The sequence below is a fragment of the Campylobacter sp. RM9333 genome, from assembly GCF_020137705.1.
In the GTDB taxonomy this organism is placed as follows: domain Bacteria; phylum Campylobacterota; class Campylobacteria; order Campylobacterales; family Campylobacteraceae; genus Campylobacter_E.
Window position 1 is genome coordinate 57,384 of sequence record NZ_JACGAY010000002.1, and the last position, 56,078, is coordinate 113,461.

Genomic DNA, 56,078 nt, shown 5'->3' on the forward strand with positions numbered 1-56,078 from the left:
TTACCGCCGTGAAAGGGCGATGTCCTAACCGCTAGACGAATGGGCCTTTCAAGAAGTTTTTTCTTGTGATGTAAAAGCCGTTATTATATGTGAAAATTCTTAAAGTTTTCTTAAATTATAAAAATTTTTTCAATTTTTTTAAAATTTTTGTAAAAAATTGTAATTTTGATGAAAATTTTCAATTTAAAAACGATAATTTTAATCTTTTATGTTTAATATTTACATTTTTTTATAAGGAGAATATATGAAAGAATTAAAAGAAGCAAGGCTTAGATTAGTTGCTATGCCAAAAGATACAAATCCTGCAGGCAATATTTTTGGTGGTTGGATAATGAGTCAAATAGATTTAGCTGGTGCAGTTGCAGCTAAAGAAATAGCAAATGGTAGAGTAGTTACTATCGCAGTTGAACAAATGACCTTTAAAAAACCTGTTTATGTTGGAGACATTGTGAGCTTTTATGCTGATATTGTAAAAGTTGGAAGCACATCAATACAAGTTCAAGTAGAAGTTATCGCTGAACGCTGCACTCCTAAATTATATGGAGTTTGTGTGCCTGTTACAAGTGCACTTTTAACTTATGTAAATGTTGATGAAAATGGAGAAAAAATCAAAATTGATGAGAATTTAAAACGCTACAAGGGATTTTAATAATCCCTTTTATTCAACCTACTTTTTAAACTTACTTGTTAGAATTAAAAAAAACTTTTAAGGATAATTATGAAATATGTTTTATTTGATACAGAAACTACAGGAAATACAGAATTAGATAGGATTATTCAAGTAGGTGCTTTGGTAATTGATAGTGAAAAATATGAATTTAATGAAATAGAATATGCTGAAAATATTTTTGACAATATACAAGAGAGAAAAGTTTTAGTATTTGATGAATTATGCAGTAGTGAAGTAAAGATTTCTTTTGAAGCTATGGAAGTTCATAATATAACCCCTGAAATGCTTATTAATAAGCCAAAATTTAGTGAAACGAAATTTTCAAAAATGCTAAATGAGCTTAATTCAAACGAAAATTACTTAATAGCTCATAATATTAAGTTTGATTTAGGAATGTTAGAAAAAGAAGGCTTTCAAAATAATTTTAAATTAATTGATACTTATAAGTGCGCTAAGGCTATTTTTCCTGACTTTAATCATCACAGATTGCAATATTTAAGATATTTTTTAGGGCTTTATAAAATTGAACAAGAAGAAGCACAAAAATTAGGAATAATTATAAAAGCTCATGATGCAATAGGTGATGTTTTGGTTATGAAATTATTATTAGATGAATTATTAAAGCATAAAAACTATGAAGAATTGCACGAAATTACAAAAGCCCCATTAATTAGCACTAAATTTAGCTTTGGTAAATACAAGGGCAAAAGTTTTGATGAGGTTAGAGCTGTTGATAATGGATATTTATTGTGGGCTATGAATAATTTAGATGATGAAGATTTAAAATATTCTATCAAGAAATTTTTAGGATTAATTTGAGAATTTAAATCTCAAATTATCATTTTTTCTATGTTATATTTTCTATATAATTAATGTTATTATCGTTTATTGCTATTAAATCTATGCAATAATTTAAATTATTATAATCTTCATAATGTTGATTAAAAATATAAATAGATTTTATAATTCTTTCTAATTTTTTTGGTGTTAAATAATATTCGCTTTCATAATTTTTGCTTGATTTTACTTCAATAAAATGCAAGGTTTTATCCTTTAAAGCGATTATGTCAATTTCTCCAAATTTGGTTTTATAATTTGTTTTAATTATTTTAAAATTATTTTTTTCTAAGTATTTTTTAGCTTTTTGTTCGTTTTCATAGCCAAAAATATATGACTTTAGTCCTTTTATACTCTTATTTAATAAGTTCTCTTGCTTCATTTATTAAATCTTCGTTAGGATAAATTCCACAAAAGTATTCAAAAGCAAGGGCTGCTTGAAAAATAAGCATATCAAGTCCATCTTGAGTAATAATATTTGGATTTTTTAACTTACAAAAATCTAAAAATATATCGTGATTATATGCTAAATCATAAGCAATTTTTGTATTTTTTGCTAGTTTTTCTAAAAGATTTTCTTCTAAAGGTAGTAGATTTTTTAAACTTGCGCTTGTTGAGTTTATAATTAAATCAAATTCAAATTCATCTAATGCCGTATGAACTTCGCATAAAAAATCATCTTTTTTACTTCTATTAATTACTTTGGTTTTTATATTATTTTTTGCTAAAGAATAATAAACAGCCCTAGCAGCCCCACCAGCTCCTATTATTAAGGCATTGTTTATTTTGTAATTTTTTATAGGTTCATAAAACCCAAATATATCAGTATTATAAGCTTTTAAAATTCCATTATCATTTATTATAGTATTTGCCGCTTTTGTGTTTATAACGCCTTCATCTTTATAATTTGCTAGTATTGCAACTTCTTCTTTATAAGGTAAAGTTACATTAACACCTTTATATTTTAAAATTGTGTTTTTTAAATCATTTGGATTTTCTACTAAAATTTTCTCATAATTAGCATTTATATTTAATCTTTCATACCATAGATTATGAATTATAGGAGATTTTGAGTGAGCGATAGGATTTCCTATCACTCCGTAAATATTATTTTGCATGATAATAAAATGCGTCTTTTTTCACATTATCTCTTACAAATTTTAAGGCATTTGCTTTATCAGAATTTGAATAAGGTCCTACAATTACTCTACTCATACCTTTATTATCAGTAACTACTTTATATTGTAATCCTAGCGTATCTAGTTTTTTAATTTCGTGTGATTTTAGGTCAATATTTTTACCTGCATATACTTGAATATAGCTTCCATTATCACTTGTAGTAGGTGCTTTATTTGCTGGTTTTTCTTGTTGAGCAACTGGCTTTTTAACATTTAATGTATCAAATACTGAGTTTTCTTGTTTTGTTGTTTGAGTAGTTTGCTTTTTCTCTTCTACAACCACAGGCTTTTTCTCTTCAACTACAGCAGGTTTTACTTCTTCTTTAGGAGTTTCAAGTGCTGGTGTAGGTTGTTGATTTGCTTTTGCTAATTCTTTTACAACATTTTGAACTTCTTGAGATTTTTTAGGTTCTGGTTCTACTATATTATTTTCTTTTTTTAATCTTTCTTCTAAAGATGTAAAATCATCACTAAAACCATCATTTTCACTTTTTAAATTCTCAAAAACTTCATTATCTTGAGCTTTTTGTTCAAATGTAGCATTAGGTTCTATCGGTGGTAATGGGCTTTTTTGACTATCTCCATTGCTTATTAATTTATATATAATTAAGGCAATTAGAAAAACTATTATGCCTATAATTATCTTAAATAACATTTGTTTTTGTTTATTCTTTTTGTTGTTACTTTCTAAAACTAAATCTTCAAATTTATTGTGTTCTTGCATTTTCAATCCTTTACATATGTTTTGACCAAGATGCCCCACGCTCTTTTTGATAAATTTCATAAGGTAATGCTAAAATATTGTATTCCTTAGGCATATCAAGTGTTGGAAATACTCTCCATTCAACGGGCATTTTTTGAGCCAACATTGCACTTAGTTTATTAGCTAATCCACAACCTTCGGCAAATGCAGTATGACCTTTGTGAATATATAAATGAAGATGACCTGGCGTTTTGCTTTTATAAGCTGTGAAATTAATGAAACCTTCTTCTCTTAATAATAATTGAGCTCTATGCCAAAATTTTTCAGTATTAAAACCATTGTAGTCAAATACTATATTTTCTACTTTATCTTGTGCATTTATTAAATTGTGAGCTATTGTTATTTTACCTTCTGAATGTTCTCTTATTAAGCTTGGAGATAAAAACTCATTAACTCTTTCATACTTATTAAAAAAAGTTCTACCTTTATGCTCAATTTTGCTTACTATAGTATCTCTTTTTATAAAATAATGTGAATTAATCATTTTAATTAAGGCTAATTCATTGCTTGTTAACATTTTAAGTCCTTATATAATGGGAAATTTTCGCTTAATTTTAGCGTAGTTTCTTTTGCTTTTTTTATAATTTCATCGTTATTTAAATTCTTTAGCACTAGGCTTATTGTCTGTGCTATTATTTTCATTTCTTCTTCTTTCATACCACGAGCACTAAGTGCAGCAGTGCCAAGTCTTAATCCACTTGTAATAAAAGGAGAACGCTTTTCGTTAGGAACGCTATTTTTATTAGCTGTAATACCTGCTTTTTCTAATGCTATTTGAGCATCTTTTCCGCTAAATTCACAATCACTAAAATCCATTAACAATAAGTGATTGTCAGTTCCACCACTTACTAATTTAAATCCTTCTTTTAGCAATTCATCGGCTAATACCTTGCAATTTTTTATAACTTGATTAGCGTATGTTTTCCAACTTTCATCAAGATTATATTTAAATCCAACTGCTTTTGCTGCAATAATATGCATTAATGGACCACCTTGAAGGTTAGGAAAGATTGCTGAATTTATTTTTTTTGCAAGTTCTTCATCATTAGTCATTATTATCCCACCTCTTGGCCCTCTTAGAGTTTTATGAGTTGTTGAAGTTACTATGTGAGCGTGTGGAAATGGGCTTGGGTGAAGATTAGCTACTACAAGACCGGCAATATGTGCAATATCAGCTAATAAAAATGCTCCTACTTTATCAGCAATTTTACGAAATCTTTCAAAATCAATTATTCTAGCATAAGCACTAGCACCACAAACTATTAATTTTGGTTTTACTTCTAGGGCAATTTTTTCAATTTCATCATAATTTAAATAACCATTTTCATCCACTCCGTAGCTATAGCTAGTATATACTTTGCCACTTGCATTTACCTTTGAGCCGTGAGTTAAATGCCCGCCTGCACTTAAATCCATTCCTAAAATAATATCTCCTGGATTTAATAATGCTGCGTATGCACCTTGATTTGCTTGTGAGCCTGAATGGGGTTGAACATTTGCGTAATTACAATTAAATAATTTTTTACAACGCTCAATTGCTAAAACTTCTGCTTTATCAACGATTTCACAACCACCATAATATCTTTTTGATGGATAGCCTTCTGCGTATTTATTTGTAAGAATACTACCTGTAGCCATCATAACTTCAGGAAAAGTGAAATTCTCACTAGCAATCATTTCTAAATTCTCATTTTGTCTTTTAAATTCTTCTTTTATAATTTCATTAATTTCTGTATCAAATATCATCTTAACCCCTTTTTTTTATATAAATTCTCGCTAGTAATCATTCACAAATTGAAATTATCAATCCTTTTTAGGACGCATAGCAGGGAATAATATTACATCTTTGATTGATTTTTTGTTAGTTAGCATCATAACAAGTCTATCAATTCCTATGCCCTCACCTGCAGTTGGTGCCATACCAAACCCTAACGCATTTACGAAATCTTCATCCATTTCGCATGCTTCGTCATTTCCAGCTTTTTTAGCTTCTACTTGAGCCAAAAATCTTTCGTATTGATCAAGTGGGTCATTTAATTCGTTAAATCCATTTGCTAGTTCTTTTCCAGCTATAAACAATTCAAATCTCTCAGCTATTTCAGGATTTTCATCACTTCTTCTACTTAATGGACTAATTGATACTGGAAAATCCGTAATAAATGTAGGATTTATAAGTTTATCTTCTACATAATTATCAAATAATTCTGCTTGTAAATGTCCTAAATCTAATTTTTCATTTGCTTCAAATCCATCAGCCTTTAATTTCTTTAAAATTGCAGCTTTATCATTTACTATAGCAGCATCAATACCACCTATTTGAACTAAGGCATCTTTATATGGAATTTTTGCAAATGGAGTGCTAAAATCTATTTGCTTATCATCGTATGTAATAGTAGTGCTAAGTCCTAAGTGAGCTATTAATTTGCTTAATAAATCTTCAGTTAAATTCATTAAATCCTTATAATTATGATAAGCCCAATAAAACTCAATCGTGCTAAATTCAGGATTGTGAGTAAGATCCATTCCTTCGTTTCTAAAGCAACGATTTAATTCAAATACAGCTTCAAAACCACCAACTATTAAGCGTTTTAAGTGAAGTTCAGGTGCAATTCTTAAAAATCTATCAACACCTAAAGTATTATGATGAGTAATGAATGGTCTTGCGTTAGCTCCGCCTGCAATTTCGTGCATCATAGGAGTTTCAACTTCTAAAAATCCTAGATTTTCAAAATATCTTCTAACAAATGAAACAATCTTACTTCTATTAACAAAATCTTGTCTAATTTCAGCATTCATAATCATATCAAGATATCTTTGTCTATAGCGGCTTTCCATATCCACTAAGCCGTGAAATTTTTCAGGTAATACGCAAATACTTTTAGTAACTAAATCTAATTTATCTACATGAATACTAAATTCGCCTTTTTTTGTTACGAAAGCATAACCACGAACTTTGATAATATCGCCTACTTCTATGAGTTTTTTGATATTATCAAACCAAGTTTCATCAATTGTGCTTTTATTAAAATAAATCTGAATTGAGCCACTAAAGTCTTCAATGTTCGCAAAAACGGCTTTCCCACCATCACGCATAAATTTAATTCTACCGATTAATTCACAGATTTCTTCTGCTTTTTTTTCTTCAAGTTCATTTATGAAATCATATTTATCTTTAAATTCTTTTATACTCATCGGTTTTGTTACAAAATGAGAATAAGGATTAATACCTAAAGACCTTAGCTCGTTAGCTTTACTAATTTTTTGCTGTTCTAGTGGGTTTTCAAACATATTTTTACCTTTCTTTATATTAAATTATTTTTTTTGACATTCTTTGCAAGTTCCATATAATTGCATTAAATGGCTTGATAGTTTAAAACCATGTTCTTTTGCAATTTTTAATTGTCTTTGCTCTACTATATCATCTTGAAATTCTATAATTTTATTACAAGATTTACAAATCATATGGTCGTGGTGTGGCTTGTTTGCAAGCTCAAATTTTTTACCTGCAGTTCCAAAAGAAATTGAAGTTACCATTCCTGATTCTTCTAAAAGATTTAAAGTTCTATAAATTGTTGCGATACCTATGTTTTGATTAGGATCCATTTCTTTTAATGCTTCATAAAGTTCATCTGGAGTGCAGTGTTCGTCATTGTTATAAAGTAATTTTAATAAACTTTCTCTTTGTTTTGTGTATTTTAATCCACTTGTTTTTAGAATTTTTTTAAATTCTTCTAATAATACATCGTATTCCATATTTTCCATGTTTTCTCCTTTTATTTTGAATTTTCTTCTTTTAATTCATTATTTAATAAATTTTCTTTTTTTGTATTTATAGTATTTTGAATCGCTTGTATATTAGCGATTGCTCCACCTGTTTGAATTAAGACAGGATACATCATACTATTTGCAAAAAATTGGTTTACTTTACTATTTATTATAGGTAAGGCATTTATACAAGATGCAATTATAGAAAAAATTATAAATATTTTTCCAGCGCAAAATATAAATCCCATAATTTTATCAATTATTCCAAGTCCGCTTAAGGCTACTAGTTTTGATATTATTCTTCCTAAAATAAGAAAAATTCCCCAAACTATAACTAAAGTTATAACAAAACCACATAGGTTTAATAAAAGCTCATTATCGCTTTTATAAACATATTGATTAATTAATGCCCCTACTTTTTCTGAATTGCTAGTGCTTACATATACGCCTACTAAAATACCAGCTAATCCAAAACCTTCTTTAATAAGTCCTGAAATAATTCCACCAATACCTAAAATTAGCGTTACGCCAATTATTACACAATCTAGTATTAAGCCGCTATTCATATCAAATTCACTAGCTCATTATATTGAGTGCTATATCTTAAAGCAAGCTCACGAGTGATTAAACCAGAGCGAACCGCTTCAACTAAGCTTTGTGTTTGGGTTTTCATACCTGTGCCTTGTTGATTTAACTGCATTTGTGAATATATTTGATGGTTTTTGTTTTCACGAATAAGGTTTGCAATAGCCATATTATTAATCATAATTTCATGAATTGCTAAACGACCACCACCTTTTTTAGGTATTAAGCTTTGTGCTATAACTGCTTGTAATGAAAACGATAACATATTTCTAATTTGGTCTTGCTCTCCACCACTAAAGCTATCTACGATACGGTTGATTGTTTGCATAGCTGAGTTTGTGTGTAGGGTTCCAAATACTAAGTGACCTGTTTCAGCTGCTGTAATTGCTGCTGCTATTGTTTCTCTATCTCTCATCTCACCGATTAAGATAATATCAGGGTCTTGTCTTAAAGCATATTTTAAAGCTGTTTGAAAGCTTTTAGTATCTATATCAACGTTTCTGTAAGAAAATACTGATTTTTTGTTTTTATGCATAAATTCAACTGGGTGTTCTATGGTTAAAATATGCTTACTTTCTGTTGCGTTGATTTCATTTAACATTGCTGCTAGAGTTGTTGATTTACCAGAACCTGTTGGACCTGTTACAAGAATTAGTCCTTTTTCTTTTTTGATTAATTCTTTAAAAATTGGTGGTGCTTTTAAATCATCTAAACTAGGGATATTTTCAGGAATTAGACGAAATGCAGCTGCAAGTTTTCCTTCTTCAACATAGTAATAGTTTGCCCTAAAACGCCCTACTCCTTCAACTGCATAAGCGAAGTCTAGTTCTCTTTCTTCTTCTAAGGTTGCTTTTTGTGCGTCTGATAAAATGCTATAACAAGAAGCTTTAATAATTTCAGAATTTAAAACAGCAAATTCCAAATCATTCAAAGTTCCGTGAATTCTTAAAAGTGGTTTTCTACCAGGAATAAAGTGCAAATCACTCGCATCATTTTCTTTCATAAATGTTAAAATTCCATTCATTTGAATGGTATTAACGCTATCTTGAGTTTGAATATTTTCTTCCATTTATTTTCCTTATTCTATGATTTTAGGTACAGAGAAAAAATGTCCATTTGTAGATGGTGCATTTTTTAAAATATCTTCAATAACTTCTGATTTTTGTGGTATATCTTCTCTTAGTGGAGTATAATTTAAATTATTGATTTTTAAATTATTAGTATCAATTTCATTTAAATTATCTACGAATTTTAAAATATCATCAAAATCAGCAATTAGTTCTTTTCTTACATTATCATTTAACCTAATTGATGATAATTTTTCTAATCTTTCTAATAGCTTTTCATTGACTACCATAAGTTCACCTTGCTTTAATAAAATTTCATCTGATTATATAATAAAAATTTAATATAGCACTAAATTTATCAAGATTTACGAAAAATTGTTACAATTTCAGCTTTAATTTTATTAATTTTTAAGGAATTTAATTTGAAAGAAAATTCATATAGCGTAGAAGAATTTGGCATTAAAGTTGAAAGATTTATTAGAAAATACAAATTTCTTTTTATATTTTTGATAATCGTAATTGTTGCTTATTTTGTTATAACATCTATTAATGATTCTATAAAACAAAAAACAAAAGAAGAAGCAAATGCTTTATATAATGAGCTATTAATTACTAAAAATAATGATAAATTAAATCAATTAAAATCTTTAAATCCTAATTTATATTTAGCAGTGCTTTTAGATGAAAAATATTTAGATGAATTATTACAATTTAATCCTAGTAATGAGGATAAATTATTGTTAGAAATTTATAAAGCTAGAGAATTTAAATCAGATTTTTTCTTAACAGATTTAAAAACAATACAAGAAGCTTATGCGTTGTTAAAAGATAATAAAATTAAAGAAGCTGAAGTAAAACTTAATTCAATAAGTGCAAATTCTGTATTTTTAAGAATTGCTAATAATTTAAAACATTATCAAGGTAACCAATGAAAAAATATTCTTTAATAGCTTTATCTTTAGTATTTTTAGCGGCTTGTTCAGGTTCAAAACAATACTATAAGCCAGAAAATACTCAAAAGCTTACAACAATTAAAACGAAAAATGATAATATCTTGAAGAATTTTAAAGGCTATGAAATCATTAACAAACAAGATAATATCTTATATTTATCTAATGATTTAGGATTTTTAAAAATCTTAAAAGATAAAGAAGTAATTTTTGATAAGAAATTTGATGCAAAAATTGTAAGTATCGCAACAGAAGGCAATAAAGCTGTAATGGTTGATGCTTTGAATAATATAATAATATTTGATTTGTTAGAACAAAAATATTTATTTAGTGAAAACTACGGACAAGCAAATGGAGTGGTGAAAAAATTAGCAAATCCTAGTTTCAATAACAATGTGATAATAATTCCTAGCTTAGATGGCAAATTAATCGTTATCAATAACAATACCAATACTTTTATAAGAAGTATAAATGTAGGAACTCAAGAATTTTTTAATAATGTTGTATTTTTAAAAGCTGATAGTGAAAAATTAATCGCAGCAAGTTCTAGTAAGGTATTTACAATAATTGATAATAAAACATATACTAAACTAATCAATATTAAAAAGGCTTTAGAAAAAGATAATTATATTTATATTTTATCAAATGAAGGCGTAATTTATAAATTTGATTATTTATTAAATGAAATTACAAAAATTAAATTTAAATATGCAAACTATAGTGATGTTTATGTTTATAATAACTTTATTTATGCTTTAGAGCATAATGGATACTTGATAAAATTAGATGATAAATTAAACGAATTAGCTGTTTATAATTTAGATTCTAAAATAGATTCAGGTGCTTATTTTAAGGATAATATTTTATTTTATAATAACAAAAGCTATGAATTGAAATGACTTTAATTGATATTGGAAACACAACAGCTTGTGTTTATAAAGAAGAACATGCAAAAAGGATAGAGTTAAAAGACTTTATCCCAAACTCTTTTAAAGAAAAAGTATTTTATATAAGTGTAAATTCTAATTTTTCTACACTACCTAATAACTATATTAATCTTGAACCTTATTTTAGTCTTAATACTTCTTATGTTGGTTTGGGTGTTGATAGAATTGCTTCTTGTTATTGCATTGATTCTGGCATTATTGTAGATGCTGGTAGTGCAATTACAATTGATAAAATGAGTGGCGGTAAACATTTAGGCGGATTTATTTTGCCAGGTATTCAATCATATCTTAATGCTTATAAGAATATTTCTTGTAGATTAGATTATGAATTAAATACATCTATTGATTTAAATTCGTTACCAAATTCCACAAAAGACGCTATTAGCTACGGGATAATTTCAAGTGTTGTAAATAGTATTAATGATTTTGCCAATGATGAGATAATTTATCTAACTGGTGGAGACGCAAGCTTTTTAAGTCAGTTTTTTAAAAACGCAATAAATGAAAAAAATTTAGTATTTCAAGGAATGCAAAAATTAATTAAAGACTTGAATTTATAAATAAATAAAATTATCATTAAAAAAATTACAAAAAGGATGGAGTATGGCACAACATTTTGATGTTATAGTAGTTGGTGGTGGAATTAGTGGAGCGGCTTTGTTTTATGAGCTTAGCAAATATACAAATGTAAAAAAAGTGGCATTAATAGAAAAATATCACGCATTAAGCACTCTCAATTCTAAAGGCACTAGCAATTCTCAAACAATTCATAGCGGAGATATAGAAACAAATTATACTTATGAAAAAGCTTCAAAAGTAAAACCTAACGCTGATATGATTGTAAATTACGCAAAATTAGTAAAAGCAGAAGAGAAGTTTATGTTTTCTCATCAAAAAATGGCTTTAGCTGTTGGTGAAGAAGAATGTGCTTTTATGCAAAAAAGATATGAAGAATTTAAAGATATTTATCCTTATATTAGAAAGTTTGATAAAGCAGAAATAAAAAGAATAGAGCCAAAAGTAGTAGAAGCTTTAGGTGGTGGTGATAGACCTGAAGAAATATTTGCAATGGGTGCATTAGCAGGGGATTGTTATACAACGGTTGATTTTGGCAAAATGAGCGAGAGTTTAGCTGAAGAAGCAATGAAAGCTAATCAAGAAAATCAAATGTTTTTTAATGAAGAAATTGTAAATATTTATAAAAAAGGCGATGTTTTTTATTTAATTAGTGCTAACAAGACTGAATTTAGTGCGAATTTCGTAGTGGTAAATGCAGGTGCTCATTCATTGTTTTTAGCACATAAGATGGGTTATGGTCTTGATTACGCCTGTTTGCCTGTTGCAGGTAGCTTTTATCTAACTAAAAAGCATTTATTAAATGGTAAAGTTTATATGGTTCAAAATCCAAAATTACCTTTTGCAGCATTACACGGCGACCCTGATATTTTATGTGATATGAATACTCGTTTTGGTCCGACTGCTTTAGTATTACCTAAGCTTGAGCGTTATCACGGGCTTAAGAGTTTGCCTGAATTTTTTACAACTTTACGCCTTGATGGAACTACTATTAAAATATTGCTTGATTTAATGAAAGATAGCACTATTAGAAATTATATTTTAAGAAATTTCTTATTTGAAGTGCCATATCTTAATAAAAATCTTTTCGTAAAAGACGCTAGAAAAATCGTCCCAAGTCTTACAACTGATGATATAACTTACGCAAAAGGTTTTGGTGGAGTTCGCCCACAAGTGCTAAACAAAACTGAAAAGAAATTAATGCTAGGCGAAGCTAGTATAGTGCCACAAAATCAAGGAATAATCTTTAATATGACCCCAAGTCCAGGTGCGACTAGTTGTATGGGAAATGCTTTAAGAGATTTAAGAATGGTGGTTGATTATTTAAAACTTGAATTTAACGAAGAACTATTCAATAAAGAACTAAGGGGATAAAATGAAAAAAACAAAAATAATAGCAACTTTAGGGCCTGCAAGCGATAGCGAAGAATGTATAAGAGAAATGATAAAAGCAGGTGTTAATGTATTTCGTTTAAATTTTTCTCACGGCTCTCATGAATATCATAAAGCGAATTTAGATAAGGTAAGAAAAATAGCTGAAGAATTAGGCGAAAATATCGGAGTATTACAAGATATTTCAGGGCCAAAGATTAGGGTATTAGAACTTCCCGAGCCATTTTTATTAAAAAAAGGCGATAGATTAGATATTTATAGACATACAATAAAGGCTAATCAAAAAGCACAAAATCACTATGAAGTAAGCACAAATTATAATGAAATTCTAGGTGCAGTAAGAGTTAGCGAAGCTATATATTTATGCGATGGTTCTATTAAAGTAATAGTTGAAGATGTAAATCAAGATTATTTAAAATGCCAAGTTCAAAACGATGGAAAATTAGCGTCAAATAAAGGTATAAATTTCCCTAACACAAAAATCAATATAGAAGTAATTACTAAAAAAGATAAAGATGATTTATTGTGGGGTGTTAAAAATGATGTTGATTATATGGCAATATCTTTTGTTCAAAACGCTTATGATATCAAAAATGCTAAGCAAATATTAGCCGAAAACGGAAATAAAACTGCTGTTTTTGCAAAGATTGAAAAATTTGACGCTGTTGAGAATATAGATGAAATTCTTAATGTAAGCGATGGGATAATGGTTGCTCGTGGGGATTTAGGAATAGAAGTTCCTTTTTATAAGGTTCCAAGCATACAAAAATCAATAATTAAAAAAGCTAATGAAATAGGTAAGCCAGTAATTACTGCAACTCAAATGCTATTTTCTTTAGCAAATAACAAAAGTGCAACTAGAGCAGAGATAAGCGATGTTGCAAATGCTGTGTTAGATGGAACTGATGCTGTTATGCTTAGCGAAGAAAGTGCAGTTGGGATTGACCCTGTAAATGCCGTTAGCATTATGGCTGCAACGATTAGCGAAGTAGAGAAAATCTATCCATATTGCAATTTTAATCATGATAAAAAAGATATGACAGATACCATCGCAGCATCAGCTGTGCAACTTGCAAAAGATATTAATGCAGACGCATTGATTTGTCTTACAAGTAGTGGTGCAAGTGTTAAAAAAATGGCAAGATATAGACCTGATACAAAGATAATAACAATGAGCCATTGTGATAAAACACTAAAAAGCCTTAGTATTTGTTGGGGTCTTAGTGAAGCTTATGTGGTTGATAAGGCAGGTAGTTTGCACGAACTTTTACAAAATTGTGTAAGAGTAGGGGTAAAAAAAGGCATTATGGATAAAAGTAAAAATTATGTTATCACAGCAGGTTATCCTGTAGGAGAAACAGGTAGCACGAATTTAATCAGAGTTCTTGGAAAAGAACAAATAGAGTATTATTTAAACTTGTAGAAAAAAAGGAATTTAAAATAGGCTTTTGCTTATTTTAAATTCTAAAAAATGAATGATATTTAAACTTATATTAAATAATAATTATTATAATACTTATCAATAATTATGAAAGGAAGTTTAAATGAAGAGAATATTCTTAAGCTCAACTTTAGCTTGTGTTTTAGCAAGTTCTTTAAATGCTAGTTATGTAATAAAACCAAACGAAATGATTGATATTTATGATGATAGTATTAATAAAACTAGCATTCAAGCAAATCTTATTAAGTCTTTAAATCCAGATGATAGTTTTAAATGGCATTATGCAAGATATTTTGAAGGCAAATCAAAAACTGATTTATATTTTAGAGATATTAGCGTAAGAGATGATAAATTACTAGCAGCAGGGAGCTATCATTCATCAATAGTGTTATTTGACTTAAAAAATGACAATATTGTTTATAATGATTTTTATGCGATAAAAGATGCTGATCATTCTGAATTAGGTAAGAAATATCCAGAAGCTACCGACGATGCAAAAAAACAAGAAAAAGTTAAAGAAGATAGCAAAACAGATAATAACGATGATGATGAGTGGAGTGGGGCAAGTGAGCTTTTCGTAGAGCAAGTAGAATTTATAGATGATAAAACTGCTTTTGTAAATACTATGCCAAAATATTTAGGAAGAGATAATAAAAATGCTAGACCATATTTGCACCATTCAGGACTACATAAAATAAAATTAGATAATAGCGGTGATTTAAAGGAATTAGCTTTTTTAAAGGGTGAATATTTTTTGTTTAGAAAATACAAAGATGGTGTAATTGCTTTAGATGATAAAGAAACTTTTAGTATTTTTGATAAGAATTTAAAATTGATAAAAAGCTTTAAGATTAAAGATGTAGTAAAGGCTGATGTTAGGCTTGATAGATTATTTGTGCTTTTAAAAGGCGAAAATAAAGGCATTTATGAATACGATATTAAAAAATCTAAACTAAATAAAATCGCAGATTTTAACGCACAATATTTTGGTCGTCCTATAAAAGCTACTACAAGCCCTTTTTTAGTAAGTCCTGATGCAAAAAATATTTATTATGCAACACCACATAATTATAATTCTAAGCTATGTAAAGTAAGTGTATTAAACCACACAACAGAGTGTTCAAATACAGGTTTTGCTTTATATTCTGGCTCTTATGCTATTAGTCCAGATGGTAAAACTTTGGCTTATACTTTTGGAGATAGATTAGGGCAAACTAGTATTTTTAATATTGAAAATAAGCCGTATTTAGCAGGAAGTATTAAGGGTGGGAATGTAAGTTATGCCGCTACATTTAAAGACAATAATACATTAATTGTTTCTAATAATCGTAGAAATATTGATATTTATGATTTATCAAAAGGCAAAAGCATTAGCATAGACGATAAATTTGAGAATTTAAAAGCAAATATTTTTAGTTTTATCGCACCAAATATGGAAAATATTAAAATTAAGATGAAAAATAGTGGTGGAAAAGAAAAAATAAAATCAGATATTATTTTTCCACAACATATTGATGGGATAAATATTGTGTATCTTTTACCTGATGAGTTTGCAGATTTTGTTGATGAAAAAGGTAAAATTTTTGCTTTACCAAAAAATGATTTAAGCGGGGAATTTAGCGTTATATTAAAGCTATGTGAAAACGGCAAAATAATTCGTGAAGAAGCCTTAACAACTCCATTTAATATAAAAGTTAGTAAGTGAAAGAATTTGTTTTTTCTTGTTTTAGCACAAAATGTGTTATTAAATTAGAAGCTAGTGAATATGAAGCTTCTAATTTGGCTATTAAATGTTTTGAGCTTTGTAAAAATCTACATTTAAAATATAATTATTTTGATAATTCTTCGCTGGTATCTAAAATTAATAATAAAAGCAAAAATCGTATAAAATTAGACCAGCAAACTATGATGATTTTGCAAAAACTCTCAAGTCTTAGTGAAATTACTAATTATGCTTTTGATATTACACTAATCAATAAAAAATTAAAAAACAATGCAAAATATGGTAAAAATTCATATTTTTTATCTAAAAAATTTATAGAATTTGAAGATATAAATACAAAAATTGACTTAGGTGGTGTGATTAAAGAATTTGCAGTTGATGAATGTGCTAAAATTTGTGAAAAATACAAATATGTGATTAATTTTGGAGGGGATTTAAAGACTAATAAAGAAATATTTGTAAATATTAAAAATCCTAAAAATCCACAAGAAGCTATTAAAAAATGGCAAATCTTAAATCAATCGCTAACAACTTCAGCACAATATGAAAGAGCAAATCACATAATAAATACAAAAGATTTTAAATATTCTCAAGTTAGTGTAATAGGAGAAAACACGCTTAGTTGCGGGGTATTTTCCACTGCTTTGTGCTTTGAAGAAATTATTTTGCCTAAAGAGTATTTAGCAATTTGCATTGATTTTAATAACGAAATAAAATACCAATCTAATCGTGACAGGTAATTTAATATATTTTAATTGAAGTTAAAATAAAGAGAGTTTTATTATATTACTTTAGAACAATCTTGATTAAAAATATTGTTACAAATGCTTGCTTTTTAGATATTTAAAGAAAAATAGCAATAATTTTTGTATTACTTTTGCAAAATAGATAAAATTACAAATACCACTGCTTGTTTTGCTCATTGCAACATAATTTTTATCAAAATCATAATTTAAGAATTTTTAAAAACTTAAATATATTTTTATGAATAGTGCTTAAAACTATTGTTTTTTATATTTTATTTGTAATATTTTACTAATTCTTAATATGTTTGTTTTGTTAAAATAATTAGAAGTTTCACTAAGTTTTATACTTATATTTAATATAGTTTTGTTGTGATTTTTTATATTTTGCTATCAATTTTAAATTCTATTTTTGCAAATAATTATATTGTGAATTTAATATTTAAAATATTTATTTGATTTTAGATACGAGCTAAAAATAAAATTAAGGGAAATAAAAAAGTGGCTCCGGATGTAGGATTCGAACCTACGACCAAGCGGTTAACAGCCGCCTACTCTACCGCTGAGCTAATCCGGAATAAGTAGTAATCGTTAAGTAAAAGCGTAATAATAGCCAAGAAAATTTTGTTTGTCAAGAGTTTTTTGAAAAAAATATAAAAAAATGTGAAATTTAATAAAAAATGCTTTTAGTCAAAATGATTTATTGACTTAAAAGCACTTATAAATTATAAGTTTTTAAATAGTTTATAAGCAGGATTTATAAGCAATGCAGCACAAAATGCTTTTGCTATATCAGTTACTATGAAAGGATATAACCCTATACTAAGTATTTTATCCTTAGGAACATAAAAGCTTAAAATAAATAAGCCACAAATATAAAGCACTGCAGTAGCTACTAGAGCATATAAACTTAACGCAAAGACATTGTTTATATCATGGTCTTTAGCTTTTCCCATAATATAACCCATAGCAATCAAACCAAAAATATACCCACCACTAGGGCTTAAAATTGCGTGCAAACCACCACCGCTAGCAAATACAGGAAAGCCACACAAACCTTCTAAAAACCATAAAATCAAACTAAATAAAGCTAGTCTTGAGCCTAAAGCATAAGATATAGTTAAAACCACCATAGTTTGCATAGTAAAGGGTATGATGTCTATGCTTATTTTTAAATTAGCAGCAAACGCTATTAAAATACTTGCTAGTAATACTTTAGCTGTATTGCTTGCGGTATTTTTCTTTAAGCAAAAACTTTTTAAAGCTGCTAACATAATCCCTCCTTTGTAAAATTAAAAAATGATTATATACTAAAAATAATATTTATAAAGGAAGAATTATGAAAAAACATTTAATAGCCACTAGAGTAGGGGCGTTTTATTTAGAAGATGATAAAATTACGCCTTTTATTTACGATGAAGCCCCGACTGATTTGATTAATCATTACACAAGCAGAATAAATCATAGCTCAAGAATTAAAAATCCTTGCGTTAGGCGTGGATTTTTAGATGGTTCTAAGGATAGATTAGATGATGAGTTTATAGAGATTTCTTGGGATAAGGCCTTTGAATTAATTGCAAATAATCTTAAAAAATATTATGAAGAATACGGCTCTAGCAGTATTTATGCTGAAAGTTACGAATGGGGTGGGGTAGGTAAAATCGGCTGGGGTAGAATGCTAATTCATAGACTTATCAATGCTCTTGGTGGCGGGGTCTTTGAGTTAGGAGATTATTCAACCGGCTCTGCAATAGCTAGTATGCCTTATGTTTTTGGCTCATCTTGTGTTTATGAAAGAGCAACTGATTATAAAGAAATAATCAAACACGCTAAAGTAGTGGTGTTTTGGGGAGCTAATCCTATTATTACAAGTAAAATTGCTCACGATATTCCTATGCACGAACACGAAAAATATCTAAAACAAATGGCTGAAAATAAAGATATTGAAGTAATTTTTATAGATATTAGAGCTAATGAGAGTGCAAAAATGATGAATGCAACAACTCTAACTCCTAATTCAAATTCTGATATGGCGATGGCTATTGGAATGTGTAATTATCTTTATACTAATAATCTTTATGATAAAGAATTTATAGAGAGTAAAACCACAGGATTTGATACATTTAAAGACTATTTTCTAGGTATAAACGACGGGGTAAATAAGGACTTAGAATGGGCTAGTAAGATTTGTGGTATTAGCAAAACTGATTTAGAAAATCTAGCCTTAAAGCTTAAAAATAATCCTAGTAATATTTTATTAGGTAGGTCAATTCAAAGACAATTAAACGGAGAATTTAACTACCTAGCAATAATTTGCTTAGCTGCTATGTGCGGACATATAGGCAAAGATGGTTTAGGGATTGAGTTTAATTTAAGCAGTGGTTGCAAGGGTGAGAGTGCAAAAAATACAGAAAAATTAAGCGATATAAATGCACTTTTAGGCGAAATAAAAGGCAAAAATCATTATATCCCAAGCTCAAGGCTTAGCGAGTGCTTATTAAATCCTAATACAAAAAGCACTTATAAAGATGAAGAAATCATCTATCCTGATATAAAATTAATGATAAATGCTTGTGGCTCATATCTTACCCATCAGCCAAATAGCAATGAGAGTTTAAAGGCTTTAAATAATCTTGAGTGTATTATCACACTTGAGCCTTTTTGGACGGCTCAAGCTAAGATGAGCGATATTGTTTTGCCTATTGCTATTGAAGGGGAGCGTTATGATATAGAGCAAAGCACGAATAAAGAAATAATTTTTGCACTAAAACCTATAAAAGAGCCTTTTTATAACTCAAAAAGTGATTTTGAAATATGCAAAGAAATAGCAAAAAGATTTAATAAATCTTATGAATTTTGCCGTGATTTAGATGAATTAGACTTAGTAAAATTGGCTTATTTAGATATTAAAGAAAGATATTTTAAAAAAGGAATAATTTTAAGTGAGTTTGATGAGTTTTTAGAAAAATCTTATGAAAAAGTGCAGGGCTTAAGCGAGTTAGAGCCTTTTACAAGATTTAAAAACATAAAAAATATTAATTTAAGTATAAAAAACAATATCGCAAAATACGAGCAAAAAGATGAGCTTTTAAGCGAATATCCTTTATTTTTAACTTCTGCACATAGTCCTTATAGACTTCATTCACAACTACATAATAGCGATATAAGAGATAGTGAAAATGATTTAGAGCCTGTTTATTTGCATAAAGATTTAGCTATTAAAAAGGGCATTAAGCAAGGAGATATTGTAAGGGTTTTTAATGATAGGGGTGAGATTTTAGTGGGGGCTAGAATAATTTGTGATATTAATCCTAATAATATTTTGATTTTTCAAGGTGCTTGGTGGCAAATTGATGGTAAAAGGTGCCTAAATGGAAATGTAAATGTGCTAACAAGCTCAAGCCCAAGTTCAGCGGTATCAAATAGCAACACAGCTCACACTTGTAAAGTAGATATAGAAAAATTTAATGGCACTAAAAACTGGGAGAAAGACTGCTTTAAAGCTCCGAAAATTATTAAGAATTTATAATTTAAATTCTTATTTTAATTATCCTAAAAACTAGGATAATTAAAATTCTTTTTTGTTTAAATCATCTAAAATATTGCTAGCTAGACTATCTACGCTATTTGCAGCTTTATTTGTATCATTTGCAATATTGTCATTTTCTTTACTTAGCTCATCAATTTCGCTTATGGTTGTATTGATTAGATTAATTGCTTGAGTTTGCTCATCTATACTCATACCAATATCGTGAATTTGTTGGACTAATAATTTTACATTAGCTTCTACTTGATTTAATGATGAGCTAGTGTTATTAGCTAATTTGCCAACTTCACTTGCAACCACGCTAAATCCACGCCCATGCTCACCTGCACGCGCTGCTTCAATAGCAGCATTTAAAGCTAATAAATTTGTATCTTCTGCAATGCCTCTAATAACATCAATAACGCTTTTTATGCTATCGCTTTGTTGGATTATTTCTTGGCTTTTTTGAGCTACTGCAGTCATTGAGCTTGACATTTGATTGATTGCTACTGCACTTTCTTCAAGGTTGTTTTTAGCCTTTTTGCTACCACCTAATAAAAGTTTCATATTTTCTTTTAAATTATTAGAATTTGATTTTAAAGTATTGCTTATATTTTCTTGAGAATAAAGCATATTTTTAATTTCTTGTTGCAAGGTATTTAGGCTATTTTCTATCTCTCCTATTGGGTTTTTTATATTATTTTTGAAATTCATATTTGAGTATTCTTTTAATAGCTCATCAATTTGGTTAATATCTTTTCCTATTTTTAGTTTTAGAGTTTGCAACATTTCTTTTAGAATTTCTTTTAATTCTTTTATTTTTGGATTGTAAGGTTCGCTGGTTATTTCATTGTTTAAACTACCTTGTTTAATAGAATTTGTAATATTTGTAATTTCATTTATACAGGTTTGGTCTTTTTCATAATTTTGCTTTAGTTCTAATACGGTTGCATTTATTTGCATAGCCATTTTGCCAAATTCATCTTTATTATTTGTGATTATTTTATCTACATCATTGCTTTTATATCTTAAAAAATCAAAAAAACTATTAAGACCAGTATTGATTAAAGTAAGGTTTTTAATGATATTTTTAGATATTACATAAGCTAAAAACATATTTAAAATTTGTGCTAATAAGGCTATTATTATTTGAATAATTATTTCTTGTTGAGCTTCAGACTTATTTATATTTGCTTTATTTAGAATTTGATTTGTTATTTCGTTTTCTAATTTTTTATAATCTTCTATCACATTAGTAGCTACTTGGAAAAATTCATTTGCATTTATATTAAAATTACCATTTATATTATTATTCATAGTAGTTGATATAAATTCTTGAAGTTTTTTATAACTTTCAAGATTTGAAAGATTTTTTAAATATTCATCTATAAAATTAATTTTTAATTCTTTTAATTCTTTTAATTTTCCAGAAATACTTGTATTTAGGTAACTAATGTTTGAAAAAGTGTTAATATCCATAGTATTTGCATTAAATACTCCGTTTAAAGTCCCCCTTAATAAGCCATATCTTTCTTTTGTAGTAGCTACTAAATTAAGAGCATCGCTTAAACTAGCATAGCTTTCATCAAGACTTTGAGAAATATCTTTAACTTTTTTGATTTGTTGATTTATTAAATTAGTATAATTTTGTAATACTACAGCTCTATTAGCCTTATTATCTACCATATTTCTTAGACTATCAACTTCGTTTTTTAAGTCGTTATTTAAAATAAATTTAGCTCTATGTTCTATTAAAGTTTGTTTATTTGCACCAGCTAAAAATCCTACGCTAAGCCCACGCTCAACTTGTAATAAGTGAATTATTTCGTTGGTTTGAGATATTATCTTTACGCTATCTTGTGCAGTTATTGAAGAATTATATGTCTTATAACTATTTTTAATTAGCAAAATATTATAAATTAATAATATAATTAAAAATGTGCTTGTAAGCAATAAAAGTTTTTTAGAAATAGATATTTTAGAAATCATAAGTCCCCTTAATTAATAGATTTAGATTTTTATTTTAAAGTTTTTTAAAGAATTATATAGATTTTAGGAGAATGGATGAAATTTTTTTTAATTTTTTGTATGTTTTTTTCAACATTACTAGGTAGCTCATTTAAAGGAAGTGATTTTGATGAGTTAAAAAGTATTGATGTAAGAGATTATTATATTAGCGAATATATTGATGGTATGGGTGCAAACTGGGATGGTAAAAAGTTATATAATAATCATAATCAAACTTATGAAATTAGCAAAGATTTTACAAAGGATTTTCCACCTTTTGAGATAAAAGGTCTTTTATTTTGTGGGACAGATTATTATGATACCTTTAATGATGTTATGTTAAACAAGCTTAAATGTGCTAAATTTTATGTGGTTGATGTCCCTAATCAAAAGGGAGATTTAAAGGATAGATTAAATTATTTAAGAGATTATTTAAAAGAACACCCTAATAAAAATATTACATTCGTAGTTCAGAATGAATTTAATAGTGAAGATGAATTTGTAGATTTTTTTAATGAAGTTATATTAAAAGAATCAGAAGGTGTGTATTTACACAAAAAGAATACTGATTATGATGTTCCAAGACAAGATAAAATAGTGCAAATTAGAAAGTTTTATAAAGATAATTGCGTTATATCAAAAACTAATTTAAACAATGAAGGCAAGCTAATTAATTATGAATGCCAATGGAAAAAGATTAACGCTTTAAGAGCCCTTACTAAATTTACTGATGAAAAATTAAACAATAACGAACTTACAACTATTACTATAGGCAGTGGTTTTAATATTAACGAAATAAATAAACCATTAAACATAGGAACCAAGATTGCATTTAAGTATTATAAACTTGATAAAGATGGAAAACCTATGCATAGCGTATTTATTAGAAGTTTTTAAGGAGTGGGTATGAAAAAATTATTATTTGTTGCTAGTTTTATTGCTTTATTTTTTAGTGCTTGCAACGATGAAGCTAAAACTACAAGTATTAAAACTGGAGATATATTAACTTTAAAAAGTTGGGATAATCAAGAAATAAAAATCAAAAGAGAAGAAAATGGCTTTAGTTTGGTTGATAGCAATAAAATTTTAATTATTGATATATTTGGGACTTTTTGTCAGCCTTGTAGAGCCGAAGCTCCAATGCTTTTTGATATACAATCAAAGCACTTAGATGATTTAGTGTTTGTTGGATTATCTTATGCAGAAGAAGCTGATAATGAAAAATTAAAAGAATTTGCAAAGAACTATAATGCGTATTATTTTTTAACAAATGATAAAAGAGCAGATTTGATAGTAGAAGCAATAACAGATGATATAAAATATAATACTCAGGTTCAATTACCTTTTAAAGTAATGTTAAAAGATGGTAAATATCAAAAATTAGGAAATGAGTATTTTATTTTAGGTAAAGCCGATGAAGGATTATTAAGAGAAAGTATAAATAAAGCAAAGGAAAATAAATGAAAAAATCTTTAATATTATTAAGCGTATTAGCTTTTTTTGGTTGTGCGAATACTAACAATGTTGAGGTAGCAAAAGAAGTGAAAAAATTAGAAAATAAAGAATATAAAATATCAAAAATTATAGTTAAAGACACAAATAAAGAATATAGCAATTCTAGTAATTGGTCTTTAATAATTGAAGATAATAAATTAGGAATGTTTGTAGGTTGCAATAGAATTTTTAGTGCTATAAAACAAGAAAATAATAATATTTATTATGAAAATCCAGCAAGCACAAAAATGATGTGTCCTAATCAAGTAATGGAAGTAGAAAACGCAGTTGCTAGTAGTCTTACAAGTATGCAAATAATAGAAAATGGCTTAGAAAACGATAAAGTAAAAATTATTTTTGAATAATGATTTTTCTAGCAAACAAACCAATTAATATTAGCTCTAATTCTTACGCTTTAAAATTAGGTAAAAAATTAGGGCTAAAATTAGGATATTCAGGCACACTTGACCCATTTGCTAGTGGGGCATTACTCTGTGCTGATAAAAAACACGCAAAATTATTTCGCTTTTTAAATCTTGAGCCAAAAGTCTATGAAGCAACGATTTGGCTTGGTGCAATTAGTCCTAGCTTAGATAATGAAAACATAAGCTTTTGTAGTGTTAAAGAGCCTAGTTTAGAACAAATTATGCAAGCTTTTGCTAAGTATCAAGGAGATATAACTTACACTCCGCCTATATTTTGTGCTAAAAAAATCAATGGCAAAAGAGCGTATGAGTTAGCTAGAAATGGCGAAAAGGTTGAGCTAAATGAGTGTGTAATGAGTGTAAAAGCGGAGTTTTTGCATTATAATTTCCCTTTTATTAGTTTTAGATTAAGTGCTAGTAAAGGCACTTATGTTCGTTCATACGCCAAGCTAATTTGCGATGAATTAGGTGTAAAAGGGACTTTAAGTGCTTTAAGAAGACTTAGTGAAGGCGGCTTTAAAGAATTTAAAAATTATGATGCTTTTGGAAGTGTTGATTTAGAAGAAAATTTTTATTTAGGCGATATAAACGACTTGCTATTGGGTAAAAAATTAAACTTAAGTGATTTTCAAAAACAAGATTACAAAATTTATAAAATAGATTTAGGAGATTGTTTTAGCATTATTAGATTAGATGAAAAAATAGAATATATTTTAAATAAGGTGGAAAAATGTTAGTAGTATCAAGAAATGCAGGTGAAGGAATAGTTATTGATGGTGGGATTAAAATTAAGATTTTTGAAATAAAGGGCGATTCGGTAAAAATCGGTATAGAAGCTCCTAAACAAACTTTAATTTTAAGAGATGAATTAGTAGATTCTATAAAAGATGAAAATATCCAATCAGCTGCATCTTCAAGTGAATTGTTAGATAGTTTAGTAAACTCACTTTCAATGTATAAAAAAGATAAATAATGAAAGCTTTTGCAAAGATTAATATATTTTTAAAAATTACAGGCAAAAAGGATAATTATCATCAATTAATTTCAAGATTTTATAGGATTGATAATTTATATGATGAGCTTTATTTTATACCTAAAAACGAAGCTAGGAATTTAGATAAAACTTTAATTCCTAATTCAAATTCTTTATTAAAAATCAATGGAATTACTTACGAAAATGAGTTTAAACAAGATGTTTTGATGGATAAATTTTATTTGATAAATGATAATTTAGTAAGTAATTTTTATTCTAAAAGCGATATTTTTTCAAAAGTTTTAAGTTTGATTGATGAGAATTTAAAACAAGAATTTCAAAATAATTTCGCTTTAGTTTTACACAAAAATATCCCTACTTTTGCAGGACTTGGCGGTGCTAGTTCTAATGCTGCTTGTTTTATAAAACTATTAAATGATATAAAGCCTTTTGATACTAAAGCAATTGCTAGGCTTAGTGGGGCTGATGTGAGCTTTTTTGAAAGTGGGCTAAAGAGTGCTAATGTTAGTGGATATGGTGAGATAATTGATGATTTTAGCGATGATTTATGCGATTTTTCATTAGAATTTAGCACACCTTGTAGCACAAAAGATGTTTTTAGCGAATTTGCAAAAGAGCCAAAATATTATGAAAATGACGAATTGAGTAAATTAAAGACAAAAGAGCTTTTAAATAATTTTACAAATTATGAATTAAATGATTTGCTAAAACCTTGCAATGCTTTATATTCTATCACTTTAGACTATGCTAATAAGGGCTTATTTTTAAGTGGTAGTGGGGGTAGTTTTTTTAAACTTAAATCATAATTTATCTAATTTGCTTTAGTTTAGAATTGTTTATTTTAAACATTTTTGATGAACTTTTTTGAGCTAAATCCAAATCCACAATTACATTGGCTATATTTTTTGCATAATTTATATCAAATTCATATCCGTGCAAATTTGCACTACTTGAGTATAAATATTTAAAATTCTTTAAAAATAAACTATGTTTATTATCATTTACTAGCCTAAATGATATTTGGTTTTTATATATAAAGGTTGTTTTTTTAGCCTTTCTTACTTGATTTTTAAATTTATTTGGAACTCTTGCAATGTTTTTAAGGCTAGTTAGATATGTGCTTGTGATTATGCAAGGTTTATTGATTTCTCTTTTTTTAGCTAAATTAATTTCTTTATAATCTTTACTTAAAAATCCAGCTGTAGTATCGGTTTGTGCTAGATAAATCATTTAACAAAACTTGGAATTTTATTTAATATCATAGTTGTAAAATCTATCATTTGATTCATCATCCAAGGCATTAAGAATATTATTATTACAACAACTAAAATGATTTTTGGTACAAAACTTAAAGTCATTTCGTTAATTTGGGTTGTCGCTTGAAATATACTTATTAAAAGTCCTGCAATAAGTCCAGCTAAGAGCATCGGAAGTGATAATAAAAGTGCTATTTTAAAAGTTGATACCCCAAGTGCAACTAAAGTGCTTTCCATATTAATCCTTATCATCAAAGTGTTAAACAATTTTAGGCAAAATTACTTAACTATTTATTATTAAAAAACAAGGAATACCCATTAGAAACGATTTTATTAAATTATTAAAAGAAATAGACATAAACCTTTGGCTACTTGTTTCTATATTTATTACACATTGTGTTTATTGTTTTTTGTTTTTAATTAATGGTATTTTTCCTATGGCTATTTTTAATATTTACTCAATAACGAGTTATTTTGTAGCAATTTGCTTTTATTTAAAAGACAAAATAACAGCAGCGTTTTTTGTAGCATTTGCCGAAATATTTTTACACCAAATTATGGGTTCTTATTATTTAGGGTTTGAAAGTGGATTTAGCACTATTATGATGTGCTTATTTTTCTTGCAATTTACATTTTTTAGCAAGTGGCTTTATAGAATATCAGTAAGTTTATTTTTGCTTTTTAGCATATATGGTTTATATTATTTTAGACATTATTTAGTAGGTGAATATAGTAATAGTCAAGATTTGTTTTTCTATATCAATACATTTTCAAGCTCTGTTTTTATGTTAATTTATGGTGGTCTTGCAACGGTTACTTCAAATAAAAAATTATCCGACTTAACTTATTTGGTTTATAGAGATTTTCTAACAGGTCTTTTTAATAGAAAATACTTTGAAGAAAAGATAATTCCTAACTTCAATAAAGATGAATCACTTTTAATAGCAATTTGTGATATAGATAATTTCAAAAGAATTAATGATACTTATGGTCATGATATAGGCGATATAGTTTTAAAAAGTGTAGCATCAGCAATTCAGTATGAAATGTTAGGGCTTAAAGGCGTTGTTTCTAGATGGGGTGGCGAAGAATTTGTAGTGAAATTAAATGTGAAAAACAATCAAGAAGCAGAATACTATATGAATGTAGTAAAAAATTCAGTTTCAAAACAAGAATTGAAAAAATATAACATAAAACCAACTATAACAATTGGTGGTATTTTTATTAAAAATCCTTGTAAAGATAGTTTTGAGCATTATTTTAAAATTGCCGATCAAGAATTATATTTTGGTAAAAAAAGCGGCAAAAATTGTGTAAATATACAAGTTTCATAATTTTTTTATAATTAAGTTTAATTTAAGAAAAAAAATATATAATTCTGTCTTTATTTCATAAGTGCGGGAATAGCTCAGTGGTAGAGCACAACCTTGCCAAGGTTGGGGTCGCGAGTTCGAACCTCGTTTCCCGCTCCATTATTTTACATATTTTGCCCAGATGGCGGAAATGGTAGACGCAAGGGACTTAAAATCCCTCGGTAGTTTTTACCGTGCCGGTTCAAGTCCGGCTCTGGGCACCATAAGGTGATATAGCCAAGCGGTAAGGCATGGGCCTGCAAAGCCTTGATCCTCGGTTCAAATCCGAGTATCACCTCCAATAAGGCTTTTGCAAAAAATCTTTTATCGCTTGTTTGATAATTTTTCGGGAGATGGCTGAGTGGTCGAAAGCGGCGGTCTTGAAAACCGTTGAGGTGCAAGCCTCCAGGGGTTCGAATCCCTTTCTCCCGGCCACTTCATTTTTAACAATCTTTTTCATTTTATATTTTTTTAAAAAAGTATTTTGTTCTAGCTTTTTTAGCTCCTTTGTTAGAAGAAAATATTTTAATTGAGTGTTGAAAAACACTCAATATATTTTAATTAGAATTTAATTCCGAATTGATTTATTAATAAACCATCAAGCATTCCATTAAATTGGTCTAAAAATCCCATTTCTTTTACTATTGTAAGTGCAAAATAAGATGAAGTGATAGGTCCAGCACTTGTGATTATATTTTTACGAACTACCACAGGCTCATTTAATCTTGTTCCTTTAATTCCTTCTTCACAACCTGGATAGCAAGTAAATTCATCACTTAAAACCCCAGCATTTGCTAAAACTATTGGAGAAGCACAAATTGCTGCTATTAATTTGTTTTGAGAATTTAAATCTTGTAAAATTGATTTGATTTTTTCACTATTTTTAAGGTTTGTCATACCACCAAAACCACCTGCTAGAGCAATTGCATCAATGTTTTTAGTATCAACTTCGCTTAGTTTTACCTTAGCTTTTAAAACCATACCAGTATCTAGTGTAACTTCTAAATTATCATCTAAACTAGCACAAATTACATTTATATTAGCTCCATAATTTTTCGCTCTTAGAAGAATATCAATAATGCTAATTAATTCAATATCTTCAGCTCCATTTGCCATAGGCACTAAAATATTTTTCATTTTTACTCCTTTTAATTAGATTAGAGAATAATATTAATTAAAATTAAGTAATTAATTGTTAATATTCATTTTCAAATTTTTTAAAAAGGATATTGATGGATACAACAATTCAAGATGTAAAAGCCACAACCACAGAAACTCTGAATAAACTAATTGATTTGCAAAGTGCAGGTTTTGATTTTGAAGGATTTTTCTTAAAATATGGTTTTAAGATTTTAGGTTCAATTCTTATTATTGTTTTAGCATTATTTTTAATGAAAGTTGTAGGAAAAATTTTAAGAGTTACTTTAATTAAAATTAGCACAGATGAGACTTTAACCAATTTCTTAGTTAAGCTTGTAAAAATTATAATTTTAGTTGTTGGAATTCTAGCAGCACTTAATAATGTTGGTGTTGATACGACTTCATTCGTTGCTTTATTTACAGCTACATCTTTTGCTATATCTTTTGCGTTTAAAGAAACTTTATCAAATATAGCTGCGGGTGTTTTGGTTGTAGTGTTTAGACCTTTTAAAATAGGTGATTATGTAAAATTTGGTGCAGGAGAAGGATTTGTATCTGATATATGTTTGTTTTCAGTTACGCTTAGAACATACGATAATACAAATATAATAGTTCCAAACTCAAAAGTTATAAGCGATAATATTTATAATTATTCTCGTGAAAAAACAAGAAGAATTGATTATTCTAAAGTAATTGACCCATCAACTTTATGTGATGTTAGAAAAGAAGTTGAAACAGCATTAGGTCAAAATGAATTAATTTTAAAAAATCCAGCAATTTATGTAGGGGTTAAAAATGTAAATGATGCTAATATAGAAATAGCAATTCAACTATGGGTAAAAAATGAAAATTACGAAAAAGCTTCAATGCAGGTAAATGAAGCACTTGCAAAGATATTTATAAAATAATTTTAGAATTTGAAATGAGATTTTTATCTTATTTCAAATTCTTTTTTTCACAATAAAACTTAAAACATAAGCAATCATAAAGCAAAAACAAGCAAGTAAAATTATACAAGCTCCACTGCTTAATTCATAAGCAATACTTAAAATTAATCCACCTAAGCAAAAAAATAGCGATAATAATACAGAAATAATCATCATAGATGAGAGCTTGGTGCAAAACATAGAAGAAATATAGCTAGGAATACAAAGCAAAGCTAGTATTAAAACCATTCCAACTACTCTTAAACTAATCACTATACAAACAGCGGCTGCAATTATTAGCATATAATAAATTAGATTTGCATTAACACCATTTGCCTTGCAAAACTCACTATCAACGCTAACTCCTATTAATTGTCTATAAAACACAAAAGCCATTATGATAAAAGCTATATCAGCACTTAACATAATATAAATATCACTTAATTCAACTGCCAAAATAGCTCCAAATAAATAGCTAAAAACTATGGAATTTGAATTAGGACTTAAATCGCTAAGCAATATCCCAACACTCATTCCAAAAGCCCATACTACACCAATTACAGCATCTTGATTTTTGTAATTTCTTGATAAATATGCAATCAAAACAGCACAAGCAATAACAAAGGCTAAAGTGCTAAGCATAGTGCTAACTCCAAAATAAAGCGAAATCCCAAGCCCACCATAAGCTGCGTGAGAAATACCACCTACCATTGCTACAAGGCGATTTGTAAGAACAAGCGCTCCTATAATCCCACAAGCAATGCTCACTAAAACTGCTGCTAAAATTGCATTTTGAATAAAATTATAATTTAGATATTCCATAATTTTCCCATATATCAACTTCGCATAAATTATTTTTATGCGTTGCTAAGTGTAATAATTTGTTGCTATCAAGACCTTTTGTGATTTTGTGTAAATGTGCGGTCTTGCTAATATGAATTAATTTATTTGCATACGAAGAAATTAAAGCTATATCGTGGCAAACACAAATTATGCTAATTCCTTGATTATTAAGGCTTTTTAATAATTCAAACACTTCTATTTGTCCTTTTGCATCAATACTAGCAGTAGGCTCATCAAGTAATAATAATTCACAGCCACTAAGTATTGCTCTAGCTATTAAAACTCTTTGTTTTTGCCCGCCACTTAAACTTGCAAATCTTTTATTTGCATAATCTTTTAAGCCTAATTTTTCAAGTGCTAAAAGTGCATTTAATTTATCTTGTTTTGAATTAAAAAAGAATGAATTTCTTTTTAAAGTTCCCATCAAAACTACATCTAAAACATTGATAGGAAAACTAGGATTTATATTAGCAACTTGCGGGACATAACTTAATTTATTTGTGTTTATAATAATTTCGCCTTTACTTGGTTTTAACAAACCCAATAAAAGCTTTAAAGTTGTGCTTTTTCCACCGCCGTTTGCTCCTATAATTCCTACGAATTCATTTTTTTCTACATTAAAACTAATATTGCTTAAAATCTCTTCCGTATCGTAAGAAAAGCTTACATTTTTTACTTCAATCATCCAAAAAATCCTATAAATAATCCAACGCATATTACAAATACAAGGCTTAAAATCTCTATTTTTGAGCTAAATTTAAATCTTGTTATTATAAATGCACTTAAAAATATAGCCAAACTCATACCTAATGCGATTAATAAAGCCGCTATAAAAGCTCTAGCACCTAAGCTACTTATAAAACCAATTACTAAAATAAGTCCAGGACAAGGCAATAAACCTATGCTAAATGCTAAGAAATTATCAAGAACTTTTTCTTTATTTACTACATTTAAAATTCTATTCTCATTAGCCACACTAAAGCTTTTTATATTATTTGGTGTTTTTGCAATTTGTGAAATTTGTGGTTTTTTTAGTTTTAAATAAAGCAAAATAAGTGCTAAGAAACTTATTAAAAATCCTGAAATTTTATTAAGATTTAAAAGATTAAATAAAGAGAAAAAACTAGCAATTATAAAGGCATTTACTAAGTGAATAAAACCTACTTTTAGACTAAAAAATAATATTTTTTTCTTAGAGTTCATAAAATAAGCTGCAGTTATGCTTTTTCCGTGACTTGGTAGTAAAGCGTGAAAAAAGCCATAAATTAGTGCGATAGGATATAAATATATGCTATTGTCTTTTAATAATTCAAGCATTTTGCTCTGTAATTTTGCTAATTTTTCTAATAAAATATCATAAAAAGATTTTGAAGTGTTGGTTTCAAATTCTTTTGATTTTTCTACTTTTTCATCTACTTTTTGAGCTATTTTTTCTATTGCATTTGCTTTTTGAAATTCATAATAAACTGCATTTAGATTAATGTTTTCATTAATGCTAAAACCATCTACTTTATAGGTATTTTCTTTTATTTTAAAATTAAAAAACCCATCTAAATCCTCTACCGAAAACATTAAAACTCTATCAATTTTAGGACTAAAATCATAATCTATAAAGTATTCTAAAAAAAGCTCCTTATCAAAACTTACTTTAATATCTTTAACAATAAATTTGATTTTTTTGCTTTCTCCGAATGGCAAATCATAATATTTTAAAGTAGTCAAAAAATCTCTAGGTAGTAAATAATCAAGCAAAGCAGCACGAACGGCTACTAATTCTTTTTCATCTAAATTCTTGTCATTATTTAAATCATAGCCGTCTAATAGTGTTTGTGAAAAATTAGAAGAAAATTCCCATGAAATGGAATTTCCTTTAAAGCTAACATGAGCAGTTGGCGTATATAAAGCACATAAAGCACAAGCGTATATATTAATGCTTAGAACAATTATCGTTAATAATTTTCGCAAAGTTTAAAAGCTCCTTAGATAATTCATTAGAAAGTTGATTAATTTCTACTAATTTTAATCCACTTTCCTTGTGAATGGTTTTTGCCAATTTATCATTAAATTGCGGTGCTTTTAAAACAAGGCAAGCTTTTTTATCTTTTGCAATTTCTATGATTTTTGCTAATTCACTAGGTTTTATTTCTTTACCTTCAAATTCTAAAGTATATTCAACAAGATTATATCTTTTAGCAAAATATCCCCACGATGGATGAGCGCTTATAAAACCTTTTACATTCACATTTTTCGTTAAATCATATATTTTTAAGTTTAATTCATCTAATTCTTTTTCATAATTTTTTAGATTTTCATCAATTGTTTTGCTTTCATTAGGAAAAGCTTCTTTTAAAGCATTAGCTGAATTTTGTGCAATTTGTTTTAATAAAATAGGGTCAGTCCAAATATGCACATCTAAGCCTGAATGCTCGTGATGATGCTCGTGGTGATGGTGCTCTTCTTTATGATTTGAGCCTATGTGATGAATTAAGTCTTTTTTAATATCTTTTACGCTCATATTTTTAGGATAATAAGTTGGCCAATTATCCATTTCTTTTAGCAATTCTTCTTGACTAGAGTTGCCAAAAAATATATGAAAATGTTCTAAATCTTTTGTAGGAGCGATATTGTGGTCGCTAAATTGCACATATTTAAAAGCCGCATCTTTATTGGTAGCTTCAAATAAATATCTAACACCTTTTTTACCTGATTCATAGGTTAATATTTTGTATCCAATATATTTATAATTTGATTTTTTACTTATACCATTTTGTATAAATTCCATACTATCTTTTGTAATGATTATGCTTTCTACATCTGTTTTATAGCCATTTAGATAATATTCTTTGTATTCTTGCTCGGTTTTATCTTTTTTTGCCTTTGATTTTAATTTGTAATATTCATCAAAATCCCCATCTTTAGCGTAAGGATAAATTGATTTCCAATCACCAATCCAATCACTTAAATCTCTATTTTTTACATCATTATCATCAAAAATCCCATTATATATATCATCATTATGTTCGTGATGGTGCTCGTTTAATTCTTTATGAGAATAATTATTTTTTTGAATATTTTCATCAGTGTGAATTATTTTTATATTGGTATTTTCGGCAAGTCTTTTAAGCCATATATCTTCAATTTCAACCCCGATACCTAAAAATACTTTAGCCTTACTAAGCTCCATCATTTGCTTTGGTTTTGGCTCGTAAGTATGTGGGTCAGCTCCTGCTGGCATAAGAGTTGTAATATTTGCATTTGGTAATAGTTTTTTAACAATTTCAACTTGTGGTAATATGCTAACTCCTACATTATTAGCTAATAAATACACGCTAGCTAATGAACTTAATAATATCTTTTTCATTGCAATTCCTTTTCATAAATGTTTTAAAGTTGCAAGTGTAGTAAATTGTTGCTTAAATGCAACTTAGTTGCAAAAAATAAATTAGGTTTAAATTTTAATTTTTTTTGCTATTATTTACGAGATGAATTCAGTAAAATTATTAAAAAAGCACGATATCGGTATTACAGAACTTAGAATTTTATTATTAGATGAGCTTTTAGCTGCTAAAGAGCCTATGAGTTTTGATGAATTTAAAACTAAGGCAAATAAAACTACATTTTATAGGACGATGGAGCAGTTTCAAAAGTCTAAATTGGTAAATAAAATTGATTTAGATGGCAAGGGTTATTATCAAATAAATAAAGGTAATAATGCACTTTTTGTGTGTGATATTTGTCATCATACTAAAGATTTGGAGTTTCCAACAATTAATAATTTAAAAGTTAATTCTGTCTTGGTAAAAGGAGTTTGTGAGGAATGCAAGGACAATGATGAATAAGATTATATTTTTAATTGTATTTATTGTTTTTGCTTTTGCAGATGAGAATATATATAAACCTTTAACTAGCATACCTTATGATAAAAAATTAGCTGCCGTTGGTAAAAGATTATATTTTGATGTAAATTTAAGTCCTAATAAAGTATCTTGCAATACCTGTCATAATTTAAATCTTACTGGTAGTGGGACAAATAATTCTGGTATAAATTCTGATAATTTAACAAACCCACCAACAATTTTAAATATTGTATATTCTAATTTGTTTTTTAAAGACGCAAATATTACTGATTTAAGAGAACAAATTAAACAAACATTAAAAGACGATATGAATATTACGCCTGATGAATTTAATAGTTGGGTTAAGTTAAATGTAACATATCAAAGATGGTTTAATGAAATAGGATTAGCCGCTAATTATGATAATTTAGTAAGTGTTTTGGTAGAATTTGAAAAAGCCTTAATAACTCTTGATGCTCCTTTTGATTTGTATTTAAAAGGAGATAAAAATGCTATAAGTGATAATGCTAAAAGAGGACTTAAATTATTTAATTTTTATGGCTGCTCGTCGTGTCATAATGGTAGTAATTTTGGAAGTAATATAATTGCTGATATAAATACTAGCTTTTCAGAAGGCTGTAAATTAGAAGATAAAAAAGTAAAAGTGCCTACTTTAAGAAATATTACAATTACCCAACCATATACATATCAAGGAGCATTTAATAATTTAGAAGATATTGTTAGAGTTATGTCTGCTTGTCAATTAGGCATAGTTATGCCAGATAAAGATGTTGATGATATAATAGAATTTTTAAAAACACTTGAAGGAAAAAGACCTAAGATTTTGGAAGAGAAATGAATAGAGAATATAAAAATATAGAAATAAAAACATTTGTTCAAAAGATTTTACAGATTTTCATTGCTGCAATGATGGTTGGCATTTTTGTATGCACTGGAATATTTTTTACCAAACTTCATCAAATAGATATTAATTACGATATAAATAATCATATACACGAAATTATGTTAGACAATCAAGAATTAATGCTAAATATAGAAAGACCAAGTATTTATGCAAATTTTGAAAATAGTGGCAAGAAGTTAAGTGAGATTGATGTTAAAACTAATGAGCTAATTCAAATTCTTAAAAACAATAAACAATTAAATGCTAATGAAGAAGAAAAAATTAAAAGTAGTATAGAAAAATTAAAACAATATATAAAAGATTTTAATAGTTTATTAGGGACTAGCGGAAGTGATTTTAAAAGCTTTAATGTGCTTTATTCTCAATCAAAATTGGTTGATGTAAAACAAAATGTTTTAGAGTATATATTTGCTACTAAAATTAGCGTGAGTTCAATAAAAGGATATATTGAGTTTTTAGACTCATTAATAGAAAATAATACAAAACAAATTATTGATTATAAAACACAATTAATTGAATTAAAACAAAATTATGCAAAAACCAAATTAGATAAAGATAAAGAATACATAGAGCTTTTAGAAGATAAAATATCAACTATTGATGATGAAAAAACATATTTAATATTAAGTAGAAAATTATTAGATGGAGTGAAAAAACTTCACGAAGAAAAAAATGAAATTAAAAATTTCACAGATTTTGAAAATATTTTAACTCAATTAAAATTGCAAGTTTTAAGTAAAATTGAGCATTTAGAAAAGACAAATGACCAATTAGTTTTAGTTGGTGCAATTTTTGCAGTTTTATTAATATTTACTACTTTTATTATTTTTAAATATAGCCTAGATTTAACAAGTGCATTAAATATTTTATATAAAGCATTTTTAAATTCTCCAATTCAACAAGTTTTAATAAATACAAAAAATAAAAAGAATTTATATGCTGAATATGTAAATGATACTTTTACATTCAATGTTCATGCACCAACCGAACAAAGTGAAAGTATAAGAAAAGCACAAGCGGTGAATTTTTATGATTCATTAGATGGAATTATTGATTTGACTGATAGTGCTAAAGGGTTTGATTATGGAACGCTAATTCAAGAAAGTCATAGCAAAATCCAAGCTTATAATGAAAATGATATTACAAGTAGAAAAGAAACTAGATTTTTCTCTGTATTTAGAAAAAATTTAGGTGATAATATTGAGCTGATTAATAAAGTTGATGTAACTAAAAAAATCTTACAAATTAAAGATTATAAAACCAAGCTTGATAATATGCAAAAGAAATTAGATACAGATAGCTTAACAGGTTTATTATCTTTACAGGCTTTACAAGATAGGGAATTAAAAGACGATAAAGCTAATAAAAATAATATTTTCTTATATTTAAAAATTGATAATTTCAATGATTTAAGGCTGAATTATTCAACTATTATGATTGATGAGATTATAAAAGTTTTTGCAAATTCTTTAAAAAATGCTTTAAATGTGAAAAATAACGATGAGGTATTAAAAAGCACTAGTATTTATCATTTGCAACTAGATGAGTTTTGTATAGTTTATAAAAACCACGAAGAAGCTATGGCAGCAGCTGATTTGATACAAAATCATTTTAAAACCCAAACAATGAACTCTACACGGGGCAAAAAAAATAAATTTGAGTTAAAAATAAATTCTGGTATGGAACTTAAAGACTTAGAATTAAATATCGGAATTTCAAGTGAGCGTGATATTAGAAAGTCAAATCAAGAGATTATTAATAGACTTGCACAAGCAATCTTAGCAAGTTATGAGACTATTAAAACAAAAGAGCCTTATTGTGTTTATAAAGAAGGTTTAAGTATAGAAAAACAACACGCAGAGCAACAAAGAGTAGTAGGTCAGATAAGATATGCTTTAGAAAATGATAAAATATTTGTGGTTTGTCAAGGTGTGCATAATTCTATTACAAAAGAAGTTTCTTATTATGAAGTGTTAGTAAGGTTAAGAGATGAGCATAATAATATAGTATCACCGGGACTTTTCTTAGATGTAGCAAGAAAAGTGGGTCTTTATAAAGATATTCAAGAAGTAGTAATTAATAAGGTTTTTGATTTGATAGAGCAATATCCTAATGCGAATTTTAGTATAAACCTAGCTAACTCTGATATTATCAATAAAGAAACTAGAGATGTATTTGAAAATAGATTAGAAAAATGCTCTCGCCCAGAAGCTTTATGTGTTGAGATATTAGAAAGCGAAAGTATTGATAAATATGATGATTTATCAAATTTCTTAAAATCAATTTCATTTAGGGGTTGTAAGATAGCAATAGATGATTTTGGTAGTGGATATTCAAACTTTTATAGATTATTAAAAATTAAGTTTGATTACTTAAAAATTGATGGCTCAATTATTGAAAGTTTAGTAATTGATAATAATGCTAGAACCGTTCTTGAAACTCTAGTAGGATTTGCCCATAAGCAAGGTTATGAAGTTGTAGCTGAGTTTGTAAAAAATCAAGAAATTTTAAAAATAGTTCAAGATTACGGAATAGAAAAATCTCAAGGGTATGAGCTAAGCAAACCTGAAGAACCACATAATATTTTTATTTAGAATTTAAAATAGGAATTTGAAAATCTATTAAAAGGAGCAAGAATGAGAAGTGATACTATTAAAAAAGGTTATACAAAGGCACCAAGTAGGTCATTATTAAGAGCCGTTGGGCTAAAAGATGAAGATTTTGCAAAGCCATTTATTGGGGTTTGTAATAGTTTTATAGAGATTATTCCAGGGCATTTTTATCTAAACAAATATGCTGAAATTATCAAAGATGAAATACGCAAAAACGGCTGTGTGCCATTTGAGTTTAACTGCATTGGTGTTGATGATGGTATTGCTATGGGACATAGTGGAATGCTTTATTCGTTGCCAAGTCGCGAATTAATAGCAAGTAGTGTTGAGACGGTTATGAACGCACATAGCCTAGATGCAATGATAGCTATTCCAAACTGCGATAAAATTACTCCAGGTATGATTATGGGGGCTTTAAGAGTGAATGTGCCTACTATTTTTGTAAGTGGTGGAGCGATGGCTGCAGGTAAGCTTAAAGATGGTTCTCAAATTGATTTAAATACAGCGTTTGAAGCAGTTGGCGAATACGAAGTAGGTAAAATTGATGAAGCAAAATTAAAAGAAATTGAATGTGCTGCATGTCCTGGAGCTGGAAGTTGCAGTGGAATGTTTACTGCAAATTCAATGAATTCTTTAATGGAAAGCCTTGGTATTGCACTTAAGGGAAATGGAACTATTTTAGCTTTAACTTCTGAAAGAGAAGAATTATTAAGAAGTGCTGCAAGAAGAATTTGTGAGATTGCAAAGAGCGAAGAGCTAAGCGAAAAATACAAAATTAGAAATATTTTAAATAATAAGAGTTTAAAAAACGCTCTTGTTTGTGATATGGCAATGGGCGGTAGCACAAATACAATTTTACACACTTTAGCAATTGCAAAAGAAGCTTATGCTGATGAGATTGATTTAAAATTAATGCACGAAATCGCTCAAGATACACCACATATAGCTAAGGTTAGCCCAAGTCTGCCAGGAACTCATATGCAAGATGTAGGAAGTAGTGGTGGAATATATGCAATAATGAATGAAGTTAGTAAAAAAAGTAAATTCTTTAGCAAAGATGCACTTACTATTAGTGGAGATAGCATAGGAGAACTTATTAAGGATAGTAATCCTAATGGAAAGGCTATTAAAACGCTTGAAAATCCATACTCTGAGCGTGGTGGATTATGCGTATTATTTGGCAATATCGCAAGAGAAGGTGCGGTAATAAAGGTAGCCGGTATCGTTGGTGATAAGGTTTTCCGTGGTAAATGTGTTTGCTTTAATTCTCAAGATGAAGCAATAGCAGGGATTAGCAGTGGAAAAGTGGTTGCTGGAGACTGTGTAGTAATTCGCTATGAAGGTCCAAAAGGTGGTCCTGGAATGCAAGAAATGTTAAGCCCAACAAGTCTTATTATGGGTAGGGGATTAGGTGCGTCGGTTGCATTACTTACTGATGGTAGATTTAGCGGGGCGACTCGTGGTTTTAGTGTAGGACATTGCTCACCTGAAGCTGCTGAAGGTGGCGAAATAGGGCTTATTAAAGATGGAGATTTAATAGAAATTGACACTATTAAATGCACTATAAATTTATTAATTGATGATGAAGAAATGGCTAGAAGAAGAGCGGAATTTAAGCCTATTAAAAAAGAGCTTAATTCAAGATGGCTTAGAATGTATCAAAAGCTAGTTAGCAATGCTAGTAGCGGCGGTGTTTTAGACCTTGATGGTTTGAATGAAATGAAATAATTTTTAGGGATTTCTTAAGGAAATTCCTAGTTTTGTATTTGAAATTTTTGTAGAATTTGAAATTGCTTTTTTACTTTAAATAAATTAATAAAAATCTCTTATTTTATTAAGCTAGGAACAGAGAACCTAGAAAATCAAGTGCAAAAAGGTGCAATTGATTTAGATATAGCTAGACAAACTAAAGATGATAAAATCGCACAAGAGCAAATAAAAACCGCAAACGATATGGAAACTCTAAAACAAAGTCAATTCGCTACAAAAACACAACCTGAAATATTTAAAATGCAAAAGGAAAATCACAAAGCAAACTTAAGCAATACCTATTCAATTATAAGTGAGCGTAAGCAAAATATGTTTTTTAAAGACCAAGCCTACAAAGAGCAAGTTGAAGCTAAAAAAGTAATGAGTGATTTTAATGAGTTTTCACTCAAGTTTCCTAACTTAAAAGGAGATGATTTAAAGAATGCTTATTATAAGCATTTAAACTATATGCAAATGGCTGCTTTTAATGACCCATTAGCAACAGATACCCCTACTCAAATAGCAAACGCTCAAAAATACTTAGATAAACAGCGTTTATTTGAAAAGCATTTAGGATATACAGGACAAGGCTATCGTGCAAACGAAGATAACTTTAACCCTATTCCTAAAGGTAGTGGCAATAGTGCAAATAGTATGAATGATTATTTTGGAGTTTTAGACAAGGTTTCACAAATAAGCGATACAAAAGAAAACCTAGAAAAAGAATTAAAAGATATTGATAGTAAAATATTGTTAGCTAAAAAAGATGGAGAAAAAGAAAATATAATAAAATTAGAGCAAAGAAAAGATGAATTAAAAAACAATTTAAAACAATATGGAAATATTAATATCCCTAATGTAGGAGTAATACATACTTTAGGAGCATTGCAACAAATTTATGGTAAAGAAGAAGGACTTAATAGACAAAACGAACTAGAAAATCTAGCGGCACAAAAGAAACTATTGAATACTTATGCAGGATTAATTGAAGAAGCTAACTGGCACGGCTGGAATGGAAATGTAGTTAATAAATCACTTAATATTTTAGGATATGGAACAGTTAAAGACAACTTAAGAGAAGTAGCAAAACAAATAAAAGTATTAGCACAGACAAAAAGTATGAAACTAAAACAACAATATGAAATATTTGCTTCTTTAGTTGATGATGATAGCTTATTCGGACAAAATGATGAAAGACTTATGCAAAACGCTAAGATATTTGACAATTTCTTAACTACTCAAATAGATAGTGTATTAACAGCGTTTAATGATAGACAAAAAAATATGATAAAACAAGGGGTAAAATACGACCTTAAGCCTGTAGAATATTATTTCAAAAACAAACCTAAAAAAGCAAATTATCAAGGTATAAAAACTAATTATTCTAATAAAGGACTTGGTTATAACAATCCTTATGCAGGTGCAACTATATAAGTTTTAACTCCTTTTATGTTAATATAAATAAAAGGAGTTTTAATGAAATATATAGTTTATTTATTATTAATATGTAGTAGCTTATTTGCTTTTAGCGATGATGAATTATTTAATCAATTAGATGTAGGTTGGAGTGAAGAACAAAAACACAAAATAATCAAATACTATAAAAAATATGGTAAAAAATACAAGAATATAAACGAGTATGCTGACGATACAGGAAATGATTTTTCAAAACTTTACGAACAATCAGAATACTTAATTAACGATGATAATCTTTACGCTCATTATGAGTTAAATGATAAGCATAAAGTAATTAATGCTTACATAGATTACTTAAGAGATAAAACACTAAAAAAAGAAAACGCCCTAGATTTTAACGCTTTTGTATTTAACAAAATTAGTAGATTAGAAAGTGATTTAAAATCGGAATTACAAAGCTATTATGCAGTATTAAATGCTAGTAATATAAAAAACTCTTGGCTAAATGAATATGCAAGGGATTATAATAAGGCTTTAAAGATGAACTCAAGCTATGATGAAATAGTATTTAATATCTTTATAAAATCTCATTTTAACGAATATGAATTAAATAAAAATGCAAAAAATGAAATAATAGCAACGGACAAAGCCTTAGGACTTAGTGTAAATGTAGGCGATATAGAAAGCTTTAATTATTACACCTTAAAGGCATTTGTTTTAAACTATCTAGTAAGTTTTTTAGGGCTAATTGTAGGCGTAGTTCTGTGTGTAAAATATAAACATAAGGCATTAGTATATATAAGTCCTGTTTTATTATTTATCATAGGTTTAACGATTGATTATTTTGTAATCGGAATAAAATTACTTAAATATGTGTAAACCCTAGCAAAACACGGCTAATTTGCTAGGGTTAGGTGAATTGCTTTAAGCTTAGGCTAAGCCGTGCTTCACTATAATTTGATTAAGGTATTTTCAAAGTAGTTGCTTTACTAGAACTTTTTTAAGGTTCTAAGTAAAGCTATGATTAAAACGATTAAAATAATTGTTTCCCCCATATTACCACCTTTCCACCCTAACAAGCCTAAGGCAAAAAGCAAATCATATTATAAATTAATTTTTATTAAAAACATTTTAAATAATATTTTTATGGTATTTTCCGTTTTGGAAATAACCACTTTAATTAAAATAAGCTAAGCAAGTTTCTAAATCTTCTACACTAGAATTATGATATTTTTTAACTTTACTAATAAGATTTGTAATACCTATTAAGTCATAATTAAATAAAACAGCAAAAGCCTCATTGATATCTTTGTGCTTACATTCGCTAGAACCACAATAATTGTTTATATCATCATAGCTTACTAAAGCACCACTACATAAAGCGTTCTTTATAAAATCTAAATTGCTTTTATTCTTTTCTTTAAAATATTTTTTAAATAATTCTGTTAAGGCTATTTTTCCACGACCAACTGATATAGAATTAGGCATTAGCTAAGCCTTTTGCATATTCTATAATATCAAAATCTTTACTTTTAGCCATTTTGTAACTAATATCGCCTACAAAATCAAACAAATCTTTATCTAATCTTGTTTCTAATGAATTTTTTGTAGCTATTAATAAAGATTTAGCTTTTAAATCTATTTTTGAAAACTCATCATTTACCACAATATCTTCTGCAAATAATTTTAAAGTTTTGTTTATTTGCTCTATACAAGCTTGTGCATCATCTTTTAAATCGCTTTCAATATATCCTATTTTTAACAAATCAAAAAAACACTGCTCCAAACGATTACAAGCTTCTTTGTATTGATTTAACAAAACAAAACATTCATCATCACTTTTACAAACATTAACCTTAGTTACTTCGTGTATCTTTTCAGCATCTAAAGAACTACTACATAATAGAAGCGAAAGGGCTAATGATTTTAATATTATATCTACTTTCATAATTTAATTCTACTACACATTACATTATAAGGTAACAAAACACCTTCTAAAAAATATCGCTTAATGCGATATCACTACTCCCTCAATAAACTTTACATTTTTGTAATTAAATCAAAAAAACTTTAATTAATGATTAAAAATTTTATGGCACTAAATTTGATTTTGATTTTTTGTTAAACTTTTGCAAGCAACTTGCGAAAGTTTAAAAATCAAAAAAAGCTTAAAAATTACGGCACTAAAACGACTTTTTGCTTTACGCTATCTTGAAAATAAAAAGGATAGTAAATGCTAAAAGTTGCGGGATTTTTTGCAGGTAGTGGTGGGATTGAACTTGGATTTAGCCAAGCTGGATTTAATATAATTTATGCAAATGAGATAAATCCACTAGCAGCTAAAATATACGAAGCAAACTTCAAACACAAAGTAGATATTAAAGATATAAAAGATGTAGATAATGTGCCTAATTGTGATGTAATAGTGGGTGGTTTTCCTTGTCAAAGCTTTAGCCTTGCTGGTCTTAAGCTTGGATTTAATGACAAAGTTAATGGTAATTGCTTTTTTGAACTTGCAAGAATGATAAAGCTTAAAACCCCAAAAGCATTTATGCTTGAAAATGTAAAAGGACTTGTAAATCACGATAAGGGTAAAACACTAAATATTATTAAAAATACTCTAGAAGAGCTAGGGTATTACTTACATATAAATATTTACAACGCAAAAGAGTATGCAAATATCCCACAAAATAGAGAAAGAATATTTATAATCGGATTTAAAGATAAAAGAGCTTATGAAAGATACAAGCCTTTAGGAAAAGTGCCTTTAACTAAAAGTATAAATGAGTTTGTAGATTTTAATGCTTTAGTAGATGAGAAATACTATATAAAAGAGAGTTTTACTAGATATGAATTGGTAAAAGATATAGAAAAATATAAAATATATACTATTGCATTCAAACAAGCTAGAACAAATAAAGATAATGTATGCCCTTGCTTACTTGCAAGTATGGGTAAAGGTGGTGGTAGAACACCTTTTATAAAGACAAGTGATGATAAGATTAGAATATTAACTCCTAAAGAATGCTTTAAGCTGCAAGGCTATCCGAGTGATTATATATATATCCACAAAATATATCTAAAACACAACTTTATATAGCAGCAGGTAATAGTGTCGTAGTGCCACTCATAAAAGAAATCGCTTTAAGTATAAAAGAAGCTTTAGAATAATTCAGAGTGCGAACCTATCGCATAAAGATATAAAATCAATTTGCCGTTTTCGTAGTTATAAACGAGTAAAATATCAGGCTTTATATGACATTCATAATATTTAGAATATTTGCCACTAAGTTTATGATTTTTGTATTTTTCATCTAGGCTTTTATGATTTGCTAAAGTGCTTATAACTTCTAATAACACTTCTAGCTCATCGTTTTTAAGCTCTAGTTTTTTAAGTTGTTTTTTAAAAACTGATGAAAAAACGACCAAATCATCAAAATTAGCAGCTAGTGTTTCGTAAAAATATATTAATTGATTTTTATTCATTCTCTAGCTCTTTTAAAATATCACTAGCTTTATAAAATTCTCCGCTTATTGCTTCATCTAATAGATTAATTCTTTTGATATTAGCACTTTTATCAAGGTTTTTGATAAAGGTTTCTAACGCATTATAAACTTCATTTGAAATATTGGTGTTTTCTATGATTATCGTTGCCATAATAACTCCTTTTGTAAAAATTATAGCACTAAAATGAGATTTTACAAAACGCTAAACTCTTTTTAATTTAATTAAAAGGAGTTTTGATGACTTATGAAGAATTTCAAAAATTATATAATGAAGATAAAGAGTTTAAAAGTTTAATAGATGAAAAAGCAAATCATATTATAAATTAATTTTTATTAAAAATATTTTAAATAGTTATTTAAATTAAATAATTTTAAAACTAATACTAATTTATAATTTTTATAAAATTACTTAAAATCTTGATTTAAATTATTTTAGGATAATTTTTGTATGATTAACATCTCTATTAACTTTTAACATTTATAATTTTTTAACAAATAAAAATTATTAATAAGGAGACAAATTATGTTAGTTACAAAAAAAGCACCAGATTTTACAGCTCCAGCTGTATTAGGAAACAATACAATAGATAACAATTTTAATCTATACAAAAATATGGGTAAAAAAGGAACAGTAGTATTCTTTTATCCAAAAGATTTTACATTCGTATGTCCAAGTGAAATTATCGCATTTGATAAAAGATTTAAAGATTTCCAAGATAGAGGAATTAATGTAATCGGAATTAGTGGCGATAATGAATTCTGCCATTTTGCTTGGAAAAATACTCCAGTAAATCAAGGCGGTATTGGCAATGTTCAATTTCCATTAGTAGCAGACCTTACAAAAGAAATCGCTCGTGGTTTTGATGTATTATTTGATGAAGCAGTAGCTTTAAGAGGTTCATTCTTATTAGACGCTGATGGAACAGTTCGCCACGCAGTAATTAATGACCTACCATTAGGAAGAAATATTGATGAAATGATTAGAATGGTAGATACAATGCTATTTACAAATGAGCATGGTGAAGTATGTCCAGCTGGCTGGCATAAAGGCGAAAAAGGTATGAAAGCTGATCCAAAAGGTGTTGCTGATTACCTAGCTAACAATAGCGAAAAACTATAATTTAAAGGCTAGGATTTTCCTAGCCCACTTAAAATTAAATAATTTTTTAAATATTGATTTTTTCACTTCTGTTTTCTTACTTATAAAATTTACTTTTATATTATTTATATTATTTGGTATAAAGTCTTTGTTAATTTTGTGATTATTTATATAAAAATATTTTTTGCTAATATTATTTGCGAACGGAATTTCATTAAAAGATACATTGCCATCTCCAAGTGCTTTAAAAATCTCATCTTTTCTACTTTTTCTAAAATCATAAAACCTAAAGCCTTGCTTAATGCAGTTTAAATAAAATTCCACTTCTTTATCTATATCAAAATCTAACTCATTTGGGCTAAAAATACTATGATTTTTGGGTTTGAAATTATACAAAAACTCACAATTTTGATTAAATATTTTTATAAAATCTTGAGTGTATATAAATCTTAAAAATCTAGTTTTTTTACCCTTGAAATGTCTTAAATCTGATTTTAAAAATCCGTTTGCAATAATTGTTGTATTTTTTGGAAAATTTATATTTTTTAAAAATGATAAATTTTCAATGAAAATATAGTCAAAATATTTCAATTTTTTAACTTGTAAAATCGCTAAATCATTAAAAATATCTATGTGATAAATATTTTTATTTAAGCCTTTTGTATCGGTATTACAAATATATAAAACTAGATGATTTTTGCTTAGATTATTTGCTAATTCTTTTAAAAGAATTTCAATTTCGCTATTTTTAGAATATATATAAAATCCATCAAAACTCTGTAAAAACACATTGTTAAGTGATGGATTTTTAAACATTTTAAAGCTTTAAAACGCCTTCTTCAATCAAAGAAATTGAGTGCGGCTCAACCACTCTTATATGCATTTCTTCTCCATTTTTTAAAAAAAGTATCGTAGGAATATGGCGAATACCCAAATCAGCTCTTATATTTTCATCTTTATCAACATTTACATGGTAAAAATTTATATTAGTATATTTTTGACTAAGCTCTATCAAAAACGGCTCAGCAATCTTACAATCCCTACACCAAGGTGCTCCAAAAGCTATAACACAAGTTGTATTATCTTTAATATCTAAATATTCTTGATAATTAATCTCTTTCATTGTTTAAATCCTTATATTCATCTTTATTTAATGTTTTTAACTCGCTATCAGTCGCAATCGCTGCAATCATAGCACCATTTACATTACTCATAGTTCTTACCATATCTATAATAGGGTCAATTGCAAAAATCACACCTAGTAAATAAAACTTATCCCCAAGTCCAAGCCCTGTAATCATAATAGAAGCTGCTACAATTGAAATTCCAGGAATTCCTGCGATGCTTAAAGACCCAACAAGAGTAATTATGATAATTAAAACCGCACTAGATAAATCAATGCTAAGTCCTGCACTATGCATAATAAACGCAGCCACAAGTCCTACATAATACCCAGCACAGCCACTCATTCCTATAGTAGCACCCAGCCCTGCTACGAAGTTTGCATTGTTTTCACTAACGCCTAATTTAGTATGAAGTGTGCGAATAGTAATCGGTAAAACACCCGCTGAACTTCTTGAAGTAAAAGCTAATAATAGCACTTCAAACGCTTTTTTATAATACACCATAGGAGATAAGCCGTGAAATGCTAAAATGATAGAAAATACAACAATCATTAAAATTCCACTTGCATAAGTTAATATTATAAATAACCCAGCTTCTTTCATAGCTGCAACTCCATTTGCTATTAGCACATTTGCAATCATCGCAACAACAGCATAAGGCATTAGTTGGATTATATTTGTAATTACATTCATAATAATTTTGTTTATAAAAATTACTAGGTTTTTATAGGTGCTAAATATTTCTTTATTTTCTTCTTTTGTGCCTATTTTTCTTGCACCAAGAGTGAATAAAAATGCTACTAAAATTACTCCTAAAATATTATTATTTGCAAAAGAATCTATGATATTATTTGGCATTAAACCTAATAAAATTGAGCTTAGGGTTCTAGCTTCTTTTATAGTTTTTGAAGTTTGCACTACAACATCACTTCCTAGATTAAATATTACACCTAGACTAAGACCTATAGCACTTGCAATTGCAGTAGTTATTAAAAGCCAAAAAATACTTCTACTAAGAATAGATGAAATTTTTATTCCACCTTCAAGCTTTAATAAAGATGATGAAATTCCAAAAAATACAATAGGAACTATCATAAGTTTTAACAAGCTAATAAAAATACTTACAACGAAAGAATACCAAATTCTAGTTTGCTCAAGCCATAAAACTTCTTTAGAATTTGCAGGAAAATTTGCCAAATATTGAGCCAATACACCCAAAATAACACCTAAAAATAGTGCCAATGTCATTCTTTTTGCAAAACTTATAGTATATGCTAAACGATTTAGCCAAAAGCATAATATTAGATAAACTAATACAAAAGTAATTGATAAAGGCTCTGAAAGTGTAAAAAAGTTAATGAAAAAATCTTTCATAATTCTCCTTTAATATTTTTTTTAAGAGATAGATTTTATCCTAAATAAATTAAGAAATAAAAATATTAAAGGAGAGAACTATTGTTTAAATTTTTAAAAGAAAGGGAAATGGCGCGGCGGACGGGGCTCGAACCCGCGACCTCCGGCGTGACAGGCCGATATTCTAACCAGCTGAACTACCGCCGCAACCTAGTTTAAGAAATGGTGGTCGCTATAAGACTCGAACTTATGACATCCACCTTGTAAGGGTGGCGCTCTACCAACTGAGCTAAGCGACCAAGATTGATGGTGTCCTGTGCTGGATTCGAACCAGCGGCCCCCTCATTAAAAGTGAGATGCTCTACCTGCTGAGCTAACAAGACATTAAAATATTTGTGAAAGGTTGAATAATACAAAAAAAATTTTTAATTGTCAAGAAAAATCTAAAAAATTATATTTTAATTCAAGAATTTGGCATAAAAAATAAAAAGAATTTAAATTCCGATAATGTAAAATAAAAAATATTATAATTTTATAATTTAATTAAAATTTTTAAGTATAATTTAATTAAATACTTTGAAAGTATTGAAATTTAAGGAGTATTAATGCAAAGAAGGGAATTTTTAAAAGGCTCTGCATTTTTAGGTTCATTAGCCTGTATTAATCCAGTTTTGAGTGCTAATGCCTTTACAAACGGGGATAAAAAAAGTGTTTTTTCGGTTTGCGAGATGTGTTCTACTCGCTGTCCTATTGAAATAAGCGTTAAAGATAATAAAGGTGTATTTATTAATGGTAATCCAAAATTTAGCACAAATAAAACTAGCGTATGTGCAAGGGGTGGCGCGGGAATTAATCAATTATATGATAAAAACCGCCTTATTAAGCCTTTAATTCGTATAGGTAAGCGTGGGGAAAACAAATGGCGTGAAGCTAGTTGGGACGAAGCTTTAAACCTAGTTGCAACAAAGTTAAACGAAATAAAAGAAAAGCACGGAGCTAGTAGCGTAATATTTACAAGCAAAGCCGGAGAATCTCACACTCATATGAGTAATTTTGCCTGTGCTTACGGCAGTCCTAATATATTTTCACATTATTCAAGCTGTCCGATTACTTATAATATGGTTTTAGAGCATACTTATGGTGGCGGCTTATCAAGAGATTTTGCTAATGCAAAATATATTGTAAATTTCGGACATAATTTATTTGAAGGTATAGTAATAAGTGATGCTAAAAAACTAGCTAAATTTGCAGCTGCAAGTGATACAAAACTACTTGTCCTTGAGCCTAGATTTAGCGTAGTTGCTGCTAAGGCTGATGAGTGGCTACCTATTAAGCCAGGAACTGATGTGGCATTTTTAATGGCATTAATTCATATTTGGCTAAGAGATGAAAAATACGATAAAGAATTTGTAAATGAATATTGCATAGGACTTGATGAACTTAAAGCTAGTGTAAAAGATACAAGCCCTAAATGGCAAGAAAGTATCACTGGAATTAGTGCTGATGCTATTGAGCGAATTGCCGATGAAATCTATAAAGCTGCTCCTAAAGTAGTAATTGATTGGGGACATAAAACCACTACTACTTATGCAGAATATCAACGCACAAGAGCTATTGCAATAGCAAACGCTTTAATGGGAAACTACGAGAAAAAAGGTGGAATTCACACTAGCAAAAATACAAATACTTTAAACAAAATCATAGGCGAAGATATTTTCCCTACTCTTGATAATCCTAGCAATGTTTTTAAGGTTCCTAACACTCCTAGAATTGATGGTGCAGGTGAAGTTGGAAGTAAAAATTATTTTGTATCCAGAAAACACGGAGTTTTAATGGATATTGCCCCTGCAATACTTAGCAAAAAGCCATATCCTATTAAAGCTTGGGTAAATACTAGGTTTAATCACTTAGTAAATGTAGCAAATGTAAATGAGAGTTTAAAGGCTATAAACGAGCTAGATTTTATAGTAAGTATTGATATATATTTAAATGATTTTAGCAATTTAGCTGATGTGGTATTACCAGAAAGCTCATATTTAGAGCGAGATGAGAGCATTGCAACTATAGGAAATGGCTATTATATGAGAAATAAAGCCGTAGAAGTTATAGGCGATACAAAAAGTGGTTTTGATATTTTTAGAAAACTAGCAAATATGATGAAAATTGATGAGCTTTATACTTATACAACAATAGATGAGTATAGAATGCAACAAGCTAAAGGCAATGTAGATTTACTAGCAAATCTTAAAAAAGATGGCATAGTAACTTATAAAGTCCCTAGTCTTTATTTAAGAGAGCCAAAAACCATAAAAGAATTTGCTAAAACTTATCCACAAATTAAAGATAAAATTGATAGTAACGGCGAACTTAGTTCGCTAATTAGTTTTAAGACACCTAGTAAAAAAATAGAGCTTTTCATAGAAAAAGTTGAAAACTTATTCCCAACTCACGGCTGTTTAAATACAACTGATTATGATGTGTTTAAAAATCATGAATTTTGTCTAACGAGTGGCAAAACTCCAATTCATACAAACGCTCATACTCAAAATATCCCAATTTTAAATGAATTAATGAGTGAAAGTCCTGTGTGGATAAATGAAACTAAGGCTAAAGAACTAGGCTTTAAAGATGGCGATTTAGTATATTTAGAAAATGAATTTGGCAAAATCCAAGTAAAACTTATGCTAACTCAAGGAATTCGTCCTGATACATTGTTTATTTATCACGGATTTGGTCGTAATACTCCAGCACTTAAAAACATTCACGAAATAGGTGCAAATGATAGCATAGTGCTAGGTTCAAGAAGTGGTTATGTTTGTAGCACAATGGTTACAAATATAGGCGTAGATATTAAAAGGGCTTAAAGATGAAAAAGTTTGTAATGATTCACGATAAAAATTTATGTATAGGTTGCGAGGCTTGTAGTGTAGCTTGTAAAAACGAAAATCAAATTCCAAGTGGGGTTTTTAGAGTGCAAGTTCATGTAAAAATGAAGGGAGTTTTTCCAAATCTTCAAACAGATTTTACAAGGGCAAGTTGTGTAATGTGCGAAGATAGCCCGTGTGTAAGCGTATGTCCTACGGGAGCTAGTTTTAAACTAGCAAATGGAATAACATTAATTGATGAAAATTTATGCGTATCTTGCAAATACTGCATATTAGCCTGTCCTTATAATGCAAGATTTCTTAATCCTATCACAAAAGCAATTGATAAATGCACTTTTTGCTATCCAAATAGAGTAAGCGATGGTTTAACCCCTGCTTGTGTTAGCGTATGTCCTACTGATGCACTAATTTTTGGGGATATAAATGATAGCAATTCAGAAGTCAATAAAGTCTTAGCAAGTAAAAGCGTTGAATATCCTAAAGCTCATTTAGGCACTAAACCAAAACTAGGTTTTATAAAAAATACAAAAGGAGGACGCTATGAATAATATGGCAGGAAGCTTAATGCAATATAATGAGATTTATTGGCCTTGGCCTATTGCACTATATTTGTTTTTAGCAGGGCTTAGTGCTGGGTGTTTGATGGTTTCATTAATAGTAAAATTTAATAGATTTACACATAATACTAATAGTATTTGGGACGCTACGATTAAAGCAGGAGCGTTAATTTCTCCACTTGCTATTAGCTTGGGGCTTTTGCTTTTGATAATTGATTTAGGCAAACCACTTACATTTTATTTATTGCTAATAAAATACAATTTTACTTCGGTTATGACTTTAGGTGTTTTATTTTTATTAGTTTATACACCTTTAGCATTTTTATACGCATTAATTATTTTTGAGCGTGAAATAGGGCTTTATTTTAGGTTCTTAATTCCTATTACAAATTCCATAAGAAAAATGGCTAATTTTGCAAAGATGATTGAATATGTATTGCTTTTCTTGGCTTTATGTGTTGGTGCTTATACGGGATTTTTATTAAGTGCGATTTCTAAAATCCCTTTATGGAATACTCCTATTTTACCATTGCTTTTTGTGGTTTCTGCGTTTTCTTGTGGAATAGCTGCAAATATACTTGTGGGAATTTTATTTTTTAAAGCTCACTTAAATAAAGAAAACATAAAATATTTATTGGTTTTAGATTTAAGAGCAATAATGCTTGAAATTCCTATCTTGCTTTTACTTTTTGTAGGAATGTATTATAGCGGGGGCGAGAGTTTAATATCGCTTAAGGCTATTTTTTCTCATGAGTTTTATTCAAAATTATTTTGGTTTGGAGTGTTAGGAACGGGGCTTGTTTTACCTATTTTAATAGCCCTAACCGCACTTAAAAACCACGCCTATAAACCTGCATTCATAATAATAAACTCTCTTGCTGTGCTAATTGGCGTAATAATGTTAAGATTTTTTATCGTTTATGCAGGACAAGTTTGCATTAGCTAAAGGTTTTTCCTTTAGCTAAACTATTACTTAACGCTATAAGTTACAATGCCTTTGTTTGTATAAACGCTAAATTCTAAAATGCTAGAGCAATTTTCGTTATTAAATGTCATAAATTCTCTACTTTCGCCAAATTTTAAAGGCATTTTGTAATCATAATAATATTTTCCATTGTATTTTTCTTTAGCAACTTGTTTTGCTTTTTCACAATTTTCAATATATTTTTTATTTTCTGTTTTTTCTACTCTTTCGTTTATGTGTTTAAAACCTTTGCTTTTATCATCTAAATCGTATTCGTACTCATAACTGCAATCTTCTTTACTTAATTCTGCCCATTTAATTAATTTTTCGCAATAATCAATCCAATTTTTATTTAGTATTCCAGTATTACATACTTTTGGTGGAGTTTCATCTGATATTGCACCTGTAGCGTTATTATCTTTCCAAAATTTATAATCAACTATAGCACAACCACCACGATTTGCTGTAATTCTTTTAATTTCAATATCATCTTTAGCAGTTAAGGTTAACATTTCCATTTTCCAGCCTAAACCATTTTTTGTTTTTTCGATATCGAACTTAAACACATCTTGACTTAATTCTTTTTTTTCATCAGAACAAGCACTCATAAATAATGCCACGCTACAAAACAAACTAGCTGTTAATAATTTTTTCATATTTTCTCCTTTTGATTTGGTTTAAAGCCTAATGCTTTGCATTATGCTTTTTGTAAAATCAGTATAATACCCCCCCCCATTCTTAAGTTTTACTTAATTTGTATTAGCTACATATAATTTATTTAGTTAAGCTAATTGTTTAATGAGTGTTTTTATACTATTTGCTGAATATTTTTTAAGGAGAATTTATGAATAAGTTAATTTTAAGTGTTGCTTTAGCTTCATCGCTTTTTGCTGCTACATCGTGTGATAAGGTTTTAAATAAACTTGATGAGCAAATCACAAAAGTTCAAAATCAAAAAAAGGCAAATCCAGAAAGGTTAGAATATTTAAAAACACAAAAACAAGAAATCAGCAAAAATTGTGTAGATGGTAAAATAGATAATGAAAAATTAAAAACCATCAAAGCTGAAACTAAATATGATTACGAGAGTAAAAAATTAGAAAAAAGCCAAGCAAAACTAAATGCTAAAAAAGAAAAAATTGAAGATAAATACAAAGATGATTTAGAAAAAATCAAAGCTAAAAAAGATAAAGAAGCTAAAAAATTAGCTGATAAAGAAGAAAAAGAATTAAAAAACAAAGCTAAAAAAGAAGCTAAAGAATTAGAAAATAAAGTTGATGATAAAGTAGAAAAAGTTGAAAAAGAACATAAAAAATCAGAAAAAAAGCTTAAAAAACTTGAAGAAAAACTAAAAGAACAAACAAATAATTAAAACTTTCCCTAAATACTATTAAGTATTTAGGTTTTAACTAATTATTGTAAAAACACTAATTGCCAAGCCAAATAATTAAAATAGCTAATTAGAATATTTTGCAGTTGATTAGGCAAGGCAGATTATTAAAATAATTTATTTTTTATAAGATTTTGCTATGTATTGATTAAATATCTTATCGTTTTCTTGCTTTTAAGTCTTTTTAATACTATTAAATCTATCTATGTAGTTTTTATAATTTAAACTCACTAATTAGCTCAATATTTCTTAAAATATTACAAATTTATTAGCAAAATAATTTAGCCTAATTTCCTTAATTTTGCTATGAAAAAGCCTGAATGTGTGTTGGTTGGCTTTATGCGATAAGTTTTATCAAGTCTATCATCACTATATTTTTCATCATAATTACTTAGTCCTTGTAAATACTCGCAAGGCAAATCAATTTCTAAAAGTTCTATATTAAATTTAGAATTAAGCGCATTAAAAATCACTGCTTCGTTCTCATAAAAATTATGCGTGCAAGTGCTATAAACTAGCTCCCCACCTATTTGTAAAGCTGTTAGGGCAGAGTTTAAAAGCTTTTTTTGAGTAGTGGCGATTTGCTTTATTTCTTTTTGACTTTTTGTGATAGAAAAATCGTGTATAAATGTGCTACACGGAGCATCAAGCAATATTTTGCTAAATCGCTCGGGCGTTTTACGACCTATCAAAATGCCATCGTGATTATAGGTTTTTGCCTTTACGCCGTAGTTTGCTAGGATTTTTTTAAGATTAAAAAATCTTTTGCTATTTAGCTCATTTGAGCTTAGATTTTCACAATTGTCGCTAAAATTAGCTAGATTTATACTCTTACCCCCTGGAGCAGCACACATATCCAAAATAATATCGCTTGAGCTAACATTTAAAGCCTTAGCGCATAAATAACTTGAATAATCTTGTATATAAATACCGCCATTTATTGCTAAATCGTGAGTTGAAATTCTTATTTTAAATTCTTGATTAAAAATATAAAAATTATTATCTATTTTTGTAGGTTCGTAAGTGCTAAATGCACTTAAAAACTTTTCTTCATCGCATTTGATAGAGTTTATAAATACTCCGAAATACTCCAAATCCAAAGGCTTTTTAAATCCATAAATCTCGCTAAAATGCTCGGCGTGGTTAAATATCATTAATATCCTTGTTCATTTAATACTTTATAATTATTACAACCATCTTGATGTCCTAATTCACAAGCTTTTTTAAAATAATCTTTAGCTTGTTTTTCATCTTGTTTTACGCTTTGTCCGTTGTAATACAAAATCCCCAAATTAAAACAACCTCTATCATCATTACCATTACAACCTTTGGTATAAAATTCTTTTGCTTTAGAATAATCTTGCTTTACTCCTAATCCTTCATAATATAAAAACCCTAAATTAGTACAACTTGGAATATTTCCACCATCACAAGCTTTGATAAAAAACTCTCTTGCTTTAGAATAATCTTGTTTTACACCTTGTCCGTTTTCATACAAAATCCCCAAATTAAAACAACCCATAGTTTTCCCACCATCACAAGCTTTGATAAAAAGCTCTCTTGCTTTAGAATAATCTTGTTTTACACCTTTTCCGTTTTTATATAAAATTCCTAAGTTAGTACAACCATTAACATCCCCACCATCACACATTTTATGCCATAATTCTTGTGCTTTTACATAATCTTGTTTGCCATAATATTCTAATCCTAATTTAAAACAAGCTTGAAAATCTCCATTATTACACTTACTCTCAAGCTCATTCGCACCTAAAATACCAGCACCTAAAAGCACTAAAAATAATAATTTTTTCATTTTATTTCCTTAAAATTTCTTATTATTAATATCCTTGCTCGTTTAATTTTCTATACCAATAACAACTATTCTGACCGCCTAAATCACAAGCTTTGCCAAAATATTCCTTAGCCTTTGTTTTATCTTGTTTTACACCTTTGTCTTTATAATACAAACTGCCTAAATTAAAACAACCATTAGGTAACCCATCTTCACAGGCTTTAGTAAAAAGCTCTTTTGCCTTAATAGGATCTTGTTTTACTCCATAC

60 protein-coding genes, 9 tRNA genes and 1 pseudogene (2 of these 70 cut by a window edge) are annotated in these 56,078 nt (G+C 28.3%); 34 read left to right on the forward strand and 36 right to left on the reverse strand.

From position 1 onward, the window contains the following. Positions 1-46, reverse strand: a tRNA-Glu gene (locus AVBRAN9333_RS01285) (it extends 29 nt beyond the left edge of the window). A 198-nt stretch (positions 47-244) separates the two neighbouring features. Here AVBRAN9333_RS01285 and AVBRAN9333_RS01290 point away from each other — a divergent pair. Together AVBRAN9333_RS01290 and AVBRAN9333_RS01295 are read left to right on the forward strand one after the other, a co-directional pair. Beyond that, positions 245-649 (forward strand): acyl-CoA thioesterase, encoded by a 405-nt coding sequence (locus AVBRAN9333_RS01290; protein ID WP_214116195.1) that lies wholly within the window; start codon positions 245-247, stop codon positions 647-649. A gap of 66 nt (positions 650-715) precedes the next feature. After that, complete coding sequence (locus AVBRAN9333_RS01295; protein WP_214119975.1) at positions 716-1,489, forward strand: exonuclease domain-containing protein; 774 nt, start codon at positions 716-718, stop codon at positions 1,487-1,489. Between the two features lie 28 nt (positions 1,490-1,517). Here the strand turns inward: AVBRAN9333_RS01295 and AVBRAN9333_RS01300 are convergent, their stop codons facing one another. From AVBRAN9333_RS01300 to gatC, 10 genes are read right to left on the reverse strand one after another with little or no spacing between them, the layout of a single operon-like run. Then, positions 1,518-1,889: a YraN family protein gene (locus AVBRAN9333_RS01300; RefSeq protein ID WP_214119971.1), complete on the reverse strand. Its 372-nt coding sequence runs from the start codon at positions 1,887-1,889 to the stop codon at positions 1,518-1,520. Beyond that, on the reverse strand, positions 1,864-2,625 hold the full coding sequence (locus AVBRAN9333_RS01305; RefSeq protein WP_214149948.1) for a shikimate dehydrogenase: 762 nt from the start codon (positions 2,623-2,625) through the stop codon (positions 1,864-1,866). Before AVBRAN9333_RS01305 ends, AVBRAN9333_RS01300 begins: the two co-directional genes overlap by 26 nt. Continuing rightward, positions 2,615-3,409, reverse strand: coding sequence for an SPOR domain-containing protein (locus AVBRAN9333_RS01310; RefSeq protein WP_214149936.1), 795 nt, complete (start codon positions 3,407-3,409; stop codon positions 2,615-2,617). The genes AVBRAN9333_RS01305 and AVBRAN9333_RS01310 overlap by 11 nt, the downstream gene beginning before the upstream one ends. 10 nt (positions 3,410-3,419) lie before the next feature. After that, positions 3,420-3,965, reverse strand: coding sequence for a DUF1882 domain-containing protein (locus tag AVBRAN9333_RS01315; protein ID WP_214116202.1), 546 nt, complete (start codon positions 3,963-3,965; stop codon positions 3,420-3,422). Next, complete coding sequence (gene glyA, locus AVBRAN9333_RS01320; RefSeq protein ID WP_336607952.1) at positions 3,959-5,194, reverse strand: serine hydroxymethyltransferase; 1,236 nt, start codon at positions 5,192-5,194, stop codon at positions 3,959-3,961. The genes AVBRAN9333_RS01315 and glyA overlap by 7 nt, the downstream gene beginning before the upstream one ends. Before the next feature lie 57 nt (positions 5,195-5,251). Further along, positions 5,252-6,736, reverse strand: coding sequence for a lysine--tRNA ligase (gene lysS, locus AVBRAN9333_RS01325; protein WP_214149933.1), 1,485 nt, complete (start codon positions 6,734-6,736; stop codon positions 5,252-5,254). A 24-nt stretch (positions 6,737-6,760) separates the two neighbouring features. Beyond that, positions 6,761-7,210, reverse strand: coding sequence for a Fur family transcriptional regulator (locus AVBRAN9333_RS01330; protein ID WP_214116209.1), 450 nt, complete (start codon positions 7,208-7,210; stop codon positions 6,761-6,763). A gap of 11 nt (positions 7,211-7,221) precedes the next feature. Then, on the reverse strand, positions 7,222-7,779 hold the full coding sequence (locus AVBRAN9333_RS01335) for a CvpA family protein (protein WP_214116211.1): 558 nt from the start codon (positions 7,777-7,779) through the stop codon (positions 7,222-7,224). Beyond that, positions 7,776-8,822, reverse strand: coding sequence for a type IV pilus twitching motility protein PilT (locus tag AVBRAN9333_RS01340; RefSeq protein WP_275592004.1), 1,047 nt, complete (start codon positions 8,820-8,822; stop codon positions 7,776-7,778). The genes AVBRAN9333_RS01335 and AVBRAN9333_RS01340 overlap by 4 nt, the downstream gene beginning before the upstream one ends. 54 nt (positions 8,823-8,876) lie before the next feature. Then, complete coding sequence (gene gatC / locus AVBRAN9333_RS01345) at positions 8,877-9,155, reverse strand: Asp-tRNA(Asn)/Glu-tRNA(Gln) amidotransferase subunit GatC (RefSeq protein WP_214116213.1); 279 nt, start codon at positions 9,153-9,155, stop codon at positions 8,877-8,879. A 132-nt stretch (positions 9,156-9,287) separates the two neighbouring features. Here gatC and AVBRAN9333_RS01350 point away from each other — a divergent pair, with 132 nt between their 5' ends. From AVBRAN9333_RS01350 to AVBRAN9333_RS01380, 7 genes are all read left to right on the forward strand, one after another. Then, positions 9,288-9,797, forward strand: coding sequence for a hypothetical protein (locus AVBRAN9333_RS01350; RefSeq protein ID WP_214116215.1), 510 nt, complete (start codon positions 9,288-9,290; stop codon positions 9,795-9,797). Then, entirely contained in the window at positions 9,794-10,714 is a 921-nt protein-coding gene (locus AVBRAN9333_RS01355; RefSeq protein WP_336609294.1) for a hypothetical protein, read from the forward strand. The genes AVBRAN9333_RS01350 and AVBRAN9333_RS01355 overlap by 4 nt, the downstream gene beginning before the upstream one ends. Next, a complete protein-coding gene (locus AVBRAN9333_RS01360; protein ID WP_214116219.1) occupies positions 10,711-11,322 on the forward strand; it encodes a type III pantothenate kinase in 612 nt (203 codons plus the stop codon). The genes AVBRAN9333_RS01355 and AVBRAN9333_RS01360 overlap by 4 nt, the downstream gene beginning before the upstream one ends. Before the next feature lie 43 nt (positions 11,323-11,365). Beyond that, positions 11,366-12,712 (forward strand): FAD-dependent oxidoreductase, encoded by a 1,347-nt coding sequence (locus AVBRAN9333_RS01365; RefSeq protein WP_214150335.1) that lies wholly within the window; start codon positions 11,366-11,368, stop codon positions 12,710-12,712. Between the two features lies 1 nt (position 12,713). Further along, positions 12,714-14,153, forward strand: coding sequence for a pyruvate kinase (gene pyk / locus AVBRAN9333_RS01370; RefSeq protein WP_336609295.1), 1,440 nt, complete (start codon positions 12,714-12,716; stop codon positions 14,151-14,153). A 121-nt stretch (positions 14,154-14,274) separates the two neighbouring features. Then, positions 14,275-15,876 carry a hypothetical protein gene (locus AVBRAN9333_RS01375; RefSeq protein ID WP_336609296.1) on the forward strand — a complete coding sequence of 534 codons (1,602 nt, stop codon included), beginning with the start codon at positions 14,275-14,277 and terminating at the stop codon, positions 15,874-15,876. Then, on the forward strand, positions 15,873-16,634 hold the full coding sequence (locus tag AVBRAN9333_RS01380) for an FAD:protein FMN transferase (RefSeq protein WP_336609297.1): 762 nt from the start codon (positions 15,873-15,875) through the stop codon (positions 16,632-16,634). The genes AVBRAN9333_RS01375 and AVBRAN9333_RS01380 overlap by 4 nt, the downstream gene beginning before the upstream one ends. 505 nt (positions 16,635-17,139) lie before the next feature. Here the strand turns inward: AVBRAN9333_RS01380 and AVBRAN9333_RS01385 are convergent. Next, a tRNA-Asn gene (locus AVBRAN9333_RS01385) sits at positions 17,140-17,214 on the reverse strand. A 148-nt stretch (positions 17,215-17,362) separates the two neighbouring features. Continuing rightward, positions 17,363-17,911, reverse strand: coding sequence for a biotin transporter BioY (locus tag AVBRAN9333_RS01390; protein ID WP_214116243.1), 549 nt, complete (start codon positions 17,909-17,911; stop codon positions 17,363-17,365). A gap of 65 nt (positions 17,912-17,976) precedes the next feature. Here AVBRAN9333_RS01390 and AVBRAN9333_RS01395 point away from each other — a divergent pair, with 65 nt between their 5' ends. Next, positions 17,977-20,166 carry a molybdopterin-dependent oxidoreductase gene (locus AVBRAN9333_RS01395; protein WP_336609298.1) on the forward strand — a complete coding sequence of 730 codons (2,190 nt, stop codon included), beginning with the start codon at positions 17,977-17,979 and terminating at the stop codon, positions 20,164-20,166. 39 nt (positions 20,167-20,205) lie between these two features. On the opposite strand, the gene AVBRAN9333_RS09520 is transcribed toward AVBRAN9333_RS01395, so the two are convergent. Both AVBRAN9333_RS09520 and AVBRAN9333_RS09525 read right to left on the reverse strand, forming a co-directional pair. Next, the gene (locus AVBRAN9333_RS09520) at positions 20,206-21,279 is read right to left on the reverse strand and encodes a methyl-accepting chemotaxis protein (RefSeq protein ID WP_442862220.1); all 1,074 of its coding nucleotides are present in this window, start codon (positions 21,277-21,279) and stop codon (positions 20,206-20,208) included. A gap of 99 nt (positions 21,280-21,378) precedes the next feature. After that, positions 21,379-22,152 (reverse strand): annotated as a pseudogene (locus AVBRAN9333_RS09525) (nitrate- and nitrite sensing domain-containing protein); the annotation flags it as partial. A gap of 75 nt (positions 22,153-22,227) precedes the next feature. Here AVBRAN9333_RS09525 and AVBRAN9333_RS01405 point away from each other — a divergent pair. The 6 genes from AVBRAN9333_RS01405 to AVBRAN9333_RS01430 are packed head-to-tail and all read left to right on the forward strand — an operon-like array spanning position 22,228 to position 25,889. After that, a complete protein-coding gene (locus AVBRAN9333_RS01405; RefSeq protein WP_239803170.1) occupies positions 22,228-23,067 on the forward strand; it encodes a hypothetical protein in 840 nt (279 codons plus the stop codon). A gap of 9 nt (positions 23,068-23,076) precedes the next feature. Next, complete coding sequence (locus tag AVBRAN9333_RS01410) at positions 23,077-23,634, forward strand: TlpA family protein disulfide reductase (RefSeq protein WP_214119653.1); 558 nt, start codon at positions 23,077-23,079, stop codon at positions 23,632-23,634. Further along, on the forward strand, positions 23,631-24,029 hold the full coding sequence (locus AVBRAN9333_RS01415; protein WP_336606976.1) for an META domain-containing protein: 399 nt from the start codon (positions 23,631-23,633) through the stop codon (positions 24,027-24,029). Before AVBRAN9333_RS01410 ends, AVBRAN9333_RS01415 begins: the two co-directional genes overlap by 4 nt. Beyond that, positions 24,029-24,826, forward strand: a complete 798-nt coding sequence (truB, locus tag AVBRAN9333_RS01420) for a tRNA pseudouridine(55) synthase TruB (protein WP_336609300.1) — start codon at positions 24,029-24,031, stop codon at positions 24,824-24,826. The genes AVBRAN9333_RS01415 and truB overlap by 1 nt, the downstream gene beginning before the upstream one ends. Further along, on the forward strand, positions 24,820-25,062 hold the full coding sequence (gene csrA / locus AVBRAN9333_RS01425) for a carbon storage regulator CsrA (protein WP_336609301.1): 243 nt from the start codon (positions 24,820-24,822) through the stop codon (positions 25,060-25,062). Before truB ends, csrA begins: the two co-directional genes overlap by 7 nt. Continuing rightward, entirely contained in the window at positions 25,062-25,889 is an 828-nt protein-coding gene (locus tag AVBRAN9333_RS01430) for a 4-(cytidine 5'-diphospho)-2-C-methyl-D-erythritol kinase (protein ID WP_336609302.1), read from the forward strand. The genes csrA and AVBRAN9333_RS01430 overlap by 1 nt, the downstream gene beginning before the upstream one ends. Position 25,890: 1 nt before the next feature. On the opposite strand, the gene AVBRAN9333_RS01435 is transcribed toward AVBRAN9333_RS01430, so the two are convergent. Together AVBRAN9333_RS01435 and fliQ are read right to left on the reverse strand one after the other, a co-directional pair. Further along, positions 25,891-26,313 (reverse strand): Sua5 YciO YrdC YwlC family protein, encoded by a 423-nt coding sequence (locus AVBRAN9333_RS01435; protein ID WP_214150053.1) that lies wholly within the window; start codon positions 26,311-26,313, stop codon positions 25,891-25,893. Further along, positions 26,310-26,576 carry a flagellar biosynthesis protein FliQ gene (gene fliQ, locus AVBRAN9333_RS01440; protein ID WP_214116269.1) on the reverse strand — a complete coding sequence of 89 codons (267 nt, stop codon included), beginning with the start codon at positions 26,574-26,576 and terminating at the stop codon, positions 26,310-26,312. Before fliQ ends, AVBRAN9333_RS01435 begins: the two co-directional genes overlap by 4 nt. Positions 26,577-26,776: 200 nt before the next feature. Here fliQ and AVBRAN9333_RS01445 point away from each other — a divergent pair, with 200 nt between their 5' ends. The 5 genes from AVBRAN9333_RS01445 (at position 26,777) to AVBRAN9333_RS01465 (ending at position 28,126) form a co-directional block, all read left to right on the forward strand. Further along, a complete protein-coding gene (locus AVBRAN9333_RS01445) occupies positions 26,777-27,673 on the forward strand; it encodes a GGDEF domain-containing protein (RefSeq protein ID WP_214116278.1) in 897 nt (298 codons plus the stop codon). 63 nt (positions 27,674-27,736) lie between these two features. Continuing rightward, a tRNA-Gly gene (locus tag AVBRAN9333_RS01450) sits at positions 27,737-27,811 on the forward strand. 16 nt (positions 27,812-27,827) lie between these two features. Continuing rightward, positions 27,828-27,915: transfer RNA gene (locus AVBRAN9333_RS01455), tRNA-Leu, on the forward strand. 3 nt (positions 27,916-27,918) lie between these two features. Further along, positions 27,919-27,992, forward strand: a tRNA-Cys gene (locus tag AVBRAN9333_RS01460). A 46-nt stretch (positions 27,993-28,038) separates the two neighbouring features. After that, positions 28,039-28,126: transfer RNA gene (locus AVBRAN9333_RS01465), tRNA-Ser, on the forward strand. Positions 28,127-28,252: 126 nt separating this feature from the next. Here the strand turns inward: AVBRAN9333_RS01465 and AVBRAN9333_RS01470 are convergent. Next, the gene (locus AVBRAN9333_RS01470; RefSeq protein ID WP_214119649.1) at positions 28,253-28,828 is read right to left on the reverse strand and encodes a DJ-1 family glyoxalase III; all 576 of its coding nucleotides are present in this window, start codon (positions 28,826-28,828) and stop codon (positions 28,253-28,255) included. Between the two features lie 95 nt (positions 28,829-28,923). On the opposite strand from AVBRAN9333_RS01470, the gene AVBRAN9333_RS01475 reads away from it, so the two are divergent. After that, positions 28,924-29,739 (forward strand): mechanosensitive ion channel family protein, encoded by an 816-nt coding sequence (locus tag AVBRAN9333_RS01475; protein ID WP_336608006.1) that lies wholly within the window; start codon positions 28,924-28,926, stop codon positions 29,737-29,739. A gap of 33 nt (positions 29,740-29,772) precedes the next feature. Here the strand turns inward: AVBRAN9333_RS01475 and AVBRAN9333_RS01480 are convergent, their stop codons facing one another. Genes AVBRAN9333_RS01480 through AVBRAN9333_RS01495 form a run of 4 tightly spaced genes read right to left on the reverse strand, consistent with a single transcriptional unit; the run spans position 29,773 to position 33,961 of the window. Next, entirely contained in the window at positions 29,773-30,579 is an 807-nt protein-coding gene (locus AVBRAN9333_RS01480; RefSeq protein ID WP_442862216.1) for a metal ABC transporter permease, read from the reverse strand. Next, positions 30,560-31,285, reverse strand: a complete 726-nt coding sequence (locus tag AVBRAN9333_RS01485; RefSeq protein WP_214116301.1) for a metal ABC transporter ATP-binding protein — start codon at positions 31,283-31,285, stop codon at positions 30,560-30,562. Before AVBRAN9333_RS01485 ends, AVBRAN9333_RS01480 begins: the two co-directional genes overlap by 20 nt. Next, on the reverse strand, positions 31,282-32,565 hold the full coding sequence (locus AVBRAN9333_RS01490) for a hypothetical protein (protein ID WP_336609303.1): 1,284 nt from the start codon (positions 32,563-32,565) through the stop codon (positions 31,282-31,284). The genes AVBRAN9333_RS01485 and AVBRAN9333_RS01490 overlap by 4 nt, the downstream gene beginning before the upstream one ends. Next, positions 32,528-33,961 carry a metal ABC transporter solute-binding protein, Zn/Mn family gene (locus AVBRAN9333_RS01495; protein WP_336609304.1) on the reverse strand — a complete coding sequence of 478 codons (1,434 nt, stop codon included), beginning with the start codon at positions 33,959-33,961 and terminating at the stop codon, positions 32,528-32,530. The genes AVBRAN9333_RS01490 and AVBRAN9333_RS01495 overlap by 38 nt, the downstream gene beginning before the upstream one ends. Before the next feature lie 121 nt (positions 33,962-34,082). Between AVBRAN9333_RS01495 and AVBRAN9333_RS01500 the strand changes: the two genes are divergently transcribed. The 6 genes from AVBRAN9333_RS01500 to AVBRAN9333_RS01525 all read left to right on the forward strand — a co-directional run bounded on the left by AVBRAN9333_RS01500 (position 34,083) and on the right by AVBRAN9333_RS01525 (position 42,017). Continuing rightward, positions 34,083-34,439 (forward strand): transcriptional repressor, encoded by a 357-nt coding sequence (locus AVBRAN9333_RS01500; protein WP_214116307.1) that lies wholly within the window; start codon positions 34,083-34,085, stop codon positions 34,437-34,439. Next, the gene (locus tag AVBRAN9333_RS01505; protein WP_214116310.1) at positions 34,432-35,295 is read left to right on the forward strand and encodes a cytochrome-c peroxidase; all 864 of its coding nucleotides are present in this window, start codon (positions 34,432-34,434) and stop codon (positions 35,293-35,295) included. Before AVBRAN9333_RS01500 ends, AVBRAN9333_RS01505 begins: the two co-directional genes overlap by 8 nt. Continuing rightward, positions 35,292-37,955 (forward strand): EAL domain-containing protein, encoded by a 2,664-nt coding sequence (locus AVBRAN9333_RS01510; protein WP_214150050.1) that lies wholly within the window; start codon positions 35,292-35,294, stop codon positions 37,953-37,955. The genes AVBRAN9333_RS01505 and AVBRAN9333_RS01510 overlap by 4 nt, the downstream gene beginning before the upstream one ends. Before the next feature lie 42 nt (positions 37,956-37,997). Continuing rightward, positions 37,998-39,701 carry a dihydroxy-acid dehydratase gene (ilvD, locus tag AVBRAN9333_RS01515; protein ID WP_239803159.1) on the forward strand — a complete coding sequence of 568 codons (1,704 nt, stop codon included), beginning with the start codon at positions 37,998-38,000 and terminating at the stop codon, positions 39,699-39,701. A 138-nt stretch (positions 39,702-39,839) separates the two neighbouring features. Further along, positions 39,840-41,156 carry a hypothetical protein gene (locus AVBRAN9333_RS01520; protein WP_336609305.1) on the forward strand — a complete coding sequence of 439 codons (1,317 nt, stop codon included), beginning with the start codon at positions 39,840-39,842 and terminating at the stop codon, positions 41,154-41,156. Between the two features lie 42 nt (positions 41,157-41,198). After that, entirely contained in the window at positions 41,199-42,017 is an 819-nt protein-coding gene (locus tag AVBRAN9333_RS01525; RefSeq protein ID WP_239803157.1) for a hypothetical protein, read from the forward strand. A 297-nt stretch (positions 42,018-42,314) separates the two neighbouring features. Here the strand turns inward: AVBRAN9333_RS01525 and AVBRAN9333_RS01530 are convergent, their stop codons facing one another. Together AVBRAN9333_RS01530 and AVBRAN9333_RS01535 are read right to left on the reverse strand one after the other, a co-directional pair. After that, positions 42,315-42,626, reverse strand: coding sequence for a hypothetical protein (locus AVBRAN9333_RS01530; protein WP_239803156.1), 312 nt, complete (start codon positions 42,624-42,626; stop codon positions 42,315-42,317). Continuing rightward, positions 42,619-43,086: a hypothetical protein gene (locus AVBRAN9333_RS01535; RefSeq protein ID WP_239803155.1), complete on the reverse strand. Its 468-nt coding sequence runs from the start codon at positions 43,084-43,086 to the stop codon at positions 42,619-42,621. The genes AVBRAN9333_RS01530 and AVBRAN9333_RS01535 overlap by 8 nt, the downstream gene beginning before the upstream one ends. Before the next feature lie 285 nt (positions 43,087-43,371). Here AVBRAN9333_RS01535 and dcm point away from each other — a divergent pair, with 285 nt between their 5' ends. Beyond that, entirely contained in the window at positions 43,372-44,238 is an 867-nt protein-coding gene (dcm, locus tag AVBRAN9333_RS01540) for a DNA (cytosine-5-)-methyltransferase (RefSeq protein ID WP_336609306.1), read from the forward strand. Between the two features lie 62 nt (positions 44,239-44,300). Here the strand turns inward: dcm and AVBRAN9333_RS01545 are convergent, their stop codons facing one another. Then, positions 44,301-44,624: a type II toxin-antitoxin system YafQ family toxin gene (locus AVBRAN9333_RS01545; protein WP_336609307.1), complete on the reverse strand. Its 324-nt coding sequence runs from the start codon at positions 44,622-44,624 to the stop codon at positions 44,301-44,303. Next, a complete protein-coding gene (locus AVBRAN9333_RS01550; protein WP_336609308.1) occupies positions 44,617-44,796 on the reverse strand; it encodes a hypothetical protein in 180 nt (59 codons plus the stop codon). The genes AVBRAN9333_RS01545 and AVBRAN9333_RS01550 overlap by 8 nt, the downstream gene beginning before the upstream one ends. 372 nt (positions 44,797-45,168) lie before the next feature. Here AVBRAN9333_RS01550 and AVBRAN9333_RS01555 point away from each other — a divergent pair, with 372 nt between their 5' ends. Beyond that, positions 45,169-45,765: a peroxiredoxin gene (locus AVBRAN9333_RS01555; RefSeq protein ID WP_214116319.1), complete on the forward strand. Its 597-nt coding sequence runs from the start codon at positions 45,169-45,171 to the stop codon at positions 45,763-45,765. Here AVBRAN9333_RS01555 and AVBRAN9333_RS01560 read toward each other — a convergent pair. From AVBRAN9333_RS01560 to AVBRAN9333_RS01585, 6 genes are all read right to left on the reverse strand, one after another. After that, positions 45,760-46,560: a hypothetical protein gene (locus tag AVBRAN9333_RS01560; protein WP_336609309.1), complete on the reverse strand. Its 801-nt coding sequence runs from the start codon at positions 46,558-46,560 to the stop codon at positions 45,760-45,762. The genes AVBRAN9333_RS01555 and AVBRAN9333_RS01560 overlap by 6 nt on opposite strands. 1 nt (position 46,561) lies before the next feature. Continuing rightward, on the reverse strand, positions 46,562-46,867 hold the full coding sequence (locus tag AVBRAN9333_RS01565) for a thioredoxin family protein (protein ID WP_336609310.1): 306 nt from the start codon (positions 46,865-46,867) through the stop codon (positions 46,562-46,564). Next, the gene (locus tag AVBRAN9333_RS01570) at positions 46,854-48,242 is read right to left on the reverse strand and encodes a cation:dicarboxylate symporter family transporter (RefSeq protein WP_336609311.1); all 1,389 of its coding nucleotides are present in this window, start codon (positions 48,240-48,242) and stop codon (positions 46,854-46,856) included. Before AVBRAN9333_RS01570 ends, AVBRAN9333_RS01565 begins: the two co-directional genes overlap by 14 nt. 109 nt (positions 48,243-48,351) lie before the next feature. After that, a tRNA-Asp gene (locus AVBRAN9333_RS01575) sits at positions 48,352-48,428 on the reverse strand. 16 nt (positions 48,429-48,444) lie between these two features. Beyond that, positions 48,445-48,520 (reverse strand) — tRNA-Val (locus tag AVBRAN9333_RS01580). A gap of 8 nt (positions 48,521-48,528) precedes the next feature. Continuing rightward, positions 48,529-48,604: transfer RNA gene (locus AVBRAN9333_RS01585), tRNA-Lys, on the reverse strand. 222 nt (positions 48,605-48,826) lie between these two features. Between AVBRAN9333_RS01585 and phsA the strand changes: the two genes are divergently transcribed. From phsA to nrfD, 3 genes are read left to right on the forward strand one after another with little or no spacing between them, the layout of a single operon-like run. Continuing rightward, positions 48,827-51,085: a thiosulfate reductase PhsA gene (phsA, locus tag AVBRAN9333_RS01590; protein ID WP_336609312.1), complete on the forward strand. Its 2,259-nt coding sequence runs from the start codon at positions 48,827-48,829 to the stop codon at positions 51,083-51,085. A 2-nt stretch (positions 51,086-51,087) separates the two neighbouring features. Next, the gene (locus AVBRAN9333_RS01595; RefSeq protein WP_336609313.1) at positions 51,088-51,654 is read left to right on the forward strand and encodes a 4Fe-4S dicluster domain-containing protein; all 567 of its coding nucleotides are present in this window, start codon (positions 51,088-51,090) and stop codon (positions 51,652-51,654) included. Continuing rightward, a complete protein-coding gene (nrfD, locus tag AVBRAN9333_RS01600) occupies positions 51,647-52,609 on the forward strand; it encodes an NrfD/PsrC family molybdoenzyme membrane anchor subunit (protein WP_336609314.1) in 963 nt (320 codons plus the stop codon). Before AVBRAN9333_RS01595 ends, nrfD begins: the two co-directional genes overlap by 8 nt. Before the next feature lie 23 nt (positions 52,610-52,632). On the opposite strand, the gene AVBRAN9333_RS01605 is transcribed toward nrfD, so the two are convergent. Next, positions 52,633-53,283, reverse strand: coding sequence for a hypothetical protein (locus AVBRAN9333_RS01605; RefSeq protein ID WP_336609315.1), 651 nt, complete (start codon positions 53,281-53,283; stop codon positions 52,633-52,635). 188 nt (positions 53,284-53,471) lie between these two features. Here AVBRAN9333_RS01605 and AVBRAN9333_RS01610 point away from each other — a divergent pair, with 188 nt between their 5' ends. Next, positions 53,472-53,999 carry a hypothetical protein gene (locus tag AVBRAN9333_RS01610; RefSeq protein ID WP_336609316.1) on the forward strand — a complete coding sequence of 176 codons (528 nt, stop codon included), beginning with the start codon at positions 53,472-53,474 and terminating at the stop codon, positions 53,997-53,999. A gap of 299 nt (positions 54,000-54,298) precedes the next feature. On the opposite strand, the gene AVBRAN9333_RS01615 is transcribed toward AVBRAN9333_RS01610, so the two are convergent. The 3 genes in view from AVBRAN9333_RS01615 to AVBRAN9333_RS01625 are tightly spaced (at most 25 nt apart) and all read right to left on the reverse strand, a layout consistent with a single transcriptional unit that may run on beyond the window. Then, a complete protein-coding gene (locus tag AVBRAN9333_RS01615; protein WP_336609317.1) occupies positions 54,299-55,171 on the reverse strand; it encodes an RsmB/NOP family class I SAM-dependent RNA methyltransferase in 873 nt (290 codons plus the stop codon). Then, a complete protein-coding gene (locus tag AVBRAN9333_RS01620; protein WP_336609318.1) occupies positions 55,171-55,830 on the reverse strand; it encodes a tetratricopeptide repeat protein in 660 nt (219 codons plus the stop codon). The genes AVBRAN9333_RS01615 and AVBRAN9333_RS01620 overlap by 1 nt, the downstream gene beginning before the upstream one ends. Before the next feature lie 25 nt (positions 55,831-55,855). Then, positions 55,856-56,078 carry the 3' end of a tetratricopeptide repeat protein gene (locus AVBRAN9333_RS01625; RefSeq protein ID WP_336609319.1) on the reverse strand. The gene runs 644 nt beyond the window's last position, so 223 of the gene's 867 nt are visible here — the last part of the coding sequence; its start codon lies off the right edge, out of view; its stop codon occupies positions 55,856-55,858.

Bases quoted from the DNA above. Each gene is read 5' to 3' on its own strand.
- AVBRAN9333_RS01290 (WP_214116195.1), top strand. From the start codon at position 245: ATGAAAGAATTAAAAGAAGCAAGGCTTAGATTAGTTGCTATGCCAAAA.
- AVBRAN9333_RS01300 (WP_214119971.1), bottom strand. From the start codon at position 1,889: ATGAAGCAAGAGAACTTATTAAATAAGAGTATAAAAGGACTAAAGTCA.
- AVBRAN9333_RS01305 (WP_214149948.1), bottom strand. From the start codon at position 2,625: ATGCAAAATAATATTTACGGAGTGATAGGAAATCCTATCGCTCACTCA.
- AVBRAN9333_RS01310 (WP_214149936.1), bottom strand. From the start codon at position 3,409: ATGCAAGAACACAATAAATTTGAAGATTTAGTTTTAGAAAGTAACAAC.
- AVBRAN9333_RS01315 (WP_214116202.1), bottom strand. From the start codon at position 3,965: ATGTTAACAAGCAATGAATTAGCCTTAATTAAAATGATTAATTCACAT.
- glyA (WP_336607952.1), bottom strand. From the start codon at position 5,194: ATGATATTTGATACAGAAATTAATGAAATTATAAAAGAAGAATTTAAA.
- lysS (WP_214149933.1), bottom strand. From the start codon at position 6,736: ATGTTTGAAAACCCACTAGAACAGCAAAAAATTAGTAAAGCTAACGAG.
- AVBRAN9333_RS01330 (WP_214116209.1), bottom strand. From the start codon at position 7,210: ATGGAAAATATGGAATACGATGTATTATTAGAAGAATTTAAAAAAATT.
- AVBRAN9333_RS01335 (WP_214116211.1), bottom strand. From the start codon at position 7,779: ATGAATAGCGGCTTAATACTAGATTGTGTAATAATTGGCGTAACGCTA.
- AVBRAN9333_RS01340 (WP_275592004.1), bottom strand. From the start codon at position 8,822: ATGAATGGAATTTTAACATTTATGAAAGAAAATGATGCGAGTGATTTG.
- gatC (WP_214116213.1), bottom strand. From the start codon at position 9,155: ATGGTAGTCAATGAAAAGCTATTAGAAAGATTAGAAAAATTATCATCA.
- AVBRAN9333_RS01355 (WP_336609294.1), top strand. From the start codon at position 9,794: ATGAAAAAATATTCTTTAATAGCTTTATCTTTAGTATTTTTAGCGGCT.
- AVBRAN9333_RS01360 (WP_214116219.1), top strand. From the start codon at position 10,711: ATGACTTTAATTGATATTGGAAACACAACAGCTTGTGTTTATAAAGAA.
- AVBRAN9333_RS01365 (WP_214150335.1), top strand. From the start codon at position 11,366: ATGGCACAACATTTTGATGTTATAGTAGTTGGTGGTGGAATTAGTGGA.
- pyk (WP_336609295.1), top strand. From the start codon at position 12,714: ATGAAAAAAACAAAAATAATAGCAACTTTAGGGCCTGCAAGCGATAGC.
- AVBRAN9333_RS01375 (WP_336609296.1), top strand. From the start codon at position 14,275: ATGAAGAGAATATTCTTAAGCTCAACTTTAGCTTGTGTTTTAGCAAGT.
- AVBRAN9333_RS01390 (WP_214116243.1), bottom strand. From the start codon at position 17,911: ATGTTAGCAGCTTTAAAAAGTTTTTGCTTAAAGAAAAATACCGCAAGC.
- AVBRAN9333_RS01395 (WP_336609298.1), top strand. From the start codon at position 17,977: ATGAAAAAACATTTAATAGCCACTAGAGTAGGGGCGTTTTATTTAGAA.
- AVBRAN9333_RS09520 (WP_442862220.1), bottom strand. From the start codon at position 21,279: ATGTTTTTAGCTTATGTAATATCTAAAAATATCATTAAAAACCTTACT.
- AVBRAN9333_RS01405 (WP_239803170.1), top strand. From the start codon at position 22,228: ATGAAATTTTTTTTAATTTTTTGTATGTTTTTTTCAACATTACTAGGT.
- AVBRAN9333_RS01410 (WP_214119653.1), top strand. From the start codon at position 23,077: ATGAAAAAATTATTATTTGTTGCTAGTTTTATTGCTTTATTTTTTAGT.
- AVBRAN9333_RS01415 (WP_336606976.1), top strand. From the start codon at position 23,631: ATGAAAAAATCTTTAATATTATTAAGCGTATTAGCTTTTTTTGGTTGT.
- truB (WP_336609300.1), top strand. From the start codon at position 24,029: ATGATTTTTCTAGCAAACAAACCAATTAATATTAGCTCTAATTCTTAC.
- csrA (WP_336609301.1), top strand. From the start codon at position 24,820: ATGTTAGTAGTATCAAGAAATGCAGGTGAAGGAATAGTTATTGATGGT.
- AVBRAN9333_RS01430 (WP_336609302.1), top strand. From the start codon at position 25,062: ATGAAAGCTTTTGCAAAGATTAATATATTTTTAAAAATTACAGGCAAA.
- AVBRAN9333_RS01435 (WP_214150053.1), bottom strand. From the start codon at position 26,313: ATGATTTATCTAGCACAAACCGATACTACAGCTGGATTTTTAAGTAAA.
- fliQ (WP_214116269.1), bottom strand. From the start codon at position 26,576: ATGGAAAGCACTTTAGTTGCACTTGGGGTATCAACTTTTAAAATAGCA.
- AVBRAN9333_RS01445 (WP_214116278.1), top strand. From the start codon at position 26,777: ATGGCTATTTTTAATATTTACTCAATAACGAGTTATTTTGTAGCAATT.
- AVBRAN9333_RS01470 (WP_214119649.1), bottom strand. From the start codon at position 28,828: ATGAAAAATATTTTAGTGCCTATGGCAAATGGAGCTGAAGATATTGAA.
- AVBRAN9333_RS01475 (WP_336608006.1), top strand. From the start codon at position 28,924: ATGGATACAACAATTCAAGATGTAAAAGCCACAACCACAGAAACTCTG.
- AVBRAN9333_RS01480 (WP_442862216.1), bottom strand. From the start codon at position 30,579: ATGGAATATCTAAATTATAATTTTATTCAAAATGCAATTTTAGCAGCA.
- AVBRAN9333_RS01485 (WP_214116301.1), bottom strand. From the start codon at position 31,285: ATGATTGAAGTAAAAAATGTAAGCTTTTCTTACGATACGGAAGAGATT.
- AVBRAN9333_RS01495 (WP_336609304.1), bottom strand. From the start codon at position 33,961: ATGAAAAAGATATTATTAAGTTCATTAGCTAGCGTGTATTTATTAGCT.
- AVBRAN9333_RS01500 (WP_214116307.1), top strand. From the start codon at position 34,083: ATGAATTCAGTAAAATTATTAAAAAAGCACGATATCGGTATTACAGAA.
- AVBRAN9333_RS01505 (WP_214116310.1), top strand. From the start codon at position 34,432: ATGAATAAGATTATATTTTTAATTGTATTTATTGTTTTTGCTTTTGCA.
- AVBRAN9333_RS01510 (WP_214150050.1), top strand. From the start codon at position 35,292: ATGAATAGAGAATATAAAAATATAGAAATAAAAACATTTGTTCAAAAG.
- ilvD (WP_239803159.1), top strand. From the start codon at position 37,998: ATGAGAAGTGATACTATTAAAAAAGGTTATACAAAGGCACCAAGTAGG.
- AVBRAN9333_RS01525 (WP_239803157.1), top strand. From the start codon at position 41,199: ATGAAATATATAGTTTATTTATTATTAATATGTAGTAGCTTATTTGCT.
- AVBRAN9333_RS01530 (WP_239803156.1), bottom strand. From the start codon at position 42,626: ATGCCTAATTCTATATCAGTTGGTCGTGGAAAAATAGCCTTAACAGAA.
- AVBRAN9333_RS01535 (WP_239803155.1), bottom strand. From the start codon at position 43,086: ATGAAAGTAGATATAATATTAAAATCATTAGCCCTTTCGCTTCTATTA.
- dcm (WP_336609306.1), top strand. From the start codon at position 43,372: ATGCTAAAAGTTGCGGGATTTTTTGCAGGTAGTGGTGGGATTGAACTT.
- AVBRAN9333_RS01545 (WP_336609307.1), bottom strand. From the start codon at position 44,624: ATGAATAAAAATCAATTAATATATTTTTACGAAACACTAGCTGCTAAT.
- AVBRAN9333_RS01550 (WP_336609308.1), bottom strand. From the start codon at position 44,796: ATGGCAACGATAATCATAGAAAACACCAATATTTCAAATGAAGTTTAT.
- AVBRAN9333_RS01555 (WP_214116319.1), top strand. From the start codon at position 45,169: ATGTTAGTTACAAAAAAAGCACCAGATTTTACAGCTCCAGCTGTATTA.
- AVBRAN9333_RS01560 (WP_336609309.1), bottom strand. From the start codon at position 46,560: ATGTTTAAAAATCCATCACTTAACAATGTGTTTTTACAGAGTTTTGAT.
- AVBRAN9333_RS01565 (WP_336609310.1), bottom strand. From the start codon at position 46,867: ATGAAAGAGATTAATTATCAAGAATATTTAGATATTAAAGATAATACA.
- AVBRAN9333_RS01570 (WP_336609311.1), bottom strand. From the start codon at position 48,242: ATGAAAGATTTTTTCATTAACTTTTTTACACTTTCAGAGCCTTTATCA.
- phsA (WP_336609312.1), top strand. From the start codon at position 48,827: ATGCAAAGAAGGGAATTTTTAAAAGGCTCTGCATTTTTAGGTTCATTA.
- AVBRAN9333_RS01595 (WP_336609313.1), top strand. From the start codon at position 51,088: ATGAAAAAGTTTGTAATGATTCACGATAAAAATTTATGTATAGGTTGC.
- nrfD (WP_336609314.1), top strand. From the start codon at position 51,647: ATGAATAATATGGCAGGAAGCTTAATGCAATATAATGAGATTTATTGG.
- AVBRAN9333_RS01605 (WP_336609315.1), bottom strand. From the start codon at position 53,283: ATGAAAAAATTATTAACAGCTAGTTTGTTTTGTAGCGTGGCATTATTT.
- AVBRAN9333_RS01610 (WP_336609316.1), top strand. From the start codon at position 53,472: ATGAATAAGTTAATTTTAAGTGTTGCTTTAGCTTCATCGCTTTTTGCT.
- AVBRAN9333_RS01615 (WP_336609317.1), bottom strand. From the start codon at position 55,171: ATGATATTTAACCACGCCGAGCATTTTAGCGAGATTTATGGATTTAAA.
- AVBRAN9333_RS01620 (WP_336609318.1), bottom strand. From the start codon at position 55,830: ATGAAAAAATTATTATTTTTAGTGCTTTTAGGTGCTGGTATTTTAGGT.